Below are 57318 nucleotides of genomic sequence, written 5' to 3' on the forward strand. Positions count from 1 at the left end.
CCGTTGCCTGCATCGTTCTGGACGTCGTGCTCGGCTACGGCAGCCACCCCAATCCGGCCGAGATCCTGGCTCCGGCGATCCGCCGGGCGAAGGCCGCGGCGCGAGCGCAGGGGCGGGAGCTTCCCGTGATCTGCTTCGTCTGCGGCACGGATGCAGATCCGCAGCCGTACGAGATCCAGAAAGGCACGTTGGCCGATGCGGGCGCGGAGATCGTCAGCAGCAGCACTGGCGCAGCCCGCGTCGCGCAAGCCATCGCGAGCCGCATGGCCGCGGATGACAGCGCTACCGGGCGTCGCGTGATGCAAGGTGGAGAACGATGATGAACGCAGCTCCTTCCGCGCTCCAGAACAAGACTTCCGTCATCAGCCTCGGCGCCTCCGACCTTGATCGCGGTGTCGAGAGCAGTGGTGCGCCGCTGGTGCGGCTGCAGTGGCAGCCGGTCGGTGACGGAAGTCCCGAGGTCGCCTGGAGCCTTGCGCAACTGGTTGGCGACGCCGGCGATGCCGACTGCCTCGGATCGCGGATCGATCGCGCCAATGCCGAAGTGCTCGAGCGCATCCTGACCGCGCAGCCGGTGTGGGTCGACGTCGCGTCGCACGCATCAGAAGTTTGGCCGGACATGGGCCGGACGCTGCTCCATGCCGGTCCGCCGATCGCCTGGAACGAGATGTGCGGCCCGATGAAGGGGGCGGTCGTCGGCGCCATTCTCTACGAGAAATGGGCGGTGACCCAGCAAGAGGCCGAGCAACTCGTCGCGTCAGGCGGCATCCGCTTCGCGCCGTGCCACGAATTCGGCGCGGTCGGGCCGATGACCGGGATCATCTCGCCCTCGATGCCGCTGTTCGTGGTGCAGAACAAGACCACCGGAAATCGCGCCTATGCGCCGATGATGGAATCCGGCGGCGCCAAGACGCTGCGCTTCGGCGCTTTCGCGCCTGAAGTGATTGAGGGCCTCAAGCTCATCGAGAACGTGCTGGCGCCATGCCTGAAGGCCGCGGTCGCTGGCATCGACGGTGGATTGCCGTTGAAGCCGCTGATGTCGCAGTCGCTGCACATGGGCGACGACGTGCACAACCGCAACACGGCCGCGACCCTGCTGCTGTATCGCGCCGTCACGGAATCGCTGCTCAAATCCTCGATCTCGCGCGATCAGGTTCACGAGACGCTGCGGACGATCGGGGCGGACGACATGTTCTTCCTGAGCCTGTCGATGGCGGCATGCAAGGCGACCATGGATGCCGCGCACGGCGTGCCGTTCAGCAGCATCGTCACGGCGATGGCGCGCAATGGCGTCAATGTCGGGATCAGGGTCAGCGGACTGAAGGGACAATGGTTTGTCGGTCCGGCCGACATCCCGGTCGGCCTGTTTCTGCCCGGCTTCAGCGAGGCCGATGCCAATCCCGATATCGGCGACAGCGCGATCACCGAGACCGCCGGACTGGGCGCGTTCGCAATGGCGGCGGCTCCGGCGATGGTGCAGTTCGTCGGCGGCACGCCGCAGGATGCGCTGCGTTACTCGCGCGAGATGGCGCACGTCACGATCGGTCGCAATCCCGGCTTCACCTTGCCGATGCTCGATTTCATCGGAGCGCCTGTTGGCATCGACATCCGCAAGGTCGTGGACGAGAGCAGGCGGCCGGTCATCAACACCGCGACCGCGCACAAGGAGCCGGGCATGGGGATCATCGGCGCCGGCGTCGTACAGGCGCCGATGAAGTGCTTCGTCGACGCCGTCGGCGCGCTGGCGACGGCGGCCGCGAGCTGAAATTGCTTCGATCGTGAGAACGACGGCGCGGGCGCGCCGCCGATGCAAAAAATGGCCGCAACAAACAATGCGGCAACACCGGAAACGAACAGGAGGAAACACATGAACGGTACCCGTCGTGCATTTCTGCAAACAAGTCTGCTCTCGGCAGCCTTCATCGGGTCATCGGGCCGGCTCGCCTTCGCCGACGATGCAGCGAAGCCGCTGCGCATCGGCATTCTGATTCCGGGATCGCGGGCCGACCATGGCTGGATGGAGTCGGCCTACAACGGCATGAAGGCGGCCGAACAGCGCCACGGCAACAAGGTCGTCATCACGTCGATCGAGAACGTCAAGTTCGCCGACATGGAGCAGGCGCTCGTCACGCTTGCGAGCAAGAACGACATGGTGATCGGCGCCGCGGGGCAGACCCAGGCATCGGTGCTCAAGGTCGCCAAGCGATTCCCGAAGGTGAAGTTCTCCATCGTCGGACCGACCGGACAGCCGACCGAAAACGTCGCGCAATACGACGTGCTGCAGGCCCAGATCGGCTTCATTGCCGGCGCGGTCGCCGCGATGATGTCGAAGAACGGCGCGGTGAGCTATGTCGGCGGGCTTGAAATCCCGGCCATCGTCAACACCGGAACGGAGTTCGCGAACGGAGCCAAGCACGTCAAGCCGGATACCAAATGCTTCGTGACCTACACCGGCGACTTCGACGACGTCGCCAAGGCCAAGGAAGCGACCCTTGCCGCGATCGCGCAGGGAGCCGACGTCCACTACAACATCCTCAATCTCGGCGTGCGCGGCATGGAGCAGGCGGCCCGCGAGAAGGGCACCAGGATGATCGGGAGCTATACCAACTACTGCTCCGACAACAACCCGCTTTACATCGCCTACACGGTCAGCGGCATCGGCTTCATGGTCGAATATGCCATCGATCAGGCCGTCGCCGGAACCTGGCACCCCGAGTACAAGCAGTTCGGCCTCGCCATGGGGCCGCGCTCGGCCGATATCGAGATCTGCGCCGGGGCGACGCCCGAGATCCAGGCCAAGATCAAGGAGCTCAAGGACGACCTGCTGTCGAACAAGATCAAAGTCAAGGTGGGCTGACCGTGGCTCTTCTCGAACTGTCTGGCTTGACCAAGCGCTTCGGGGCTTTTACCGCGCTCGACGACATATCGCTGCTGATCGAGCGCGGCGAGGTGCACTGCCTGCTCGGCGAGAACGGCGCCGGCAAATCGACACTGTGCAACCTGGTGTTCGGGGTGCACCGGCCGGATGCCGGCACGATGACGCTGGGCGGCGAGCCGTTCGATCCGCGCGGCCCGGCGGAGGCGCTGCAGCGCGGCGTCGTGATGGTGCATCAGCATTTCAGCCTGGTGCCCAACATGACCGTGGCCGAGAACCTGATGCTCGGCCGGGCCAGCGCGGTGCTGAAACCGCAGGACATCATCGTGCGGATGGAGCAACTCGCCGCGGAATACGGACTCGAGATCGACCCCGAGGCGCGGATCGATGAGCTTTCGGTCGGCGAGCGGCAGCGGGTCGAGATCATCAAGTGCCTGCTCGGCGATCCGCAGCTGCTCGTGCTCGACGAACCAACGGCTGTGCTGCAGCCGGACGAAATCGACGCGCTGCTGGCGATCTGCCGCCAGGTGGCGCTGCGCGGAAAGTCCGTGATCCTGGTGACGCACAAGCTCGGCGAGATCAGCCGTGTGGCCGATCGCACGACGGTGCTGCGGCAGGGCCGGATCATCGAGACCGTCGCGATGGAGGGCGCCGACATCCGGTCGCTGGTGCGCTCGATGGTCGGCCGCGACGTCCAGTCGGCAGGCTCGGTGCTCGCCGCCGCGGTCGACATCGAAGGCAAGACGCCGGCGAAACCTTCAGATGCGGCTGGTCCGGTGTCGCCGGGCGAGGCGGTGCTCGAGATCTCGGACCTCGTGTATCGCGACCCGCATGGCGTGCCGAGGCTCGACGGGTTGAGCCTCACGGTCGGCACCGGCGAGATCGTCGGCATCGCCGGCGTCGAGGGCAACGGCCAGACCGAGCTCGGATGGATCCTGGCCGGTCTCGCCGCGCCAAGCGCCGGCGCGGTCGTGGTCGGCGGGATGCAGGTCGCCGGCTGCACACCGCAAGAGATCACGGATGCGGGTGTCGGGATCGTTCCCGAGGATCGCCACGCGGTGGCCTGTATCAAGGAATTGTCGGTGGCCGAGAACCTGTTTCTCGGCGCGATCGGAAAATTCAGCCGCTTCGGCCTGCTCGACAAGTCGGCGCGCCGCAAGGCGGCTGAGGCGATGATGCGCGACTTCGACGTGCGGGCGAGCAGCCCGGATGTGTCGATGGCGAGCCTGTCCGGCGGCAATCAGCAGAAGGCGGTGCTTGCACGCGAGCTCTCGCTCGATCCGCTGGTGTTCCTGCTCGCCGCGCAGCCGACCCGCGGGCTCGACGTCGGTGCGATCGAGGCGGTCTACAATCGCATCCGTGCCGCGCGCGATGACGGCCTCGGGGTTCTCCTGATCTCCAGCGAGCTCGAGGAGCTGATGGCGGTGTCGGATCGGATCGCGGTGATCTACCGCGGAAAGCTGGTTGGCGAGCTCGCGGCCGGGGCGTTCAGCCGCGAGGCGATCGGAGCGATGATGTCGGGGCACGCGCATGTCTAGGTTGGCCATGGTCATGAAAAATCCGAAGCTTGCGCGGGTCGCGCAGGGCGCGAGACTCGAACTCGTGCCGTTGCAGGTCCTGGTTCCAGTGGTGTCGACGATCATCGCGCTCGGGATCGGCCTGCTCATCATCGCCGCCACCGGTGCGTCGGTCGTCGAGGCGATCGAAGCGTTCTGGGACGGCATGGCGGGAAGCGATTTCAACATCGGTGCCTCGATCAACCGCGCCATCAGCCTCGCGCTGGTCGGTCTCGGCTTCATCTTCGCCAGCCGTGCCAACCTGACCAATGTGGGCGGCGAGGGGCAGATCGCGATGGGCGGCATGTTCGCGACGGCAGCGGCCCTGCATGGCGCCGGCGACCTGCCGCTGGGACTGGCGTTCATCGTGCCGCTCGCCGTGGGGACCATCGCCGGCGCTATCTGGGGCGGCCTCGCGGGCTTCCTCAAGGCGGCACGCGGCACCAACGAGGTGATCAGCACATTGCTGCTCAGCTTCATCGCGCTGCCGCTGGTGTACTGGTCCGTCGAGTCCTTTCACCTGCTGCGCAAGCCGATCAGCGATGTGTCGTCGCTACCGGAATCGGCCGAGATTCCCGACACGACCAAGCTGCCGCTGCTATTCCCGGACAATGGATCGCCGCTCCATATCGGTCTGCTGATCGCGGCGATCGCGGTCGTCGTGGTGTGGCTGGTGCTCAAGCACAGCGCGCTCGGTCTGCGGCTGCGCGCGGTCGGCCTGAACGCGACAGCCTCTCGCCGCGCGGGCATGCGGACGAGCTTCTACGTGATCCTGGCCATGACGGTCTCCGGCGGGCTGGGCGGTCTCGGCGGCGCGATCATGATCCTTGGCCAGCAATTCTATCTGACCAGCGATTTCTCGTCCGGATACGGATTCGACGGCCTGGTGGTCGGCCTGCTGTCGCGCGGCTCGGCCGTCGGCGTGGTGATCGGTGCGCTGCTGTTCGGATTCCTGCGATCGGGATCCATCAACATGGAAATCTCGGCCCATGTCCCGTCCGCCGTCGTCCTGATCTGCCAGGGCCTGATCGTCATTATCATTGCAGGCTCCGCAATCCTCACCAACCGAAAGGTGACCCGATGATTGACGAACAGATGGCCGTGTTCATCGGTTCCGGACTTCGTCTCGCGGTTCCGATCATCTTCGCCGCAACCGGCGAGATGCTGAGCGAGCGCGCGGGCGTGCTCAATCTCAGCCTCGACGGCATGATGCTGATGTCGGCTTTCACGGCGGCGCTGGCATCGTGGGCGACCGGCTCGCCGCTGATTGGCGTGGCGGCCGGCGTCCTGGTCGCGACTACGGTTGCTGCGGTGCAGGCCGTGTTGAGCGTGACATTGCGTGCAAACCAACTGGTGGTCGGAATCGGGTTCAACATCCTGGCGCTGGGTACAACGACGTTTCTCTACCGCGAGATCTTCGGGCCGCTGTCGCGCGATCCGATTCCCGGCTTCGCGCAGCTCAATCTGCCGTGGCTCGCTCATATCCCGGTAATTGGACCGGCGTTGGCGAACCAGACCGGCCTTGCCTATGTCAGCATCCTGATGGTCGTCGTGACCTGGTTGATCCTGAAGTACACGTCGTTCGGGCTGGCGGTGCGGGCGGTCGGCGAGGATCCGCGCGCCGCGGACAAGGCGGGCATCAGCGTGGCGAAGACCCGCTATCTCGGCGTGCTCTACGCCGGCATCCTGGCGGGGCTCGGCGGCGCGTTCATGTCGGTTGCGGACAGCAATACGTTCACCGAGAACATGACCAAGGGCGCAGGCTATCTTGCGATCACGGCCGTGATCTTCGGCGGCTGGAATCCCTGGTACACGCTGGCGGCGTGCCTCTTGTTCGGCTTCGCGACCGCGCTGCAATTCCTGGTGCCGGCGCTGCAGCTCGATGTGCCGGTCGCGCTGCTGCTGTTGCTGCCATATCTGCTGGCGCTGATCGCCATCGCGGGCTTGGTCGGCAAGAGCAGGCAGCCCTCGGCCCTGACCATTCCGTTCGAACGTGGCGGCTGATCGCAACAGATTTCAAGAAAACATAGCCAAGGAAACATAGGCAAGGGAGGAAAATCCGATGACGAGTTCGACTTTAGCGAAGGCGGCGGAATCCGCCGCGCCCAGTACCGCCAATCCTCTTGGGTCTGCTCCCGGCTACCAATGGCTGGTCGACGACAACAACGTCAACATGGCGATGGCGCCGCCGCCGCCCAAGGCGGTCACGATCGATGCCCAGCCGCAAACGGTGACGGTCGACCTGCATCGCACCGCTTTCATCGTCGTCGACATGCAGAACGACTTCTGCGCCAAGGGCGGATGGGTCGACCATCTCGGCCTCGATCACACGCCGGATCGGGCGCCGATCGAGCCCCTGCAGAAGCTACTTCCGGTGTTGCGGAAGGCCGGCGTGCACGTCATCTGGCTGAACTGGGGCAATCGACCCGATCTCAAGAACATGGCGCCGAACCAGCTCCATCTCTACAAGCCGAAGGGCGTCGGCATCGGCCTTGGCGAGCCGCTGCCGGGCAGCGGCGCGCGCGTGCTGCAGAAGGACAGTTGGGCGGCGGCTGTCGTCGATGAGTTGAAGCAGGAGCCCGAGGACATCCACGTCGACAAGTACCGGATCAGCGGTTTCTGGGACACGCCGCTGGACAGCATTCTGCGCAACCTCGGAACCAAGACCATCCTGTTTGCCGGCGTCAACACCGATCAATGTGTGCTGCATTCGCTGACGGACGCTAATTTCCTGGGCTATGGCTGCCTTCTGGTCGAAGACTGCTGCGCAACCACCTCGCCGGGCTACTGCGTCGAAGCAACCCTGTTCAATGTCAAGAAATGCTTCGGCTTCGTGACGCATTCGTCAAACGTCATCGAGGCGATCTCGAAAGCGTGACAGACCTGGGCACTCCGCCGTTGCAGCAGCGGCGCGGAATCACCCGCGCCGGGCCGCCGCTTGCGACGCCGGTCGCCTCAGAGCGCGCAAATTAGCCTTGCGAGGCGGCTGTCGGTTCTCTTGCACCTGATCCCAGGCGCGGCTCGGTCCCGGCCAACAGCCGCCGGATGTTGGCGCGATGGCGCGCGATCACGTAAAGGCCACCTGCGATGACCAGCAGCCGGTAGGGCAAGGGCTGCTCCATGACGCAGACCAGCGTGATCGCAGTGAGCGCGGCCAGCATCGAGCCAAGCGACACAATCCGAAAAAGTGCCAGCACAACGCCAAAAACCGCGGCGGCGCCCAAACCGACCGGCCAGGACAGCGCCAGCAACACGCCGAGCCCGGTCGCTGCGGATTTGCCACCGGTGAAATTCAACCAGATCGAACGGCTGTGCCCCAGCAACGCGGCAAGCCCGGCCACGCAGACCGCCCAAGGCTCCAAGGTTTGCGGATCGATAGCAGTCGGTGGCGTGACCGACGGTAATGTCCCGAGCCAGGGATAGAACCAGCGGGCAAACGCGATCGCTCCCGCGCCCTTCAGCACATCCACCAGCAGGACCGCCAATGCGGGCCACTTGCCGAGGGTACGCAACACGTTTGTGGCCCCGGTGGACCTGGAGCCGTGTTCCCGGATGTCGATGCCTTTGAGAAGTGTCCCCGCCAGATAGCCGGCGGGTATCGAACCGAGAAGATAAGCGGTTGCCAATCCAGCCAAACTCGCGATCCAGAAAATCATCGATTTCTCCTCGGTGCGCCAATGTCAGGCAAGCGTCATCCGGAGTCCACCTCTATGCGACGGCCGGTACCGTGGATATGAAGTTGGATTCCCTTACCCGCACTATTCCCCTTTTGGAACAGGCCGCCCACGCGATAGATATTGCGATCGACATGCCGATCGATCGGCCATGTTGCCGCGACGGAGACAGGACACGGAATGACCACGCACGCCATCGAGATTCGCCGCCTCTTGCCGGCCGACGCTGCGCTCTATCGCGACATCCGTCTCGAGGCGCTGCGCTTGAGCCCCGAGGCGTTCGGCAGCGCGTATGAGACGGAGAGCATTCATCCCGTCGGCTGGTTCGCGGAAAGGCTGGAGCGCGGCGCGGCGATACTTGGCGCGTTTCAGGGCAGCGAACTCGCCGGCATTGTCGGCTTCGTTCGCGAAGTCGGGCCGAAACGGCAGCACAAGGGCGCGCTGGTCGGGATGTATGTGCGGCAGGCGGCGCGCCGCGCCGGTGTCGGCCGGCTCCTGGTCGATGCCGCGCTCGAACTCGCCGCGCAATCGGTCGAGCTGGTGCAGCTCGTCGTGGTGAAAGGCAACGAGCCTGCCTGCCGGCTCTACCGGCGCGCGGGGTTTGTCGAATACGGGCTGGAGCAGCACGCCCTGAAGATCGGCGGTCGCTACTATGACGACATCCTGATGGCAAAGGATCTGGTCAGGCGCGCCTGACGTCGGACAGGTTGAGGCGTCACAATTCCGGCCGGTCGATGCGATAGCCGCACATCGACCCTTCACGTCACGCATTCGTTTGCCGCCATCGCCCCGGGGACGCTGCCATGCCGAAGATCGATCTGACAAACGTGCCGGAACGCAAGGGGAGCGGCTATCCGGCCGAGTTCGCCGCACCATGCGCGGAACGAATCCGGCAGCGTCTCGGCGACGCCGGCGGGCTCGCCGATTTCGGCGTCAATCTGATGCGGCTGCCGCCGGGCAACTGGTCGAGCCAGCGCCATTGGCATTCCGACGAGGATGAGTTCGTCTATGTGCTCGCGGGCGAGGTGGTACTGATCGAGGACGGCGGCGAGACAGTGCTGCGCGCAGGCGATTGCGCGGCGTTCCCGAAGAATTCCGGCAACGGCCACCACATGATCAACCGGTCGCAGATGACGGTGATCTATCTCGAGGTCGGCTCGCGCTCGCGTGCCGATGTCATCACTTGTTCCGACATCGACATGATAAGCCCGAGCTCCGACGGCCGCTTCCTGCACAAGGACGGACGGCCCTACGAATAGGTCCCGAACCGCAGGCTGGCGCGAAATCCGCCGTTGCGGATTGGTTGGCGAAGGACCAATCTTCCCCAAGAGGGAGCTTGGTCGCGGCGATGACGGAATGGTATTTCATCTGGATTGACGGTCCGCGCGGCCCCGAGCCGCAGAAATGGTCGTCGGACGCGCTGTGGGGGCAGGTGGCTCGTCAGGACATCATTGTCCGTTTTCCCTTGAGCGATCGCGAGGCCACCTTGTCGCTCGATCAGCTGGCGCGGCTGCACCCAATCCCGCAGTGAATGTGAAGTCGTTTGGCGGCGTCAAATCACCAGCCGTCCTTCGCGCTCAGCGACCGTGATCTGAGCTTCCGTCCCCGAGTTGAAGTCGAGTCGGTCGGCCTCGATGCCGTCGCTGAAGATGACGCCGTTCTCCGGCATCAGCGAACGGACGCTGAGGCGCTCGGCGCGATCGAGGCTGCCGCAGACCAGCGTGACCTGCGAGGTGCGGCTTGGAAACGGCTCGCGCACCGCAAAGCGCAGTGCGCCGGTGTCCCAGGCCTGCGGCAGATAGGGCGGGCGGTCGGCGCCGCCGCCGAAGGCGCCCGCGATCGCGAGCGAGCCGGTGACGATGCTCTTGAACCAGGCGGTCGAGCCGAGGCCGGTTGCAACGATCAGGCCGCTCGACGACTGACGCTCCTTCTGATCGGCGAGGGCGATTTCGTAGATGGCCGATGTATGCGTGCGGGCGCCGATGAAGAGGTCGTTGACGGCATAGAGGGTCTGGCCGTTGGTCAGCGCGGCCTTGGCCATCGTCACCGCCTTGTGGCCGCGCTTGCCGGCTGCGACCTCGCGCAGCAGCGCAGAGAGGTCGCGCGGCACGAACGGCAGCAGGATGCCGTCATAGCGCCGGGCATCCGGATTGAGGCCGATCAGCGGATGGCCGTCGAGATATTTCATCGTGTTGGCGACGACGCCGTCCTGGCCGAGCGCCACCACGATGTCGGACGGGCCGAAGATGAAGTTCGGCAGAAAGCTCCGGTCGATGATCTGGTAACGGCCCCATTGCTCCAGCGCTTGCACGGTGACGCGGCGCTCGGCCTGGTAGACATCGTGCTCGCGCTGGTAATCGGAGAAGTCGGCGCCGAGATGCTCGACATAGAAGCGCGCCTGCGCCGCCGTCAGGTATTTCGCGATCAGCTCCTCGAGCCGCGTCTTGCGGGTGACGAGGACGATCTTGCGGTCATTGTCGGCGGGCACGGGACGCCTCCACGACGGGCTTGTCCAGCAGCGTGTTGAGCAGGTCGGGCGACACGTTGAGCTGGCCGATCTTCTCGGCCTTCTCGGCGATGCCGCTGAAAGCCTGCGCGATCAATTGGCCCGGCTGCATACCGGCCGCGGCCAGCGCCTGGATCACGCGGGTGTCGACGCCCTCGAAGATCTTCATCAGCGCGCCGACCCGATAGGCCTCGGCATCGGCGAGCGTACGGGTGTTCTCGGCGTTCAGACCGACGAAATCCTTGCGCTTGCTCTCCAGCGTGATGTCGGCGACCATGCCGGCCTCGCGCAGCTCGGCCTGCTTCGCCGCGACGCTCGCCTCGGCGTCCATCTGGGTCTCCCGGATCGAGCGCTTCTTCTGCTCGACGGCGATCTCGGTGTCGAGCTCGCTTTCGCGGATGGCGCGTTCCTGCTCCACGGCAAAGTTGCGTCGTGCGAAGATCGCCTCGTCCGCGCTCTTGAGGATTGCTTCGCGCGCCTCGGCCTCCAGCGCCTTGGCGGTGTCGGGCGTCGGCTTCACGCCGCGGATCGAGACGCCGAGGATTTCGAGACCGAGGGAAGCGATATCGGCGCGGGCGCGCAGTCCGCCCTCGATCAGTCCGGCGATGCGATCGGCGGCTTGCAGTGCTTCCTTCAGATTAAGCTCCTTGACCGCCTGCTGCGCCAGCACCTCCACGGTCGCGAGAATCCGCTGCGGCAGCTTTTCCGGGTCGTCGGATTCGTAGGTCTTGCCGTCGGGCTTGAGGGTGAAGTTGAGCATCGCGGCGGCCTTCTGCGGCTCGCTGATCCGGTAGGTGACATGGCCCTGGATGGTCATCGCCTGGAAGTCCCGCGCGATCTGTTGGAAGATGAAGGCGGCGTCGCGGCTGCCGATCGGCACCGCGACCAGCGAGGTGACCGGCCCATAATAGAAGCCGGACAGGCCGGCGCCCTGCTGGGTCACCGCGCCGCGGCGGTATTTCATGAGATAGGTGGTCGGCTGGGCCTTGATGAAGCGGAGACCGAACATGGCGCACTCCTGAATAAGTGTGTCTGAGCAACTAAGTTAGTTGGACTGTACAACTAAGTATGCTATTGTCAAGCCGTGCCGTGAAAAGGTTCACGCCAGCAGAGCGTTTTCGAGCGAAGTGGGCACCGGTTCGCCTGAAGAAAACGCGTCAAGAGAAGCGGGGAGAGCATGCCCGAGAAGCCGGAACTCGACTTTCCGAAGCCGCTGACGACGGTCGACGTCGTCATCTTCGCCATCAGGTCAGACGCGCTTCAGGTTCTGCTGGTTCAACGCCCCAAAGCGGAAACCGAGCCGTTTCCAGGCTCTTGGGCGATGCCCGGCGGTTTCGTCGATATCGCAGGCGATCGCGACCTCGAGGCCTGTGCCGCGCGCAAGCTGAAGGACAAGACCGGCGTCGTCAGTCCGTATCTGGAGCAGCTCGGTAGCTGGGGCAGCGCGTCGAGGGATCCGCGCGGCTGGTCTGCGACGCATGCCTACTTTGCCTTGCTGCCGGAGCATGCCGCGGCCGGCGCGCTGGCCGCGGATGCCCAGTGGTTCGCGGTCGAGGGCGAGAAGGTGCGGCCGAAGCTTGCCTTCGATCACGCCGATATCCTGCAGGCGGCGGTGCAGCGCTTGCGGAGCAAGGTCGAATACACCTCACTGCCTGCCTATCTGATGCCGTCGGAATTCACGCTGCCGGAATTGCAGCGGACCTATGAGATCGTGCTCGATCGTCCGCTGGAGAAGAGTGCCTTCCGGACCCGCATGCTCGCGGCCGACCTGATCGAACCGGTCGCGAAGATGCGCAAGGGGCCGAACCGGCCGGCGCAGCTCTATCGATTGAAGAAAGCCAGGGCGCCGGTGTTCTTTGCGCGGACGTTCAATCCGCCGGGCTGATCGTCAAACCGAAAGATCGAAGCCGGGCGTCGCGGCGTCGGACAGAAACGAGGCGAGAAACATCTTGCCGAGCGCGTGCTTGGCGGCTGATGTGCCGACCTTGAGCCGGCCGACGCTCGAAGCCTCCGCTAGTTCGGCAAGCGTCGGTGCCGCAAGGCTGGTGTCGGGTCGGTCGCGCGGCGCCGTCGCGGAAGCGCTGAACAGGACGCCGGCGTAATAGAGCCGGGTGAGGGCGCGGACCAGCCGCAGCCGGGCGCGTAGCGCCTCGTCGGACGGGCGGCCGAGCCAGGCGCGATGCAAGATGCTCTCCAGTTCCGGTGTTCGCGCGAGGCTGTCGCCGACGATAGCGAGATCGACCAGCGGATCGGTGCGATAGGCGGATTCCCAGTCGATCATCCAGAGTCTGGTGCCATCGAACAGGATATTGGCGGGAAGCGGGTCGTTGTGGCTCGAGACCGAGCTAGCTTCATCCCAGACATAGGACGCGCGGATGCGCGCGAGATGTTCGTTGTACTGGTCGAGCACGCCGGGCGCGAACAGGCCGGTGCAGCAGACGTGGGCCCAAAGCCGGGCGACGATATCGGGATAACGCACAAAGGCTGGAAAGGCCGGCGTCGCCTGCAGGCGCGCCAGCAATTCGCCGAGCGCCTTTGCCAGCGCCGGCAGGCCGCCGGGATAGCGACCGAGCGGCTGCCGCTGGATGAAATCCATCACCGCGACGCGCGACGTCTCGTCGACATAATAGAGTCGTGGCGCGATACCGTCCTCTGCCGCGATACGCAGCGAAACATATTGATACGGATTGCGCAGCGGGCTCGGGGCACCTTCGATTCGTAGCAAATAATTCTTGCCGCCGGCATCGATCCGAAACAACCGCGCCGACGTGGCGCCGCCTGAAATCGGCGTCGTGGCATCGATCGCTGCCGTGCCGATCACCTCACGCAGCGCAGCATGCATTGCGTCGCGCTGTTCCGACGGAAGTGTATCGAGATCACTCATGCGCAAAAAGTTAGCATGACGGCTATGCGTGCCGAAATCGCATTCATGCTGGGTTCCCGATCTTCAATCGCTGGTCGCACGCGACGAAGCATGAAACAATGCCGCAAAAATCATGCCGGGAGAAAACTTGATGTCGTTCGTGCGGGGGTTGCATGGTGCCGTTGCGTGCAGGATCGTCAAGCGCAGATCATGGGTCGCATTGCCATTATTCTGCCTGATCAGCACGTTCGGAGTGATGCATAACGCCGTCGCGAACGAATCCCTGGCTATTGTGGATGCGCGCGTACCGGCGGCGGACAAAGAAGGCGGAGACCTTCCGTTGACGATGACGATCAAGAACGAGGCCGACAGCGCCGATGCGCTGCTCCGTGTCCGCTGCCCGGTCGCGAATTTTTCCGAGCGTCACATCGTCGATCGCGGTGAGGGCGCACCCGCCATGCGCTCCATATCCAATATACCAGTCCCAGCCAAGGCGACGCTCGAGCTGAAGCGCGACGGCTATCATGTCATGCTGCTGCAGTTGCGTCAGGCGCTCGCTCCCGGCGAGACGTTCAAATGCGCGATCGTTTTTCAGAAAGCTGGAACCATCGAGACGGAGGTGCAGGTCCAGAAGTGACCCAGGGTACGTGACCAAAGAAGGCGGCGGGTGCGAACAATCGCTCGCCGGGACTCAAGGCTTCTCGCGCAACCGCTCGTGTGGGACGGGCGGTTCGATCAATGAAGAATGCTGGACCCGGAGGAAATGAACTGATGACAAGGTTGAATTGGGTTAAATCGCATATGCTTGCGGCGGCAGTAGCATCCGCAGCGACCTTGGCGGGCTCGTTCGCGCTCGCCGACGATGTCAACCAGGACCGCCTGCTCAATGCTGACAAGGAAGCGGGCAACTGGCTGCACCACCACAAGAACTATTCGGCGACCCGCTTCTCGTCGCTGACGGATATCAACCGCGACACCGTCAAGAATCTGAAGGTCGCCTGGACCATGCATCTCGGCGGCGTCGAGGGCGGCGGAATCTGGGCGCATGGCGGCCTGGAGGGAACTCCGATCGTCGAAAACGGATTCATGTACGTCACCGACGGCTGGGGCTCGGTCTACAAGATCGATGCGCATGGCGGCAAAGGCGTGCTGGTCTGGAAGATGGATCCCAAGACCGACCACGACTGGGCCGGCGCGGTGGCCTGCTGCGGCGTCGACAACCGTGGCGTCGCGCTGTGGAACAACCTCGTCATCTCGCACACGCTCGACGGCCGCCTGATCGCGACCAACAAGGAGACCGGGCAGGTCGCCTGGCAGCGTCAGGTCGCCGATCCCGACAAGGGCGAGGTGATCACCGGCGCACCGCTGATCGTGAAGGACAGGGCGATATCAGGCGTAGCCGGCGCGGAATACGGCATTCGCGGCTGGATCGCCGCGACCGACCTGAACAGCCAAAAGGAAGTGTGGCGCACCCACACCATTCCGGGCAAGGACGAGCCGGGTCACGAGACCTGGAAGGACGACAAGAACGCCAAGGCAAGTGGCGGCGGATCGACCTGGGTCACCGGCAGCTACGACCCGTCGACCAACACCATCGTCTGGGGCGTCGGCAATCCCGGACCGGATTGGGATAACGAATACCGGCCTGGCGACAACCTCTACACCGACTCGTCACTGGGTCTCGACGCCGATACCGGCAAGATCAAGTGGCACTACCAGCACACGCCGAACGATCCCTACGACTACGACAGCGTGGCGGAGAACGTGCTGGTCGACGTTCCCGGTCCGAACAACTCGACGCTGAAGCTCGCGCTCGAGGCCGACCGCAACGGCTTCGCCTATGCGGTCGATCGCAACACCGGCAAGTTCATCTGGGGTCTGCCGTTCGTGAAGAAGGTGACCTGGACCAAGGGTCTCGATCCCGAGTCCGGCAAGCCGGTGGAGTATGATCCGAAGCAGGGCGTGCAGAAGTACAACGCGTCGGTCACGCCGAGCCGCACCAACAAGGAAACGGACATCTGCCCCGGCAACATGGGCGGCAAGAACTGGCCGCCGACCGCGTACAATCCGAACCTGAAGCTGTGGTACATTCCCGTCATCGAGAGCTGCAACCACATCAAGGTCGAGGAGATGACGCCGGACAAGGTGAAGGCGCGCGAGTTCTTCACCGGCGGCGGACCGAGCCAGAACGTCAAGATCACCGGCAGCGTGACCGCGATCGACGTCACCACCGGCAAGGTGGCGGGGAAGGCGGAGACGCAATTCCCGAACCTTGGCGGCATCCTGGCGACGCCTGACCTCGTGTTCTCCGGACAGCCGTCCGGCGAGGTGATCGCCTATGACGCGAAGTCGTTGCAGAAGCTGTGGGAGTTCAACACCGGCGGCGGCCTCAACGCGCCTCCGATGACGTTCTCGGTCGACGGCAAGCAGTATGTCGCGGTCCTGGTCGGCCTCGGCGGTGCCTGGGACAAGTGGTTCATCGATGCCACGCCCGAGCTGAAGCGGATGCAGCCGGGCTCGATGCTCTACGTGTTCGCGCTCTGACATCGCAAGCGCGGGAGGCCTCGGTGAGGGGCCTCCCGCGTCGATCTCGCCAACAGAAACGGAACAAATGAAACAAACATGGCTGGTTGGCGCGTGGCTCGGCTGCGCGCTGGTGATGGAATTTGGCGCGGCGCATGCGCAGTCGGCGGGCGATCCGACCGATGCGGGCAAGGCGGTGTTCAAGCGAGGCAATTGCATGGGCTGCCACAAATGGCACGGCAATGGCGGCGGCGGCTATGGCGGCGACGCGCTGTCGCTGCGCAAGACCGAGCTGACCCGCGATCAGATCATCGAGACCGTGACGTGTGGACGGCCGGGCACCGGCATGCCGTTCTTCGTGCGCGGCTCCTACGACACCACGAAATGCTACGAGATGAGCCGGCAGGATGTCGCCGACCGCATGCCGCCCGAGGCGAATGTGTTTCTGCGTCCGAACGAGATCGAGGCCGTTGCCGATTACGTGCTCGCCCACGTCAAGGGCAAGGGCGAGCCGAACTATGACGAATGCATCGCCTTCTTCGGCGACGGCTCGCGCGTCTGCAATATCTACAAGGAGGCCGGCCATGCCGCCGCGCCGTCCGACCCAAGCGAGAAGGCAAAGCCATGAGCAAGCAACGATCGGCACTCCGTGGATTGGTCTTCGCCGCCTCGATCACCGCGGCCGTGCCGGCGATGGCGACTGCGGGAGACCTGCGCGACATCAATGTCGGCATGGACATCGGCAAGGTTCCCGACGCGGGATACATCAACCTGACCTGCGTCGGAGACAAGACGCACCGATTGGCGGAATGGGCGCAGTGGGAGGCTTGCCCGGCCGGGCCGGACCAGCTGCGCGCCATCCGCTTCGAATATGACCGCGAGACCGCACGGGAAGGCACCATGGTCGGCGGTCATCCGGCGATCCTGATCGTGATGATCGACAAGGATGCCAGGATCGCGGCGCTGACGATCGAGACCGATCCGAAGGCGCGGCTCTATCTACGCAAGAAGGCGTTCCTGCTCGGCCTGCAGGCGAAGTCGCGCTACGGCGAGGACGGCTGGAGTTGCTCGGAGGCGAAGCCGGGCGCCGACAAGCAGGAGGTCGGCGGGGTATTCGTCGACGAAAAATGCAGCAAGACCACCGACGGCCGCACCGTCGAGATCGTGCGTCACCTCTATCGCGAGCCGAACAAGGAGCTCAAGGACATGACCGACGAGAGCAGAATCACGATCCGCCGCGCGGGATCGTGACGTCTACCTGACGCGTCGCCCGATCTCAGGTCTCGATCGGCGGCGCCTCGATGTCGATCTGCGGCAGCAGGCCGGGCGACTGCCGTTCGATCAGCTCGCGCATCTTGCCGATGATAGCCCTGCTTTCCGCCGAGACGATCGAGCTCGGGCCGGCGACGGTGATGACGAGCGGAGGCGTCTGGTCGGCCTCGGTCAGCCGCATCGCAATCGCGCTCAGGCCGGGCGTTCCCATGTCGCGCGTATAGGCGAATCCCTGGCGGCGAATGGTCGCCAGCGCATGCTGGATATCGCCGAAGCGGACGGCGGATGACGGGGCTTCCTCGGCGTTGATCCGCTGCACGATCCGCCGCGCGTCCTCGTCGTTCATCAGGCTGAGAAACACCCGGCCCGGAGTCGAGTGGGTCAGCAGCCGCCGCGCACCGGGCTCGAGATAATAGCGCACCGGCGTCGTGCCTTGCAGCACACGGATGTACTGGCTGTAGAGCTGGTTGCGGGCCACCACGAAGGTGGTCAGCCGGGTCGCCTCATGCAGCTCGCGCGTGATGCCATCGAGGGTCGTTCCCGGCAATGTCTGGCTCTTGAGCCAGCCGCCGAGCAGCGCGACGCGGACCGTCGGTACATAGCTGCGCGCCTGCCGGTCGTGGTCGAGATAGCCGAGCTCGACGAGGCTCTTCAGCAGCGCCGACGTGCTCGACGGCGGATAATTCAGCCGGCGTGCGATCTCGGTCATGGCCGCGGGCCGTTCGATCTCGGCAAAATACTCGAAGATGCGGAGCACGCGGTGCGCCGACTTGACGATCGACGGATCGGGGTTGCCGTCGGCGGCGCGAAACAGTTCGTCATGCCGGTTGGCCTCGATCACCATCGCCGCGGGATCGTCCGCTTGCATGCGCACGCGGTCGGCGACGATGCGCCTGCGGCCTCGCCTTGCCGGGGGCTGGGTATCGGAGCGAACGCCCTTCATCTTCTCCGCCCGTTTCCTTGAGGACAGCGCAGGCCTGGTGCGCTGCAACATCCGTTGTCGCCTTCTGTATCGAATGTGCAGCGAAACCAACGGAGGTCAAGAGTCCGCGGCGCGGCATGGCTCACAGTAAGATCCGCGAGCAGCCGGCATTTCTTCCATGTATCTGAAATTATTCTCGTGCGGGTGTCCGACGATGGACATCGCCGCGATCGTTCCCGATGTTGCAGGCCAAGTTTGATCACCGGGCAATGACATCCCGCACGCGGGCAAGGCCGCTGCGACGTCATCCCAAACGAGGAGAGCCCCGATGCAGATGAGCGCGCGCGACCTTCGCAGCTCCGACGATGTCGCCGATCCGGCCCGCCACATCTCGCATGATTGCGCCGGCCTCAACTTCTATGACCTCGATCGCGGACTCCGTGGCCTTCTGGGGCTCTATCTGCCGCGCGAGGATCGCCAGCGGCTGGAGCCGCACTTCAAGCGTCTCGGCGAACTGGCGGGGGGCAGGCTCGACCGGCTGGCGCGGATCGCCGACAAGCATGCGCCGGTACTCAATCCGAGGGACGCCTACGGCCGTGACGAGGACTGGATCGACTATCATCCGGCCTACCGCGAGATGGAGGCGATCGCCTTCGGGGATTTCCAGTTTCACGCCATGAGCCATCGCGCCGGCGTGCTTGGCATGGACAAGCCGCTGCCGGCGATCGCCAAGTATGTGTTCCAGTATCTGTTCGTGCAGTCCGAGTTCGGGCTGATGTGCCCGATCAGCGTTACCGACACGTCGACGCACCTGATCCGCAAATTCGGCTCGGACGAGTTGAAAGCCTATCTGCTGCCGAAGATGCTGTCGGACGACATGGCGAGCCTGTGGAGGGGCACGCAGTTCATGACCGAGCGTGCCGGCGGCTCCGATGTCGGCGCCGTCGCGACCGTTGCGCGGCGGGATGGCGACGTCTGGCGTCTGACCGGCGACAAATGGTTCTGCTCTCACGCCGATGCCGACGTTGCGCTGATGCTGGCGCGGCCCGAAGGGGCACCCATGGGCACCAGGGGGCTCGCGCTGTTCGCGCTGCCGCGCCGCCTCAAGGACGGAAAGCGCAACAGCTACCGGATCGTTCGCCTCAAGGACAAGCTCGGCACCAAATCGATGGCGTCGGGCGAGATCCGGCTCGACAATGCGGTGGCCTATCTGGTCGGCGATCCCACGCAGGGCCTCAAGCAGATGATGGAGCAGGTCAACCTCTCGCGCCTGTCTCACGGCGTGCGGGCCGCCGCGATGATGCGGCGCTGTGTCAATGAGGCGGTCGTCAGCGCCTCGTCGCGCGTGGCGTTCGGCCAGCGTGTGATGGATTTCCCGCTGCTGCGCCGTCAGCTGATGAAGCTGATCGTGCCGACCGAGCAGGCGCTGTCGATGATGCTGGTGGCCGCGCGGGCGATGGACGATGCCAATGCCGGCTCGGCGCAGGCGAGAGACCTGCTGCGCATCCTGACGCCACTGCTTAAGTACCGCGCCTGCCGCGACAACATTCCGGTCGCCACCGGCGCGATGGAGGTGCGCGGCGGCAATGGCTACATCGAGGAATGGGTGCAGCCGCGGCTGGTGCGCGACGCCCATGTCGGGGTGCTCTGGGAGGGCACCAGCAACATCAACGCGCTCGATATCATCTCACGCGCCGTCGGCAAGAGCGGCGCGCACCGGGCCCTTGCCTCGGCGCTGCAGGCTCGGCTTGAGGAGGCGGAAGCGCTGCCCGAGCCGTTCCGCAAGCGGCTCCGGACCGCGCTCGACCGGGCGATCGCGTTTGCCAGGCAGGTCGCGGCCGATCCCGGCTCGGAGCACACCGCGCGCCTTGCCGCGAGCGCGCTCTACCATGCCGCATCGGCGATCACGCTTGCATGGGAAGGATGCCAGCCCGGGGTCGACGCGAGGCGGCTGTTGCTGTCGCGCTTCGTACTCGAACATCGCCTGACCGCGAAGGATCCGCTGGCGCCGGCCGACGATGCATGGGAGCGCGACGCCATCGCGCTGGTGCTCGGGGATGGAGCGGTCCCGACCGCACGGGCGGCGTTGCTGCTTGCCTGATTCGCCGGGTGCTGGCGCGGATCAATGCCGCGCCAGCAGCGCCACGATGATCAGCGCGAGGATCGCGCACAGCACCTTCCAGAATGTCACGGGATCGCGGTCGTGCAGCGATTTGCGGGTCGTGACGGCGGGCCCGGCCCAGGTCGCGCCGTTCTCCAGCTCGTGCGCGAATTCGATGGCGTCGCCGAAGCGTTGCGCGGGCTCGATGCTGAGCGCCTTGCCGATCACGGCATCGAGCCAGGCCGGCAGGTCCGGGCGGTAGCGCGACAGCGGCGCCGGCTTGCCGAACCGCGGCCGCGAGAACGGCTCGATCTCGCCGAACGGATAATTCGCGGTGAACATCCGGTAGACGGTGACGCCGAGCGCGAACAGGTCTGAGGCCTCGTCGCCGGCCTTGCCGCCGAACAGCTCGGGCGCCATGTAGCTCGCGGTGCCCGGAATATCCTCGGCGGGAAAATCCTCCAGCAGCGGCACGCGCGCGACGCCGAGGTCGACGAGGCGCAGTCCGCCGTCCTTCAGCAGGATCACGTTGTCGGGCTTGATGTCGCGATGGATGATGCCGGCGCGGTGCAGCGCCGTCACCGCGCGCACCAGCTTGGTTGCGATCGCAATCCCCTCGGAGAGCGACAGCCGCGGCGCGCGCTTGAGTCGCTGCTCCAGCGTCTCGCCCTCGTAGAGCGGCATCGCCGAATAGAGCCTGGTCTGCCGCTCCGCCGGCACCTCGATGATCTCGCCGATCCACAGGCTGCGCACGCGCGCGGCGACCCAGGCCTCGCGCACGAAGGCGAGCCGGTAGGAGCCTTCACTGGCGACCCGCGGATGCGGAAACTTCAGCACGACGTCGCGGCCGACGCGCTTGTCGGTCGCCTTGAACAGGCGGCTGTAGCGTCCGTCCGACAGCACATCGTGGAGCGCGAAATCGTCGATCGTGTCGCCGCTCAGCGGCAAGTCGAGGATCGGCAAGGTCGCGATCGCATGGGTGAGATCGTCGCGGTCCGCCGGCGGCAGGTCGACGACGTCGAGCACCAGCGCGGTCGTGTTGTCGCTGCTGCCGGCCGCGAGCGCGGCATCGACGATGCTGCGCGCCGATTCGTCGGGCGGCGTGCGTTCCTCCAGTAATTGCTGGAGCCAGGAATCGCCGAGCGTGCCGTGAACCCCATCGCTGCAGATCAGGAGACGATCATGCTGCCGAAGCCCGACGGAGGTGTAGTCGAAGCGGGCGAACTCCTCGAAGCCGATGGCGCGGCTGAGCATGTGGGCGAGGTCGCCGCGGCCGGCGATATGATCCTGCGTCAGCCGCTCCAGCCGTCCGTCGCTGAGGCGATAGGCGCGGGTGTCGCCGATATGGATCACATGGCATTGCCGCCGCGACAGGATGATCGAGGAGAACGCGCAGGCCATGCCGCTGCGCGCGGCATCGACGCGGCCCTGGCCGTAGATCCAGCTGTTGGCGGCTTCCAGCGCCCGTGCGGCGCGGCGCCGGACGCCGAGCGTCTCCGGCAGCGAGTAATAGGCGTCGATGAAGCTGCGGACCGCGACCTCCGCGGCCTCGCGTCCGCCCTTGTGGCCGCCGACGCCGTCGGCGACCGCGGCCACGACGTCGCGATGCAGCGCGCCCGGCTGACCCAGACACGCCGCGACATAGTCCTCATTGGCGGTGCGCTTGCCGGTCTCGCTGGCGAAACCGACGCGAACGCCCAGGTCGTGTTGCGCGCCGTTCGCCACGTCCGAACCCGTCCTCTTCGGAGCGAGCCCTTAGACGCGCGCTCCCGACACTGCGCCCCAGGTGGTGCGCCAGCGGACCTTGACCATGGCAAGTCCGATGAAGCCAAGCAACGCCAGCGCGCCGAAGAACAGGAAGCCGGCGCCGAAGCCACCGGTCATGCCCTTGGCGAAGCCAAGCGTTTGGGCGAGGAAGAAGCCGCCGATGCCGCCGGCGCAGCCGACCAGCCCGGTCATCAGGCCGATCTCGTGGCGGAAGCGCAGCGGGATCAGCTGGAACACGGCGCCATTGCCCATGCCGAGCGCCAGCACGCCGATCGAGAACAGCAGCACCGAGACCCAGGCGATCCGCGGCAGCTCAGTCAACGCCCAGCCGCCCGCGACCGGCGCAGTCGGGCCCTCCGGCATGAAGGCGATCACGAGATAAGCGGCGACGACAACGCCGAACAGGATCGACAGCGAGCGAATGCCGCCGATGCGGTCGGCGATCATGCCGCCGACGGGGCGGAAGCCCGAGCCGAACGCGACGATGAGCGCGACCAGCATGCCGGCCGCCACGCCCGAGACATGATATTGCACGGTGAAATAGAGCGGCAGCGCGTTGGCGAGGCCGACGAAGCCGCCGAAGGTGATGAAGTAGAAGAACATGAACCAGCGGCTGTCGGAATCCTTCAGCAGCGCGCCATAGGCCTTCAGCGAAATCTTCTTGCGCTCGCCGGGCGCGTCCTTGGCCGCAACCGCGTAATAGGCAAGTACCATCAGCATTGGAATCAACAGGCAGCCGAACACGGCCTGCCAGCCCCAATGTTCGGCGATGCTCGGCGCGAGCAGCGTGTCGAGCACGACGCCCATATTGCCGGCGCCGGCGATCCCCATCACGACGCCCTGATATTGCGGCGGATACCAGCGGCTGGCCTGGGGCAGGGCGACCGCGAACGAGGCGCCGCCGACACCGAGTGCGAGCCCGAACAGCTCGATCGCAAGCTTGCTGGTCAGGCCGAAATGCCAGACCAACGCGGTCGCTGATATCACGACCAGTTGGGCGATGATGCCGGTGCGCTTGGCGCCGATGATGTCGGCGAGAATGCCCATGGGCACGCGGAGCAGCGCGCCGGCGAGCACGGGAATGGCGACCAGGGTGAACTTCTCGTTCACGGCCAGATTCATGTCGCGCGCGATGTAGACGATCAGCGGGCCGAGCGCGACCCACGCCATGAAACTGATGTCGAAGTACAGGAACGCGGCGAGCAGGGTTGGCCAGTGACCTGCCTTCTTGAATTCGGCTAGCTTCATCGCAACGTCTCGCGGTGATGCGGCGGAGACAGCCGCACACGTGCGGTCGTCTCGGGCGCAGATAAATCGAATGGGGGTGAATGGTGAGTGCGCTCGTCGTTGAGACGTACTCCGTCAAGAGTTCAGGTCAGCAATTTGCGTGCCATCGAATCGATTGCGCCGCTTTGCCTTGCAGTCGCAAGGCGTTGCCGCGAGATCGCGAACCGCATCGCGCGATCGGAGTTGGCGTGGCTTGCAGCAAGCGCCGCCGCGCAAACGCGCATGCTGATGCTTTCTTGTGCGATGCGCCATGAGCGAGCGATGGCGGATCAATGGCGACGTCACGATTGCCATCGCCGCCGCTGATGCTGTGCTGCACAAGAGATCATCTGCGTGGCTAAAAATTCGGCCTGCCCGCCGCGCGGCGCGTCATCGGGCACATTCGAGGTCGCAGAAAACCCATTGATTTTACAATCAGATTCGCTCGCGCCGAGTTGGCACGCGTTTTGAATGTCAATCAGTAACGGAACATCGGTCGTCATCGAAGACGGTCTGCGCCCGCGGCTGGGCTTCCTACAACTCCAACCTTTGTCGGTGCCCATCAACGACGCACGTCGCGTCGCTGAATAGCGCCGTCGGAATTGAAAGGCAGACCATGCTCGACAAAGTGACCAAGCAGAAGCTCGTGGTGATCGGCAACGGGATGGCCGGTATCCGCACGGTGGAGGCGCTGCTCGAGCGCGCCCCCGATCTCTACGACATCACGGTGTTCGGCTCCGAGCCTTACGGCAATTACAACCGCATCCTGCTGTCGCCGGTGCTCGCCGGCGAGAAGACCGTCGACGACATCATGCTCAACACCGTCGACTGGTACGAGGACAACAACATCACGCTGCGCAAGGGCGAGACGATCACCATGATCGATCGCCGTACCTGCGAAGTCGTCACCGATGCCGGCGATCGCATTCCCTATGATCGTCTGCTGATCGCGACCGGCTCGAATCCGATCATGCTGCCGCTGCCCGGCAAGGAGCTGCCGGGCGTGATCGGCTTCCGCGACATCTATGACGTCGATCGCATGATCAAGGCCTCGACCGACTACCGCAACGCGGTCGTGATCGGCGGCGGCCTGCTCGGCCTCGAGGCCGCCAACGGGCTGATGAAGCGCGGCATGAACGTCACGGTGGTTCATCTGCTCGACACCTTGATGGAGCGTCAGCTCGATCCGGTGGCCGGCGGTCTCTTGCGCAAGTCGCTGGAAGAGCGCGGCATGGTGTTCAAGATGCCGGCGCAGACCCAGGCGATCCTGGGCGAGGACCGCGTCACCGGCGTGCGCTTCGGCGACGGCACCGAGCTTGCGGCCGATCTCGTGGTGATGGCGGTCGGCATCCGCCCGAACTTCGAACTCGCCAAGAAGGCCGGGCTCCACTGCGAACGCGGCATCGTCGTCTCCGACACCATGCAGACCTATGACGGCCGCATCTATGCGGTCGGCGAATGCGTGCAGCACCGCCGCCAGACCTACGGTCTCGTCGCGCCGCTGTTCGACCAGGCCAAGGTCTGCGCCAATCATCTGGCGATGAAGGGCTTTGCCATCTATGACGGCTCGGTCACCTCGACCAAGCTGAAAGTCACCGGCATCGATCTGTTCTCCGCGGGTGATTTCGCGCCCGGGCCGGACAAGGAGGAGATCGTGCTGCAGGACGCCAATCGCGGCGTCTACAAGCGCATCATCCTGAAGGACAAGAAGATCGTCGGCGCCGTGCTCTATGGCGACACCATCGACGGCCCCTGGTACTTCCAGCATCTGCGCGACGGCACCGACGTCTCGCATATGCGCGAGCGCCTGGTGTTCGGCGCGGCCAATCTCGGCGAGGGTGGCGTCAGCGGCCAGAACTCGGTTGCCGCGATGAGCGACGAGACCGAGATCTGCGGCTGCAACGGCGTCTGCAAGGGCGCGATCGTCAAGGCGATCTCCGAGAAGAAGCTGTTCACGCTCGACGACGTCCGCGCTCATACCAAGGCTTCGTCATCCTGCGGATCCTGCACCGGCCTCGTCGAGCAGGTGCTGGCGTTCACGCTCGGCGGCGATTATTCGGCGGCGCCGAAGGTCAAGCCGCTTTGCAAATGCACCGATCACAGCCACGACGACGTCCGCCGCGTCATCGTCGAGCAGCAGCTGAAGACCATTCCCGCAGTCATGCGCTTCATGGAGTGGAAGACGCTCAACGGCTGCCATTCCTGCCGTCCGGCGCTCAATTACTATCTGCTCGCGACCTGGCCCGGCGAATATCGCGACGACCAGCAGTCGCGCTTCATCAACGAGCGCGTCCACGCCAACATCCAGAAGGACGGCACCTATTCGGTGGTGCCGCGGATGTGGGGCGGCGTCACCACGCCGAGCGAGTTGCGCGCCATCGCCGACGTCGCCGAGAAGTTCAACATCCCGACGGTGAAGGTCACCGGCGGCCAGCGCATCGACCTGCTTGGCGTCAAGAAGGAAGACCTTCCGGCGGTGTGGGCCGACCTCAACGACGCCGGCATGGTATCGGGCCACGCCTACGCCAAGGGCCTGCGCACGGTGAAGACCTGCGTCGGCTCGGAATGGTGCCGCTTCGGCACCCAGGACTCCACCGGTCTCGGCGTCAAGCTCGAGAAGTTCATGTGGGGCTCCTGGACGCCGGCCAAGGTCAAGCTCGGCGTCTCGGGCTGCCCGCGCAACTGCGCGGAAGCTACCTGCAAGGACGTCGGCGTGGTCTGCGTCGATTCCGGCTATGAGATCCATTTCGCCGGCGCAGCCGGGCTGCACATCAAGGGCACCGAGTTCCTGACCAAGGTCGAGACCGAGGACGAGACGCTCGAGGTGATTGTGGCGCTGACCCAGCTGTATCGCGAGGAGGGCTGGTATCTGGAGCGTATGTACAAATGGTGCGACCGCGTCGGCCTCGAGCAGATCAGGAAGCGGGTGGTCGACGACGTCGCGAACCGCAAGGCGCTGTTCGCCCGCTTCGCCTATTCGCAGCAGTTCGCGCAGACCGATCCGTGGGCCGAGCGCGCCAGCCGCGGCGTCGACCGCAACGAGTTCGCGCCTCTCGCCGAATTGGAGCTCGCATGACCAGCTGGATCGAAATCGGCGCGCTCGACGCCATTCCGCGGCTCGGCTCGCGCGTGGTGCGCACCCCAAGCGGCACCATCGCGGTGTTCCGGACCGAGAGCGACGAGGTGTTCGCGCTCGACGACCGCTGCCCGCACAAGGGCGGACCGCTGTCGCAGGGCATCGTGCACAACAAGCGCGTGACCTGTCCGCTGCATAATTTCGTCATCGAGTTGGTGAGCGGGCAGGCGGTCGCGCCCGACGAGGGCTGCACGCATACCCATCCGGTCAAGGTCGAGAACGGCGTTGTCTGGCTGTCGGTGCGGCAGGCGGCCGCGGTGAGCTGAACGGTCAGGTCAGGCAATGTCCGTCAAGACCACGTGTCCTTATTGCGGTGTCGGCTGTGGCGTCATCGCGTCGAGGGACGCGGCGGGCGCCGTCCGGGTCGAGGGCGACAAGCAGCACCCGGCCAATTTCGGCCGGCTCTGCAGCAAGGGTTCGGCGCTGGCCGAGACCATCGATCTCGATGGGCGGCTGCTTGAGCCTGTCATCGATGGCGCGCCCGCCACGTGGGGCGACGCGATCGATCGCGTCGCCGACGGATTTAGTCGAGTTATTCGCGAACATGGGCCCGACGCGGTCGCGTTCTATGTCTCCGGCCAGCTGCTGACCGAGGACTATTACGTCATCAACAAGCTCGCCAAGGGCTTTGTCGGCACCGCCAATATCGACACCAATTCGCGGCTCTGCATGGCCTCCAGCGTGGCGGGGCACAAGCGCGCCTTCGGCAGCGACACGGTGCCGGGCTGCTACGAGGACCTCGAGCAGGCGGACCTCTTGGTGCTGGTTGGCTCCAACGCCGCCTGGTGCCATCCGATCCTGCACCAGCGCATGCTGGCGGCAAAGGAGAAGAACCCGGCGTGCAAGATCGTGGTGGTTGATCCGCGCCGCACCGCGACCTGCGAGGGCGCCGATCTGCATCTGCCGCTGCGTTCGGGCAGCGATTCCGTGCTGTTCAACGGGCTGTTCGCGTACCTGGCCGGCAGCAACGCGGTCGATCGCGGCTTCGTCGGCAATTGCACGACGGGGATCGTCGACGCGCTCAAGCAGGTGGCCGGACAGACGCTGGCGCAGACGGCTGCGACCTGCGGCCTGACCGAAGGCGCGGTCGGGCTGTTCTTCGACTGGTTCACGAAGACCGAGCGCGTCGTCACGCTGTATTCGCAAGGCATCAACCAGTCGTCGAGCGGCGTCGACAAGGTCAACGCCATCATCAATTGCCATCTGTTGACCGGGCGGATCGGGCGTCCCGGCATGGGGCCGTTCTCGCTGACCGGCCAGCCCAACGCGATGGGCGGCCGCGAGGTCGGCGGGCTCGCCAACCAGCTCGCCGCGCATATGGAGCTGGAGAATCCCGCGCATCGCGAGCTGGTGCGGCGGTTCTGGCGCGCGCCTGTCATCGCGGAGAAGGGCGGCCTGAAGGCGGTCGACATGTTCGATGCGATCGCCGACGGCCGCATCAAGGCGGTGTGGATCATCTCGACCAATCCGGTGGTGAGCCTGCCCGACGCCGACCGCGCGCGCGCCGCGCTTGAGGCCTGCGAGCTCGTCGTGGTGACGGATTGCATGCGCGACACCGACACCACGCGCCATGCCGACGTGCTGCTGCCGGCGCTGGCGTGGGGCGAGAAGGACGGCACCGTCACCAATTCCGAGCGCCGGATCTCGCGGCAGCGGCCGTTCCTGTCAGCGCCGGGCCAAGCGCGCGCCGACTGGCGCATCATCTGCGACGTCGCCGCGCGCATGGGATATTCCGGCTTCGATTACGCCTCGGCGGCGGAGGTGTTCCGCGAGCACGCCGAATTGTCTGGCTTCGAGAATGACGGCAAGCGCGATTTCGACATCTCGGCGCTGGCCGGGCTCGACGACGGCGCCTATGACGCGCTGGCTCCGGTGCAGTGGCCGGTGACATCGGAGCATCCGGCCGGCACGCCGCGGATGTTCGAGAGCCAGACATTCTTCACGCCCGACCGCAAGGCACGCTTCGTGCCGGTCGCGCCGCGCGCGGCGCGCAACGCCACCAGCCGTGACTATCCGCTGGTGCTCAACACCGGCCGTATCAGGGATCAATGGCACACCATGACCCGGACCGGGAAAACCGGACGGCTGCTGTCGCACATCTTCGAGCCCTACGCCGAGTTTCACCCCGAGGACGCGCGGCAGGCCGGCGTGCAAAACGAAGGCCTGGTGCGGCTGACCAGCAGCTGGGGCGAGATGATCGCGCGCGTCGTGGTCAGCGCCGACCAGCGCCGCGGCTGCGTGTTCGTGCCGATGCACTGGAACGAGGAGTTCGCCGGCGAGGGCCGCGTCAACGCGCTGGTCAATCCGGTGGTCGATCCGCTGTCCGGCCAGCCGGAGTCCAAGCACACGCCGGTCAAGGCCGATCCTTATACGCCGAAATGGCACGCCTTCATCCTGAGCCGCGACGCGATCAGGCGTCCGGCAAGCGGCTATTGGGTCTACGGCAAGGCCGGCGATTGCACGCGGCTCGAGCTTGCGCTCGACGTTCGCCCGGAGAGCTGGCGCGACTGGGCGCGGGCGCAGCTCGGCCTCGACGGCGTCGAGATCGAATGGATCGCCTATCGCGATCCGGCCGCGGGCCGCTTCCGCTACGCGGCGGTGCGCGACGGCCGGCTCGAGGGCTGCGTGTTCATCGCGCCCGACCATGCGTTGCCGTCACGGGCGTGGCTGACCGGGCTGTTTGCCGAACAGCAATTGTCGGCAAACGCGCGGATGGCGCTGCTCGCCGGACGGCCATTCGGCGCGGGCGAGGATGTCGGCCCGATCGTCTGCTCCTGCTTCAGCGTCGGACGACACCAGATCACCGCCGAGATCAGGAAGGGCGCCGACAGCGTCGAGGCGATCGGCCGCTGCCTGAAGGCCGGCACCAATTGCGGCGGCTGCAAGCCCGAGATCGGCAAGCTGATCGGCGCCACCGCGCAGCCGCGGCAGGCGATCGCGTCTTAAGTCGCTGCGCATCGCAGCCGCGCCAAGGCCCAGCCGAGACAGCGCGGTTCTTTGAACCCTATTTCAATGCCCGCAATTTCCTGATGTGATCTTCAATATTGCGAGCCAATTTGCTGTGACCCCTGTTCAGGGGGGCGCCGCGTCGGACACCATTGCGTCGTGACCAAAGCTATAGAACAGGAAGGACATTACATGCCTTCGCGCCGTCATTTTCTGACCGGCACCGTCGCGACCGGGGTGGCGCTGTCAATGCAGCACGTGGCGGCAACGGTCGCGCAGCAAAAGCGGGTGATCGTCGATTCGCAGGTTCACCTGTGGCCGGTGAATACGCCGGAAAGACCGTGGCTGCCCGGTGGCAAGCCGCAGCTTCCGGAGCCGTTCACCATCGAGCGGATCATTCCGCTGATGGACGACGCCGGCGTCGATCGCGTCGTCATCGTGCCGCCAGTGTCGCTCGAGGGTGAGCGCATCGACTATGCCCAAGAGGCCGTCAAACGGTACCCGGGCCGTTTCGCCATCATGGCGCGTGTCGCCGTCGACCAGCCTGACCGCGCGGCACGGCTTGCGACCTGGCGCGACCAGCCCGGCGTACTGGGCGTGAGGTTGAACTTCGGCCCCGGCGAAGCGACGTGGCTGACCGACGGAACCGCGGACTGGTTCTGGCCAGCGGCGGAGAAGGCCGGCTTGCCTGTGATGTTTCTCACCGAGGGGCGGACGTCGCTGTTCGCCAGCATCGCCGAGCGGCATCCGCAACTTACGCTCATCATCGATCACATGGGCGTCGGCGCGGGACTTCGGCCTCGTCCTGGCTCATCGGAAAACAACTTGGTGCCGGAAGCCATTGCCCAGTCGGCCGCGCTCGCGAAATATCCGAATGTATCGGTGAAGCTGTCGTCGGTCCCGCTGATTTCGACTGAGTCATATCCATTCCGCGACGTGATCCCGCATATCCGTCGTCTGTTCGACGCCTACGGCCCGGAGCGCTGCCACTGGGGAACCGACATCACCAATTCATTCGCCAGGGCCACCTACCGGCAGCGCGTGACGCAATTCACCGAAGAGCTTCCGTTCCTCACCGAAAGCGACAAGGACTGGATCATGGGCCGCGCCATCCTGGCGCGGCTTCGCTGGACGTCGTCCTAGCAGCCGCGGCAGATGCTCTTCAACTTGCTGTTAAGCAAGCGGTCCTCTTCGTCGGAAGCCGCCTTGGCGTAGAGGTCGTCGGCGTGGCGTTTGTCGGCGGCAAATCCGCCGCCGTGACTGGTGCCGCCCGCGTGCATGCCGTGGCCGCGGCCGCCGCTATGGCCGCCGCGCGCGTCCACCGGCGCCATTGCGGCCGCAACCAGCGCCAGCAGCAGCCCGACCGTCGTGATCGTCCGCATGTGCTCCTCCCGATGGCGGCAAAATTACCGCGGACGCTGCGGCAAATCGGTGTCGGCCAGCGTCACAATTTCGCGCGGCGGCAATCGGCCCGGTCCTCGCGGCCGGTTCCGGCCAGCGCATCGCACATAGGCCGTCCGGGGATGGCTTCATGCCGACAATGCAGTGCTCGCGGCAGCAAAATGGTGTATCGGCAAGCCTTGGCGTGCCCGGCACACGGTCCGGCGTCACATAATCAAGATTTTCTAGGAATATCGGAGGAACGTTCATGTCGGCTCTGCCACTTTCGGGCATCAAGATTCTCGATCTGACGCGGGTGCTCGCGGGCCCGCTGTCGGCCCAGATGCTGGCGGATCTCGGCGCCGAGGTGATCAAGATCGAGCGGCCCGGCGGCGGCGACGATGCCCGCGCCTTTGGCCCGCCCTATCTCAGTGATCCCGAAGGCAAGGCGAACAACAACAATTCGTTCTACCTCTGCGCCAACCGCAACAAGAAGTCCGTCACCGTCAATATCGCGAAGCCGGAGGGGCAGGCGATCATCCGCGAGCTCGCCAAGTCGGTCGACGTGATGATGGAGAACTACAAGGTCGGCGACCTCAAGCGCTACGGCCTCGATTACGACACCATCAAGCAGCTCAACCCCGGCATCATCTATTGCTCGGTCACCGGCTTCGGCCAGACCGGCCCCTACGCCACGCGCGCCGGCTATGACGCGATCCTGCAGGCGATGGGCGGCCTGATGAGCGTCACCGGCCATATCGACGGCGAGCCCGGCGCGGGCCCGATGAAGGTCGGCCCCTCGATCGTCGACTACATGACCGGCATGAACACCTCGATCGGAATCCTGTCGGCGCTGTACCATCGCGACGCCAACAATGGCGAAGGGCAGCATGTCGACGTCTGCCTGTTCGACACGGTGATCGCCTCGCTGTCGCACTGGCTGCAGATCTATCTCGTCAACGGCAACATGCCGCCGCGTCGCGGCACCTGGGGCAATGGCGGCATGCCGGCCGGCGTGTTCCGCTGCACCGACGGCGAATTGATGCTGGTGGTCGGCAATGACGGCCAGTTCCAGCGCACCTGCGCGGTGCTCGGCGAACCCGAGCTCGCCAACGACAAGCGCTTCGTCAAGAACAACGACCGCGTCGTGCACGGCAAGGAGATCATGGCGATCTTCGCCGGCCTGTTCCTGAAGCATCCGGTCGCCTACTGGCTGGAGAAGCTCGAGGAGGCGGGCGTGCCGTCGGGCCCGATCAACAATTTCGAGCAGGTGTTCAGCGATCCGCACGTGCAGTCGCGCGGCATGCGGGTGAAGGTCGATCACCCCTTCGAGCCGAACCTGTCGCTGATCCGCAATGCGCTGACCTTCTCGGGCACGCCGATCACCGACTACCGCGCCCCGCCGCTGCTCGGCGCCGACACCAAGGACGTGCTGGCGACGATCGGCTACGACGACGCCAAGATCGAAGGCCTGAAGGCGCAGGGGATTCTGTAGGCCTGCGCCGGAGACACGTGCGGCCCGTTCTTCCCGTCATCCTGAGGTGCGAGCGTAGCGAGCCTCGAAGGATGAATCGGCCACCGGCCGGGCCGTGCATCCTTCGAGACGCGCTTCGCGCTCCTCAGGATGACGGGGAGAGGGCTGTCCGGTCGGTGACAACACTTCGACCGATATCGAAGCATCATTGACACGAGCCTGCTAGATTGGCGCCATCGATCCCTCATCGAAGGTGCCAATCATGAAACGCGAAGTGGTCCGCGTCGAACCGATCTCCAGCTGGCTGGAGCGCTGGAAGGCGCCGGCGTCGGCGGTAACGCGTGCGGGCAATATGGTGTTCGTCTCCGGCCTGCCGCCGTTCGATCCGGCGACCGGCGAGATCGCCACTGGGGCCTCGATCGAGCGGCAGAGCGAGCTCGTGATGGAGCAGCTCAGGCAGTGCCTTGAAGCGGCCGGCGCGTCGTTCGAGAACGTGATGAAGTGCAATATCTTCTGCACCTCGGCAAAGCACTTCGCGACCTTCAACGCGATCTACCGCAGACATTTCGCGGACGATCTCCCGGCGCGGATCTTCGTCTGCATCCCGGAATGGACCGGGCCGTTCGACATCGAGATCGACTGCATCGCGATGGTGTAGGGCGCGAAGCCTTACAGATCCTGCCGCGTCAACCGGCCGTGCACCACGACCGGCCGCATCGCCGGCTTGCTCGGCACGTCGTTCATCGTCAGCGCCATCACGGAGACGGTGACCACGCGATCGATGATGGCGCGGACGTCGTCGAGGTCGCATTTTCCTTCCGACAGCCGCAGCAGGCGCTCCTTCTCGCGGATGGTGTGGTGCGCCATCGCCAGCGCGAAGTGCAGGCCCCAATACATCTCGGTGTCGTCGCGTCCCGGCATCGCACGGCGCATCGCCGCGGCGAACTTGCGCAAGTGATCCACCTCGCGATTCTTGATGCGGCGGATCGGCGGCACGGATTCGATCGAAGCGCGGATCATGAAGCGCGCCGCGGTCGAGCCCTCGCGGTCCGGTCCGAGGCAGCCGCGCAACGTGGGGCCGACGAGGGCGCGCATGATGTCCTCGATCGCGGCGCGGCCGCCGCCGGCTTCCTCCGCCGCCTTCAATTCATTGAGGCGTTCGCGGTTGGTCTGGATGCTGCGGGTGACGAACAGCTCCGCGATCAATTCGTCCTTGGAGCCGAAATGATAGTTCACCGCCGCGAGGTTGACGTTCGCCTCCGCGACGATGTCGCGCAGCGTGACGTCGCCGAAGCCGCGGTCGGCGTAGAGCCGCTCGGCGGCGGCGAGAATGGCGGATCGGGTCTGGTCGCTGGCCATGGCTGAGAGCCTTTCCGTTATTCCGCGGGGCGCCGCGGAATGACGAAGACGACGGGGAGTTGTTTTTCAAACATTTGTATGAAACTATCGTTTGAAGAGCCGGAAATGTCAATCCGCGGATCGCGGGGCGGCGTTCTGGCACGCCACAGCCGCCGTTTCCGCGAACGCCCTTGCGAGCCGCGGAAGCGGGGTCGACAATGTTGCCCAACAGGCCAAGACCCAAGGCCAACACAAAGTTCAAGACCCGAGTTCACGGCCCGAATACGCGGCCCAAGTCTAGGAAACGAGGAGCGTCCCATGGATTTCACAATGTCTGCCAGGCAGAAGGAATGGCTTGAGCGCGTTCAGGCCTTCATGAAAACGCATGTTCGCCCCGCCGTGCCGATCTACGACAAGCAGGACGCCGAAGGCCCGCGCTGGAAGGTGATCCCGATCCTCGAGGACCTGAAGAAGAAGGCGAAGGCTGAAGGCCTCTGGAACATGTTCATGCCGCCGTCCTCGCACGAGGACGACGAATTCCACGGCGCGGGATTGACCAACCTCGAATACGCGCTGCTGTCGGAAGAAATGGGCCACATCTCTTGGGCTTCGGAAGTGTTCAACTGCTCCGCCCCCGATACCGGCAACATGGAAGTGTTCATCCGCTACGGCACCAAGGAGCAGAAGCGCAAGTGGCTGCGCCCGCTGATGGACGGCGAGATCCGCTCCGCCTTCCTGATGACCGAGCCGGCGGTCGCTTCGTCTGACGCCACCAACATCGAGACCCGCATCGAGAAGGACGGCGATCACTACGTCATCAACGGCCGCAAATGGTGGTCGTCCGGCGTCGGCGATCCCCGTTGCAAGGTCGCGATCCTGATGGGCAAGACCGACTTCAACGCCGCCAAGCATCAGCAGCAGTCGCAGATCCTGGTGCCGCTCGACACCCCCGGCATCAAGGTCGAGAAGATGCTGCCGGTGTTCGGCTTCGACGATGCGCCGCACGGCCACGCCCAGGTGCTGCTCGAAAACGTCCGCGTGCCGAAGGAGAACATCCTGCTCGGCGAGGGCCGCGGCTTCGAGATCGCGCAGGGCCGTCTCGGCCCGGGCCGCATCCATCACTGCATGCGCACCATCGGCCAGGCCGAGGAGGCGCTCGAGAAGATGGTGAAGCGGCTCGCCTCGCGCACCGCGTTCGGCAAGAAGATCATCGAGCATTCGGTCTGGGAGCAGCGCATCGGCGAGGCGCGCACGGATATCGAGATGAACCGTCTGCTGTGCCTCAAGGCAGCCGACATGATGGACAAGGTCGGCAACAAGACCGCACAGGCCGAGATCGCGATGATCAAGGTTGCAGCTCCGAACATGGCGCTCAAGATCATCGACCAGGCGATCCAGGCCTTTGGCGGCGGCGGCGTCTCCGACGAGGCAGGGCTCGCCAAAGCCTATGCCCACATCCGCACGCTGCGCTTGGCGGACGGTCCGGACGAGGTGCACAATCGCGCCATTGCCAGACTTGAACTTCGGAAGTATGCAAACACGTCGCACTGAGCATGACGCGGAACGCATGGCGTTCACGCTGACATCGTGCTCAGAATGAAAAAGAGAAATCAGGCTGGCGTGCCAGCCTGATCGCGGGAGCGCCCCGATGCGCTCCCTGAAAAATCGAGTTGAGGGAGCGTCATCGTGGCGGACGGCGTCAGGAAAGACGAAGAATTTTCCGGCACAAGGGAAGTCGAGGAGCGCCATCGTATCAACGAGGCGAACCTCTCGGCCTGGATGCAGGAACACGTCGAGGGTTATCAGGGCCCGCTCAAGGTCCTGCAATTCAAGGGTGGCCAGTCCAACCCGACCTACAAGCTCGAGACCCCCGGCCGCAACTACGTGATGCGCCGCCGGCCGTTCGGTAAATTGTTGCCGTCGGCTCATGCGGTGGATCGCGAGTTCCGCGTCATCGCGGCCCTCGGCAAGCAGAATTTCCCGGTCGCGAAAGCCTACGCGCTGTGCACCGACGACGCGGTGGTCGGCTCGGCCTTCTACATCATGTCGATGGAGGAGGGGCGGGTGTTCTGGGATCCGACGCTGCCGAGCCAGGAGCCTGGTGCGCGCCGCAAGATCTTCACCAGCAAGATCGAGACGCTGGCCAAGCTTCACGTCCTCGATCCCGAAAAGATCGGCCTCGGCGATTTCGGCAAGCCCGGCAATTATTTTGCGCGCCAGGTCGACCGCTGGACCAAGCAGTACCGCGCGTCCGAGACGCAGCATATTCCCGAGTTCGAGAAGCTCGCGGAGTGGCTGCCGAAGACGGTGCCGGAGCAGAAGCGCGTCTCGATTGTGCACGGCGACTATCGCCTCGACAACATGATCTTCCACGCCACCGAGCCGCGGGTGCAGGCGGTGCTGGACTGGGAATTGTCGACGCTCGGCGATCCCATGGCCGACTTCACCTATCTGTTGATGCAGTGGACCATGCCGGGCCTTGCCAACGCCGACCTCAAGGCGTTGAACATTCCGAGCCAGGACGAAGCTGCGCAGATCTACTGCAACGTCACCGGCATGGCCGTGCCGGACCTCAACTGGTACTTCTCCTACAATCTGTTCCGCCTCGCCGGCATCACGCAGGGCATTGCGGGCCGCGTCCGCGACGGCACCGCCGCCAACGCCAAGGCCCTCGAGTCGGCCGCGCGCACCGTGCCGCTGTCGAAGGCCTCATGGGAATACGCGCAGAAGGCCGGCGCAACCTGATCCGAAAACGCGGCGCGATCCCCCAGGGTTCGCGCCGCTTTTCTTTTCACCTCGCCCCGCTTGCGGGGAGAGGTCGGAACGCATGCAGCGAAGCGAAATGCGATCCGGGTGAGGGGGGCTCTCCGCGAGTCCGTCCTTCACGCAGTTTGCGGAAGCAACCCCTCACCCCAACCCTCTAAGAGCGAGCTACGCTCGTCTCGACCCCGCAAGAGCGGGGCGAGGGAGTAGAATTGCGCCGTTTCTGCGAACTGCGGCATGTTTCCGCATTGTAGCCATCTGTGACTTGAGTTCGCTGCGCCGCTTTGGCAAGTCAGTCCGGTCAACGCCCGCACTGGTCCTGATCGGACAATTTCACTTTGACCCTTTCCTCGAATCTTCGCGGCAGCCTGTTCATGGCGGCCGCCATGGCCAGCTTCACGGTCAACGACACCATCACCAAGGCGGTGTCGGCGGAACTCAACATCGGGGAGGTCCTGCTGGTCCGCGGCCTGGTCGCGATGGTGCTGGTCGCGGCACTCGCCTGGTATCGCGACGCGCTGCGCAGTTTTGGCGCGCTGCTGATCTGGCCGGTTGGACTGCGCGTCCTTGGCGAGATTGGCGGCACGCTGACCTATCTCTCGGCGATTGCGCAGATCCCGCTCGCCAATGCGTCGGCGATCTTCCAGGCGCTGCCGCTCGTCATCACATTGGGCGCGGCACTGGTGTTCGGCGAGCCGGTCGGCTGGCGGCGCTGGCTTGCGATCGCCACCGGCTTCATCGGCGTGCTGGTCATCGTCCGGCCCGGCGCGGAGGGTTTTAGCCAGGCCGCGCTGTTGGCGCTGGCCTCGGTCGGCTTCTGCGCAGTGCGCGATCTCGCCACCCGCCGCATTCCGAAGCACTTGCCGACGGTGTTCATCACGCTGCTCACGACCGTGACGGTGACGACGGCGGGTGCCGTCGTGCTGGTGCCGCTCGGCGGCTGGAAGCCGCCATCCGGCCATGCGCTCGGCCTGCTTGCATTCGCCGCGGTGCTGATCCTGATCGGCTATCAATGCATCATCGTGTCGCTACGAACCGGTGACATCTCGGCGGTGGCCCCGTTCCGCTACACCGCGCTGCCATGGGCGATGCTGACCGGCTATCTCGCCTTCGGCCACAAGCCCGACGGCGCGATGCTCGCGGGTGCGGCGATCATCGTCGCCTCCGGCCTCTATGCCTTCTACCGCGAGCGCCAGCGCGACAAGCTCCGCCCGGCAGCGACGGGACCGGGCCTGCCGCCGGACGGGTTGTGATGCTTTGTAGGGCGGATTAGCGAAGCGTAATCCGCCGACGGTGTCGCGGCGCAGGAGCGGAGGGTTACGCCTTCGGCTGACCCGCCCTAGGTCCGGATGCACCGAACATCAGTGAATGCCTGTGAACAGCCGGTTCCAGCGCACCGAGGACGGCCAGCGCCACACCTGCCAGGCCGGCGCGTCGTTGCCGATCGAGAAGAAGATCAGCTTGGCCTGTCCGATCAGGTTCTCGAACGGCACGTAACCGACCCCGCCGCGGGCAGGGGGAACGCGGCTGTCGGCCGAGTTGTCGCGGTTGTCGCCCATCGCGAAGAAATGCCCCGGCGGTACCACATAGACCTGCGTGTTGTCGTATTCGGAACGCTCGATGCGATCGAGCGTGTCGTAGCTGACCCCGTTCGGCAGGGTCTCGCGCCAGCGCTTGACGCGGACCGGACGCGGCCTCTCGTCGCGATCGACATAGTCGTCGACCCGCTCGCGCTTGACCGCGGTGCCGTTGATGTACAGCTGCCCGTCGATCATCTGAATGCGATCGCCGGGCAGGCCGATCACGCGCTTGATGAAATCGACGGAGTCGTCGCTCGGCAGCCGGAACACCACGACGTCACCCGGCTTGGGCTCGGAGCCGAAGATGCGGCCCGAGAACAGAGGCGGCGAGAAAGGCAGGGAGTAGTGCGTGTATCCGTAGCTGTACTTCGAGAGAAAAAGGTAGTCGCCGACCAGCAATGTCGATTCCATCGATTCCGACGGGATGTTGAAGGACTGGAACAGGAAGGTGCGGATCACCAGCGCGATGATCAGCGCCTGCACGGCGACGCGGAAGGTTTCCGTCCATCCGCCTTGCTGTCGTTCTTTCTCGGTCGACATGGTCTCCCGGGCTCCCGTTTCGCGCCCTGTAATCGGGGTATCATTTCGCGCAATGCGCGATCAGTCGCGCGACGAAGTCGCCGCAAGCCTCGAGCTGCGACATCTCGACGAATTCATCGGGCGTGTGCGCCTGTGCGATCGATCCGGGGCCGACCACGACGGACGGCACGTCCGCCATGCTGGTGAACAGGCTGGCCTCGGTGCCGAACGCGACCTTGGCGTGGTCGTTGCGGCCGGCAAGCTGCTTGGCGAGCGTGACGATGGCAGCGTCGGCTGCGGTGTCGAGCGCGGGATAGTCGAGGATCTCCTCGAAATCGATGCCGCATTCCGGATGCCGATTGCGCATTGCCGGCTCGATCTCGGCCTTCGCCCAGGCGACGATCGCGTCCGTCACCTCTCTGGACTCGGTGATGCCGATGCCGCGGCATTCGAATTCAACCACGCATTGGTCGGGCACGATGTTCAGCGCGGCGCCGCCGCGGACGATGCTGGTGAGCAGGGTCGAGTGCGGGACGTCGTAGAGGCTGTCGCGCTCGGCGTCCGCGGCCAGCAGCGCAGCACGGCGGCGGATTTCGGTGATCAGGTCTGCCGCGTATTCGATGGCGTTGACGCCGTCGGGCGCGATCGAGGAATGCCGGGCCAGTCCGCGGAACGTGGCGCGCACGCCGTGCTTGCCCTTGTGGCCGATGATCACCTGCATCTGGGTCGGCTCGCCGACAAAACAGCCGAGCGGCTTGATCGGCTTGCGCGCGACCTCGCGCAGCATCGGACGGACGCCGACGCAGCCGATCTCCTCGTCATAGGAGATCGCAAGATTGATCGGCGTCTTGAGCTCAGCCGCGAGCATTTCCGGAACCATCGCGAGGCAGACCGCGACAAAGCCCTTCATGTCGGTGGTGCCGCGACCGTACAGCCGCCCGTCGCGCTCGACCAGTTCGAACGGGTTGTGGCTCCAGTCCTGTCCCGCGACCGGCACGACGTCGGTATGTCCCGACAGCACGAGCCCGGCCTTGTCCGCGGGGCCGACCGTGACCCACAGCGAGGACTTCTGTCCGGTCTGATCGACGATGCGCTGGCCGCCGACGCCAAGCGAGCCGAGATAGCGATCGATATAGTCGATCAGGGGCAGGTTGCTGCGGTCGCTGATGGTGTCGAATGCGACGAGGTCGGCCAGGAGCTTGCGGATACGGTCGGGGCGTTGATTTTGCATGGCCTGTTCGTTTGCGAGGGATTGTGCAGGGAATTGCTGATGTGCCGGCAATCCTGCCAACAAAGTATAACAGCTGGTTTGCCTGCTGGGGCCAAGCAATATTCGGACCGTTGCCGGACGTTGTTGCGGGTCCACCTGCATCGCCCCATGTAGGGGCGGGAGATGGCCATGATCCAGCAACTGCGCATCTACGAAATCTTCGAAAACAACAAGGCCGCGTTCCACGCCCGGTTCCGCGATCACGCGGCGCGGATCATGACGGGGCGCTACGGTTTCAAATTCGCAAGCATGTGGGAAACGAAATTCGGTGACCGCACTGAATTCGTGTATCTGCTCGAATGGCCCGACGAGGCGACCAAGACCGCGCAATGGGCGGCCTTCATGGCCGATCCCGAATGGGCCGAGATCAAGCGGGTCACCCATGCCGAGCATGGCCCGATGGTCGGCCAGATCGAGGACCGGTTGCTGGCCCAGGTGGACTATTCGCCGGCGAGGGGGCGGAGCCTGTTGCTGGGGTAGGGTGCAGTAGCGCAAAGCTCGGACAGATCATGTCGCGAGAAGCGCGGGTGCATGGCGCGCAGCGAACCACAAATTCGATGTCGTCCCGGGCAAGCGAAGCGCGACCCGGGACCCATAACCACGAATGCCAATTGGTTTGCGAAGCTGGAGCCACAGTGCGCTCAACAGCGTAATCCTGTGGTTATGGGTCCCTGCTTTCGCAGGGACGACAGTGGTGATGTGGCGCCGTTATCGCGCCGTACGGACTGACAGGCCCGTCGAACGGAGAATGCCGTCGCTAGATCGGTTTGCCTGTATACGGCATCGACGCGGTGAGGCCGCCGTCGACCGGGATGGCCTGGCCATTGACGTAGGACGCCTCGTCGCTCGCCAGGAACAGTCCCATCGCGGCGAGCTCGTGCGGCTGGCCGGGACGCTTCAAGGGATTCAGCTGGCCGATCTTGTCCTGGGTGCCGCGCTCCTTGGCGCGATCGAACACCGGCTTGGTCATGCCGGTCTCGATCAGGCCCGGGCAGATCGCGTTGATGCGCACGCCGGTGCCGGAGAGCGAGTAGGCGGTGGTCTGGACCAGGCTGATGACGCCGGCCTTGCTCGCGCCGTAGGGATGTCCGCTGGCGCCGGACTTCAGGCCCGCGACCGAGGCGGTGCAGACGATCGAGCCTGAACCTTGCTTGGTCATGTGCGGGATCGAATGCTTGATGGCGAGGAAGGGGCCGATGAGATTGACGCGCAGCACTTCCTGCCAGTGTTCGACGGTCTGGTCGGCGAGCGGGACGAGGCCGCCGCTGACGCCGGCATTGGCCCAGATCGCATCGAGCTTGCCGTACTTCGAAACCGCCTTCTCGATGAAGGCCTTCACGTCGCTCTCCGAGCCGGCATCCGCGGTGACGGCTTCGACGGTGCCGCCGGCATCGCGCACCAGCTTGGCGGTCTCGTTCACGCCATCGCTGCGATCGACCGCGATCAGTTTCGCGCCTTCCTTGGTGAACAGCAGCGACGCCGCGCGGCCGATGCCGCTGCCTGCGCCGGTGATGATGACGGATTTTCCTTCGAGGCGGCCCATGATTCTCTCCCTGCTCGCATGGTCCGTGGCGCGTCTGCCGCGCGACGGAATTCAAACAAAATTTCAAACGTCCGAAGCACTTGAGACGATGTGCGGCGTGACGTACAGCGACGGGGGACAGTATTGAAGGGCTCATCCGATGTCCAATCCAGAGAAGCCTAACGTGACGGTGACGCGGTGGTGGTGGGTGCGTCATGCGCCGGTGCGCAGCGATGGCGGCAACATCTACGGGCAGGAGGATATCGACTGCGACACCGGCGATGTCGAAGTGTTCGAGGCGGTCGCCAAGATGCTGCCGCGCAACGCCGTGTGGTATTCGAGCAATCTGAAGCGCACGCACAAGACCGCGGAAGCGATCTGGGCCGCCGGTTTCCCAAAGCCTGCCAACATGACGCAGGAGCGCGACTTCGCCGAGCTGCATCTCGGCCGGTGGCAGGGCATGAACCGCGCCGCATTTCTCGCCAGCCGTCCGCCCGGCAATCTCTGGTTCGCTGACGTCAACGAGCCTGCGCCCGGCGGCGAGAGTTTCATGGATCTCTACACCCGCGTCTGCCGCACCATCGTGCGGATCACCGCAGCGGAGACCGGCAAGGACATCATTGCGGTCGGCCATGGCGGCGTGATCAGGGCCGCGGTCGGTCTGGCGCTTGGCGGCCAGCCGGATCGGGGTCTGTCGTTTGATATCGACAATGTCTCGGTGACGCGGCTCGATCACATCGCGGCGCCCAACGTGTCGACGTGGCGGTTGCCGATGGTGAACCAGCAGCCCTGGATCGCCGATCCCAGGCACGCCGCGATGCATCAGCCGTCCGGACCTGACGTCAGGCCGGCGAGCAAGCTTGCGTGATTGCTGCTATCGCAACGCCGAAACGCTGCCTAAGCTCAACACAGAATTCAAACGCCTTACATCAGGGAGAGAAACATGACCTTGTTCGACATGAAGGGAAAAGTCGCCGTCATCACCGGCTCGACGCGCGGCATCGGACGCGCCATCGCAGAGCGCATGGCCGAGCACGGCGCCAAGGTCGTGATCTCCTCGCGCAAGGCCGACGTCTGCGAGCAGGTGGCCGCGGAGATCAATGACAGCTACGGCAAGGGCACCGCGGTCGCGATCGCGGCCAACATCTCGTCGAAGGAAAACCTGCAGAACCTGGTCGACGAGAGCAACCGCGCCTTCGGCAAGATCGACGTGCTGGTCTGCAACGCGGCATCCAACCCTTACTACGGTCCGCTTGCCGGCATCTCCGACGATCAGTTCAGGAAAATCCTCGAGAACAACATCGTCGCCAACAACTGGCTGATCTCGATGGTGGTGCCGCAGATGATCGAGCGCAAGGACGGCTCGATCATCATCGTCTCCTCGATCGGCGGCCTGAAGGGTTCGACCATCCTCGGCGCCTATGCGATCTCCAAGGCTGCCGACATGCAGCTCGCGCGCAACCTCGCCTGCGAATACGGCAAGCACAACATCCGCGTGAACTGCATCGCGCCGGGCCTGATCAAGACCGACTTTGCGAAGGCGCTGTGGGACAACCCGGACAATCTGAAGGCTTCGACCGCGCGCTCGCCGCTGCTGCGGATCGGCGTGCCCGACGAGATCGCGGGCGCCGCCGTGTTCATGGGTTCGCGCGCCGGCGACTTCATGACCGGCCAAACCGTGGTGATCGACGGCGGCGCGACGATCAGCTGACGCCGGCGTTGGTGCGCAGAGCGCGCCACCGCTCGACTCGTCATCACCCGCGAAAGCGGGTGATCCAGTATTCCAGAGGCGGCTGTGCTTGAGCCGATGGGCCGCGCGGCGTACTGGATGCCCCGCATGCGCGGGGCATGACAGTGTTGGATGAGGAGGGAGGCGGGCTCGCCTCACTCCACCGCCGCATAGACGCCGTTGCGCACCAGCGAGCGGGTATATTCGCGCTGGCCCGGGCCCTGCATCATGAAGACCGCGATCAGGTCTTCGCTCGGATCGATCCAGAAGAACGTGCCGGCCATGCCACTCCAGAAGTACTGGCCGACCGAGCCGGAGAACGGCGCGATGCCTTGCTGCATGCGCACGGCGAAGCCGAGGCCGAAGCTGTGGCCGGGCGACACCAGCGTGCCCTGGACTTTGACGCCTGCGCCGAGGTGATCGGAGGCCATGAATTCGAGCGTCTTGCGGCCGATGATCCTGGTACCGTCGAGCGCGCCGCCATTGAGCAGCATCTGCGCGAAGCGGGCATAGTCCATCGTGGTCGACACCAGTCCGCCGCCGCCGGATTCCATCGCCGGCTTCTCCAGCATGTTGAACAGCTGCACCTTCTCATTGGTCCAGGGATCGTTGGCAAAGGCCTCGGCGAGCCGGCCGGCATTGGCTTCCGGCGTGTGGAAGGCAGTCTCGTTCATTTGCAGCGGCGAGAGGATGCGTTCGGTGAGGAATTCGCCGAGCGTCTTGCCGCTCACGACTTCGATGATGCGGCCGAGGATGTCGGTGGAGCGGCTGTAGTTCCACTCGGCGCCGGGCTGGCAGACCAGCGGCATCGCGGCGAGCATGGTGGCGTGCTCGGCATTGGTGATCTTGCGGCTGCGCAACCGCGACTGCTGGTAGAGCTGCTGCACCGGGCCGTTGCCGGTGTGGTCATACGTCAGGCCCGACGTGTGGCGCAGCAGGTCCTGGATCGTCATCTGCCGCGCGACCGGGACCAGCTCGAGCTTGCCGTTGTGCTCGACGCCGACCTTGGTCTCGGCGAATTCGGGGATGAACTTCGCGACGGGATCGTTGAGCAGGAAGTGGCCGTCCTCGAGCAGCTGCATGATGCCGACCGAGACGATCGGCTTGGTCATCGAGAAGATGCGGAAGATCGTGTCATGGGTCATTGGCGCGGCGGCCGCCGGGCTCTGCCGGCCGATGGCGTCGAACCAGCCGACCTGGCCGCGCCGCGCCACCAGCACCGTCACGCCGGGCACGGTTCCCTTGTCGACTTCGCGCTTGAAGGTGTCGGACAGTGCCTGCAGCCGCGCGGCCGACAGTCCGATCGATTCGGGCTTGGCGAGGGGGAAGGACGGGGTGATCTGGCTTGCGGCGTGCTTGGTGGCGGCCTGGGCGTTCATGGTCTCTCCCGGGTTCTTGATTCTTGCGGCGGAGTGCCGACGTGGCGTGATGGCCGAAGTCTGGCGCAGAAGTTTTGCAATGAACAGAAGCTTCACCGCTTCGCCCTTGCAAACCGGCCATGCCCTGTGCTTGAAACGGCGCGAACCGGCGGCGACGCAGGTTCCCTGCAGGAGTGTAGCTCAATTGGTAGAGCACCGGTCTCCAAAACCGGGGGTCGCAGGTTCGAGCCCTGCCACTCCTGCCAGCTTTTAATCAACAACTTGAATGCCTTGGCCGAGGTCCTGGACCCCGGCCATGATCGTTTTGACCTATTTGATCAGCGGGCAGCCGCCGTCCTTCAGCGGCCGGAATGCCTGGTCGCCGGGCACCTCGGCGAGCACCTTGTAGTAATCCCACGGCGCCTTGGATTCCTCGGGCTTCTTGACCTCGAACAGGAACATCGAGTGCACCATGCGGCCGTCCTCGCGAACCACGCCGTTGTCGGTGAAGGCGTCGCGAACCGGGGTCGCGCGCATCTTCGCCAGCACCGGCTTGGTCTCCTTGGTGCCGGCGGCCTTCACCGCGTTGAGGTAGTGCAGGGTGGCGCTGTAGGTCGCGGCCTGGTTCATGGTCGGCATCCGCTTCATGCGCTCGAAGAAGCGCTTGCCGAAGGCGCGGGTGCGGTCGTTGAGATCCCAGTAGTAGGCCTCGGTGATGATCAGGCCCTGCGCGAGCTTCAGCCCGAGGCTGTGGATGTCGGAAATGAACATCACGATGCCGGCGAGGTTCTGCCCGCCCGCGACGATGCCGAATTCGGCGGCCTGCTTGATCGCATTGATGGTGTCGCCGCCGCCATTGGCGAGGCCGACGATCTTGGCCTTCGACGACTGCGCCTGCAGCAGGAAGGATGAGAAGTCCGGCGTGTTGAGCGGGTGCCGGGCGCTGCCGAGCACCTTGCCGCCGGCGGCGCGGACCACGTCACCGGTATCGCGCTCGATCGAGTGGCCGAAAAGATAGTCGGCAGTGAGGAAGAACCAGGTGTCGCCGCCGTTCTTCACGATCGCGCTGCCGACGGTGTGGGCGTTGGCATAGGTGTCGTAGGTCCAGTGCAGCGTGTAGGGCGAGCAGGACTTGCCGGTGATGTCGGAGCTCGCTGCGTCCGTCACGATCATGATCTTCTCGAACTGCTTCGACATCTCCATGCCGGCAAGCGCGGTCGCCGAGGTCGGCATGTCGATGATCATGTCGACATTCTCGGCCTCGTACCATTTGCGGGTGATGGTGGCGGCGACGTCGGCCTTGTTGAGGGGATCGGCGGTGACGAGCTCGATCGGTTTGCCGAACATCGACCCGCCGAACTCCTCGATCGCCATCTTGGTGGCCTCGACGTTTCCGGCGCCGCCGATGTCCGAATAGACCGACTGGAAATCGGTCAGCACGCCGATCTTGAGCGGCGCCTGTTGCGCGAGCGCGGGCGCTGCCAGCGCGGCGGCGATCAGGCCGGCGGCGGACAGACTCGTGACGATGGATTTCATGGTGATGCGTCTCCCCGGGGTGTTCTTATCGGTTTGTCCGACAAAGCTAGATTTGCCCGGTTCCAGTGTCAATTCCGGCCGGAGAGGTGCGACAATCCGGCCGCGAATGGCCAATTTGACGCTCAAAACGACTTCGCCTATCCTTTGTCCGACAAACGACAATCGAGAGCCTGGGGGAGCTGAAGATGTCCGCCACGCCGCTGTTCCGGCGCATCGACGTCGCGCCGGCCTATCAGAAGGTCGCCGACGCGATCGAACGCGAGATCATCAACGGCCGGATCAAGCCGGGCGAGCCGATCGGCACCGAGCAGCAGCTGGTCGCGCAGTTCGGCGTCAACCGCTCGACGGTGCGCGAAGGCATTCGAGTGCTCGAGGAGGGCGGGTTGATCCGCCGCGATTCCAGCCGCCGCTTGCAGGCCTGCCTGCCACGCTACAACAAGCTCGCCACCCGGCTGTCCCGCGCGCTGATCCTGCATGAGGTGACGTTCCGCGAATTGTTCGAGACCTCGATGACGCTGGAGGTCGCAAGCGTCGAGGGTGCGGTTGAGCGCGCGAGCGAAGAGAACATCGCCGAGCTCGCCGGCAATCTCGAGCGCAGCGCTGATGTCGTCGGCAATCCCGCCGAGCTTGCCGAGCTCGACGCGGAATTCCACGTGCTGATGGCCAAGGCCTCGCAGAACCGCGTACTGCAGCTCGCCCGCGAGCCTGCGGCACAGCTGTTCTTTCCGACCACCGAGATGATCGTCGGCGGCGTGCCGGAGGGCGGCGCGCGCCTCGTCGAGGCGCATCGCCACATCCTCGATGCGATCAGGCGGCGCGACAAGGAGGCCGGCGTGCTGTGGACGCGGCGGCATCTGCAGGACTGGCGGCGCGGCTTCGAGAAGATCGCCTCGCTCGATCGCTCGGTCGAGCACACCTACATGGAACACGCCTACGCCGCGCGGCAGTAGCGACGGCAAGGCAAGAACGAGACAACGACAAAAAGCACATTCGGGAGGGACAAATGAGCGAAGACATCGCAGCAACCATCCAGCGCGCCCGCGAGCACAGCATCGGCGACCTGCTGCGCCGCTCGGCCAAGCGTTACCCCAACAAGACCGCGCTGATCTGCGGCGAGGTGCGCTGGACCTTCTTGGAGATGGACGCGATCTGCAATCGGGTCGGACGCGGCTTGCTCGCGCTTGGCGTTGCGAAGGGCGACCGCGTCGCGGTGCTGTCGCGCAACTCGCATGGCTTCGCCGCGCTGCGTTTCGCGGTGGCGCGGATCGGCGCGATCCTGGTGCCGATCAATTTCATGCTCAACCCGGACGAGATCAATTTCATCCTCGCCAATTCCGGCGCCAAGCTGCTCGCGGTCGGTCCCGATTTCGTCGAGACCGCGCACGCGGCGGCCGCCAAGGGCTCGGCGGTCGAAACCCTGATCTGGCTGCCGGGCGAGGATCCGGCCAGCGCCCCCGAGGGCATCACGACCTTCGACAGCCTGCTGCACGGCGACGCCTCGGCGCCGGATGCATCGGTCGACAGCCGCGATCCCGCGCAGATCATCTACACCAGCGGCACGGAGTCGCTGCCGAAGGGCGCGATCCTCACCCATGAAGCCGTGATGTGGCAGTATGTCAGCTGTATCATCGACGGCGGCATGGCGACCGACGACACCGTGCTGCACGCGCTGCCGCTGTATCATTGCGCGCAGCTCGACGTGTTCCTCGGGCCTGCGATCTATCTCGGCGCCACCAGCCTCATTACCGGCAAGCCGGTGCCCGATAACCTTCTGGCGCTGATCGCGGCCCACAAGATCAATTCGTTCTTCGCGCCGCCGACGATCTGGATCGCGATGCTGCGCTCGCTCGCCTTCGATCGCACCGACCTGTCGACCCTGCGCAAGGGCTATTACGGCGCCTCGATCATGCCGGTCGAGGTGCTGCTCGAATTGCAGCGCCGGCTGCCCGACGTGAAATTCTGGAATTTCTACGGCCAGACCGAAATCGCGCCGCTCGCCACCGTGCTGGCGCCGGAGGATCAGCTGCCGAAGGCGGGCTCGGCCGGCAAGCCCGCGATCAATGTCGAGACGCGGGTGGTCAAGCCGGACATGACCGACGTCGGGGTCGGGGAGGTCGGCGAGATCGTGCACCGCTCGCCGCATCTGTTGTCCGGCTATTACAACGATCCGGTCAAGACCGCGGCGGCGTTCGCCGGCGGCTGGTTTCACTCCGGCGATCTCGCGACCGTCGACGCCGACGGCTACATCACCGTGGTCGATCGCGTGAAGGACATGATCAAGAGCGGCGGCGAGAATGTCGCGAGCCGCGAGGTCGAGGAGATGATCTACCGGTTGCCTGCGGTGTCGGAGGTTGCGGTGGTCGGGCTGCCCGATCCGCGCTGGATCGAGGCGGTGACCGCGATTGTCGTGGTCAAGGCTGGTGCGAGCCTCGATGCCGACGCGGTGATTAAGCACTGCGCGGCGTCGATGGCCCATTTCAAGGTCCCGAAGCAGGTCATCTTCGTCGATGCCTTGCCGAAGAACCCGAGCGGCAAGTTGCTGAAGCGCGAGCTGCGCCAGCGTTACGTCGGCGGCGCCACCCTCGATCAAGCGGTCCAGAAGAGCTTTGCCGGGTGATCCGCCCGGCGGCTGCGGTAGACGGCCGAGGCAAGGGACCTCAGGCCGTCCGGCTAAGTGCTTGATTCAAGAGGCCCCGTTGCGGTCTGCCCGAGGGGTGGCCGGGGCGGGGCGCGACCCCACTGACCTTGACGTTTGGCCGGTCTCGCAGTAGATACGCGGCACTCGCAGCCGGCCCGCTTTGATCGCGGATATCCGGCGCGGCCTAATTCCCCGAACATTCGAGCTCGTTTATCGGCTCAACCTTCCAAACGAGGGCTGGGTCCGCAAGGTCGGCTGTTCGGATTCCTTGAAACGTTGCAATCGTCCGGAGACGGACGCGGATCTCACGATGGCTTTCAGCCCGTTCAAATTCCTGCAGGAAGTGCGCTCGGAGACCGCCAAGGTCACCTGGCCGACGCGCCGCGAGACGACCATCACCACCATCATGGTGTTCGTGATGGTGGCGCTGGCCTCGATCTTCTTCTTCGCCGCAGATCAGATCATCCGCTATCTGATTACCCTGATACTGGGCATCCACTGATGAGCATGGGAACTCAATTGATGGACAAGCGCTGGTACATCGTTCACGCCTATTCGAACTTCGAGAAGAAGGTTCAGGAATCGATCCGCGAGCAGGCCAAACAGCGCGGGCTGGAAGAGCTGTTCGAGCAGATTCTGGTGCCGACCGAGAAGGTCACCGAGGTGCGCCGCGGCCGCAAGATCGACGCCGAGCGCAAGTTCTTCCCGGGCTATGTGCTGGTGAAGATGAAGCTGACCGACGAGGCGTTCCATCTGATCAAGAACACCCCGAAGGTGACCGGCTTCCTTGGCGCGGAAAACAAGCCGATGCCGATTTCCGAAGCCGAGGCGATGCGGATCCTGCACCAGGTGCAGGAGGGCGTGGAGCGTCCGAAGGCGTCGGTGTCGTTCGAGATCGGCGAGAACGTGCGCGTGGCCGACGGCCCGTTCGCCTCGTTCTCCGGCGTGGTGGAAGAAATCGATGAGGCGCGCTCGCGCGTGAAGGTCGCGGTGTCGATCTTCGGCCGCGCGACCCCCGTGGAACTGGAATTCGGTCAGGTCGAAAAGGTGGTCTGACCGGACGGCGTGGGGTATATGCCCCGCGTCTAGTAGAGGCCGTGGGAGGGAGGAGGCGGTCGCCAGCCCCTTCGACCGAACCACGGAACCTGAAACCGCCGGCCCCGTCCGGCACAACAGGAGTGATAAATGGCAAAGAAAGTGACCGGATACCTGAAGCTTCAGGTCCCGGCCGGTGCGGCGAATCCTTCGCCCCCGATCGGTCCCGCGCTTGGTCAGCGCGGTCTGAACATCATGGAGTTCTGCAAGGCGTTCAACGCGCAGACCCAGAAGGAAGAGAAGAACACCCCGATCCCGGTGATCATCACGATCTATGCGGACCGGTCCTTCACCTTCGAGATGAAGACCCCTCCGATGTCCTACTTCCTCAAGCAGGCCGCCAAGATCCAGTCCGGATCGAAGGCGCCGGGCCGCGACAAGGCCGGCAAGGTGACCAAGGCGCAGGTGCGCGAGATCGCCGAGAAGAAGATGAAGGACTTGAATTGCGACACCATCGAATCGGCCATGAAGATGGTCGAGGGCTCTGCCCGTTCGATGGGTCTGGAAGTTGCGGGGTAACGGGCCATGACAATCGGAAAGCGTTTGAAGAAGGCCCGCGAGGGCGTCGATCGCGAGAAGCTCTACCCGCTCGCGGACGCCATCAAGATGGTCAAGGAGCGCGCCAAGTCGAAGTTCGACGAGACGATCGAGATCGCGATCAATCTCGGCGTCGACCCGCGCCACGCCGACCAGATGGTCCGCGGCGTCGTCAACCTGCCGAACGGCACCGGCCGCACGCTGCGCGTCGGCGTGTTCGCGCGCGGTGCCAAGGCTGAGGAAGCCAAGGCCGCCGGCGCCGACGTCGTCGGCGCCGAGGACCTGGTCGAGAAGGTGCAGGGCGGCGCGATCGATTTCGATCGTTGTATCGCCACGCCCGACATGATGCCGCTGGTCGGCCGCCTCGGTAAGGTGCTCGGTCCGCGCGGCATGATGCCGAACCCGAAGATCGGCACCGTGACCATGGACGTCACCAACGCCGTGAAGGGCGCCAAGGGCGGCTCCGTCGAGTTCCGCGTCGAGAAGGCCGGCATCGTGCAGGCCGGCATCGGCAAGGCCTCGTTCTCCGAGGACAAGCTGGTCGAGAACGTCAAGGCGCTTGCCGACGCGGTCTCCAAGGCGAAGCCGGCGGGCTCCAAGGGCACCTACATCCAGCGTGTGGCGGTTTCTTCCACCATGGGCCCGGGCGTGAAGGTCGAGCCGGGCACGATCCTCGGCTGAGGTATCCGGCCGTGGCGAGATAAAGAGGGGCGGGATCGGGCAACCGGTTCCGCCCTTTGTTTTGCCGGAAGCGCTTTCGAGCGAAGAAAACGCCAAGGCAAGATCTGAAGCGTCTCGCAGGAAACAAGAACAATGCCCGATAAGGTCCTGGTCTATTCGCGCTTTCCCAAGGCCCAGCTGATCCGCTTCGGCGAGCGCTATGGGCTCCTCAACGCGGCCGGCAAGCGACTGGGCGAGGCGTTCCCGCCGGCCGACCTCGCCGACATCAGAGCCATGATCACTGCCGGCGGCACGTCGCTGCGCGGCGAGGCCATGGACATGCTGCCGAAGCTCGGCGCGATCGTCTGCTACGGCACCGGCTATGACGGCGTCGACCTCGCCGCCGCCGCCAGGCGCGGCATCGCGGTCGGCCACAGTCCGGGGGCGAACGCGGCGTCGGTGGCCGACACGGCGCTGACCTTGATGCTGGCGTCGGTGCGGCGTCTGTTGGTGGCGGACGATTACGTGCGGAGCGGCGACTGGGCCGGTGCAAAGCCGTCGCCAATGATGCGGCCGCAGGCCGGCATGCGCGGCCGCAAGGTCGGCGTCTACGGCATGGGCGAGATCGGCCGCAAGATCGCCGCGCGCGTCGCCGCCTTCGAGACCGAGGTCGGCTATTTCAGCCGCTCCAAGCACGACGTGCCCTATCAATACTTTCCGACGCTGGAGGCGCTCGCCGATTGGTGCGGCGTGCTGATGGTGGCGGTGCGCGCCGGCGCCGAGACCGAGCGTGCGGTCAACGCCGACATCCTGCGCCGGCTCGGCAGCGACGGCTTTGTCGTCAATATCTCGCGCGGTTCCGTCATCGACGAGACCGCACTGGTCGCCGCGCTGACCGAGGGGGTGATCGCCGGCGCCGGCCTCGATGTGTTCGCCACGGAGCCGCATGCGCCCGGCGCGCTAACGGCGCTGCCAAACGTGGTGCTGTCGCCGCACCTCGGCGGCCACACCCTGGAATCGCACGTCGCGATGCAGAACTGCGTGCTCGCCAATCTCGACGCATTCTTTGCCGGCAAGCCGTTGCCATATGAGGTAAGGGGCGCCTGAGCGGCTGCCGGTTCAGGCCTTGGAACCGGTTCCCGGCCGCTATATGAAACTGGTCCAATATTTGCTCTTGGCAAGCAGGGCAGGACCGGCTACATAGCGCCTTCCGGGCGTGCTGGCACTTGCTGGCATGTCCGTGCTCGCATTCCGAAAACCTGAGATGATAGGAGATCATTCCTTTCTGCATGCCCGCAAGGATGCTCGAAAGGAAGGAGACCCGTCGCCTCCAACGGAATGAGAGCAGGGCGTTCGGCCTCGGCCGATAGCCCGATCCTGTCCAAGACTGCAGGCGCCCGCGAGAACTTCGTGTTTTCAACGGCTTAATCGCATGGCCTGCATAGACGGGTGAAGACCGGATTTTGCGCTCCAGGTCGCGATCAGTTCGCGGCTTGAGAGGCTGGTTTGGTTCGAACCTCGACAGCCCATGGCCGCAAGGCTCTGGGAGGGCAGGCTTCTAGATGTCGTCTTGCCCGGCATGTCCGAGGGGCCTTGGCCTCACGGATCAGGTTTAGGGCGGGACGATGGGTGCAACCCGGCGGTCCTGCCTTCGCGGAAAGGCCGCCAACCGGAAAGAGCTTGCTGTGGAACGAGCGGCAAAAAAAGAGTCGGTCGAACAACTTAACGAGGTCTTCAAGACCACGTCGGTTGCGATCGTTGCTCATTATTCCGGCCTCACCGTGGCCCAGATGCAGAAGCTGCGCATGCAGATGAAGCAGGCGGGCGCATCGGTGAAGGTCTCGAAGAACCGTCTCGCCAAAATTGCTCTTGAAGGCACTGACGTCGCTGCCATCGGCTCCCTGCTGAAGGGGCCGACCGTGATCGCTACTTCGAACGATCCGGTTGCGGCGCCAAAGGTTGCCATCGAATTCGCCAAGGCGAACGAGAAGTTCGTCATCCTCGGCGGCTCGATGGGTAAAACCGTCCTGAATGTCGACAGCGTGAAGGCGCTCGCCTCACTGCCGTCGCTCGACGAACTGCGCGGCAAGATCGTTGGCCTCCTCGTGGCGCCGGCGACCAAGCTTGCTCAGCTGTCCAACGCGCCCGCGGCCAAGCTCGCACGCGTCATTCAGGCTCATGCCTCAAAGGGCGAAGCGGCCTGACCCCTTCGCTAATCTCAAACCTGGTTCGAACCAAACGTTTAAGGAACTGAACAATGGCTGATCTGCAGAAAATCGTCGACGACCTCTCGAGCCTCACCGTGCTCGAAGCGGCCGAACTCGCCAAGCTCCTCGAAGAAAAGTGGGGCGTGTCCGCCGCTGCCGCCGTCGCGGTTGCTGGCCCGGCTGCCGGCGGCGCTGCCGCTGCTCCGGCTGAAGAGAAGACCGACTTCACCGTCGTGCTGGCCTCGGCCGGCGACAAGAAGATCGAAGTCATCAAGGAAGTCCGCGCCATCACCGGCCTGGGCCTGAAGGAAGCCAAGGACCTCGTCGAAGGCGCTCCGAAGCCCGTCAAGGAAGGCGTGAACAAGGAAGAAGCCGACAAGATCAAGGCCCAGCTCGAGAAGGCTGGCGCCAAGGTCGACCTCAAGTAATGCGCGATCCGGGAGCGCCTCCGGGCGCTCCCGGGCCATGCAAACGGCATGCGACAGGTTGTCGCGTGGCGTGCCGGACACAAAAAAGTGTGGGGATCCGTGGACTTAACCCTCGAATCTCCTTTATTGCCATCCCATATCGGGTTGGCAGCGGAAAAACACGGTGGGCGGCGGGGGCGGCAGGGCACCCGGCGGAAGCCGTTGGGAGACAGTCAGATTTCGGGCTTTTTCAGTCCGTAAAGCGGAGCGTTTGGACGAGCGGGTGCAGTGATGCGCCCCGCGCGTCGTTTTGCGTTTTGGAGGCAATGGGGGCCGGGCCGGGGATTTAATTCCTGACTTTGCGCTTCGTTCCTTCGGGACGATTCGAAATTCAACCCGGGGCCGATGGCAGTCGCTCCCGGAAGGTTCGCCCCACAAAGGCGACGAAAATGAGAGGCCACGATGGCGCAGCAGACATTCACCGGTCGCAAACGCGTACGCAAGTTTTTCGGTCACATCAAGGAAGTCGCCGAGATGCCGAACCTCATCGAGGTTCAGAAGGCGTCCTATGACCAGTTCCTGATGGTTGACGAGCCGGCCGGTGGTCGCCTCGACGAGGGCCTGCAGGCGGTGTTCCGTTCGGTGTTCCCGATCTCGGACTTCTCCGGCACCTCGATGCTCGAATTCGTCCGCTACGAGTTCGAACAGCCGAAATATGACGTCGACGAGTGCCGCCAGCGCGGCATGACCTTCGCTGCGCCGCTCAAGGTGACGCTGCGCCTCATCGTGTTCGATATCGACGAGGAAACCGGCGCCAAGTCGGTGAAGGACATCAAGGAGCAGGACGTCTACATGGGCGACATCCCGCTCATGACGATGAACGGCACCTTCGTCGTCAACGGCACCGAGCGCGTCATCGTCTCGCAGATGCACCGTTCGCCCGGCGTGTTCTTCGACCACGACAAGGGCAAGACCCATTCGTCCGGCAAGCTGTTGTTTGCCGCGCGCGTGATTCCGTATCGCGGTTCCTGGCTCGACATCGAGTTCGACGCCAAGGACATCGTGTTCGCGCGCATCGACCGCCGCCGCAAGCTGCCCGTGACCTCGTTGATGTACGCGCTCGGTCTCGACGGCGAGCAGATCCTGTCGACCTTCTACAAGAAGATCACCTACAAGCGGACCAAGGACGGATGGCGTGTGCCGTTCGATGCCAACCGCTTCCGCGGCTACTCGACCGTCAACGACCTGATCGACGCCGACACCGGCAAGGTGGTGCTCGAGGCCGGCAAGAAGCTGACCGTGCGCCAGGCGCGCCAGCTTCAGGAGAAGGGCCTGAAGGCGCTGCGCATGTCGGACGAGGAACTCGTCGGCAACTATCTCGCCGAGGATCTCGTCAACCCGAAGACCGGCGAGATCTACGCCGAAGCCGGCGAGGAGATCACCGAGAAGTCGCTCAAGGTGCTGAACGAGCAGGGTTACAAGGACCTGCCGCTGCTCGACATCGACCACGTCAATGTCGGCGCCTACATCCGCAACACGCTGTCGGCCGACAAGAACATGACGCGTGAGGACGCGCTGTTCGACATCTACCGCGTGATGCGTCCGGGCGAGCCGCCGACGCTGGATTCGGCGCAGGCGATGTTCCAGTCGCTGTTCTTCGATGCCGAGCGCTACGACCTCTCCGCGGTCGGCCGCGTCAAGATGAACATGCGCCTCGAGCTCGATGCGCCCGACACCCATCGCACGCTGCGCAAGGAAGACATCCTGGCGGTCATCAAGACGCTGGTCGACCTGCGCGACGGCAAGGGCGAGATCGACGACATCGACCACCTCGGCAACCGCCGGGTGCGCTCGGTCGGCGAGCTCATGGAGAACCAGTACCGGATCGGCCTGCTCCGCATGGAGCGCGCGATCAAGGAGCGCATGTCGAGCGTCGATATCGACACCGTGATGCCGCAGGACCTGATCAACGCCAAGCCCGCGGCCGCCGCGGTGCGCGAGTTCTTCGGTTCCTCGCAGCTGTCGCAGTTCATGGACCAGACCAACCCGCTGTCGGAGATCACCCACAAGCGGCGCCTGTCGGCGCTTGGCCCGGGCGGTCTGACCCGCGAGCGTGCCGGCTTCGAAGTCCGCGACGTGCATCCGACGCATTACGGCCGTATCTGCCCGATCGAAACGCCGGAAGGTCCGAACATCGGCCTGATCAACTCGCTGGCGACGTTCGCGCGCGTCAACAAGTACGGCTTCGTCGAGACGCCCTATCGCAAGATCAAGGACGGCCGGGTCACCGACGAGGTGGTCTATCTGTCGGCGATGGAAGAGGGCCGCTACCGCGTCGCGCAGGCCAACGTGCCGCTCGATGCCAAGGGCCGCTTCACCGACGATCTGGTGGTCTGCCGTCATGCCGGCGAAGTGCTGCCGGTGACGCCGGACAAGGTCGACTACATGGACGTGTCGCCGAAGCAGCTGGTTTCGGTCGCCGCGGCGCTGATCCCGTTCCTCGAGAACGACGACGCCAACCGCGCGCTGATGGGCTCGAACATGCAGCGCCAGGCGGTGCCGCTGGTTCGCGCCGAGGCGCCGTTCGTCGGCACCGGCATGGAAGGCGTGGTCGCCCGTGACTCGGGCGCGGCGATTGCCGCGCGCCGCTCGGGCGTGATCGACCAGATCGACGCCACCCGCGTCGTGATCCGCGCCACCGAGGATCTCGATCCGACCAAGTCGGGCGTCGATATCTACCGGCTGATGAAGTACCAGCGTTCCAACCAGTCGACCTGCATCAACCAGCGTCCGCTGGTGAAGGTCGGCGACATCGTCAAGAAGGGCGACATCATCGCCGACGGTCCGTCGACCGATCTCGGCGAGCTCGCGCTCGGCCGCAACGTGCTGGTCGCGTTCATGCCGTGGAACGGCTACAACTTCGAAGACTCGATCCTGCTCTCCGAGCGGATCGTGAAGGACGACGTCTTCACCTCGATTCATATCGAAGAATTCGAGGTGATGGCCCGCGATACCAAGCTCGGTCCTGAGGAAATCACCCGCGACATTCCGAACGTCTCGGAAGAAGCGCTGAAGAACCTCGACGAAGCCGGTATCGTCTACATCGGTGCGGAAGTCCGCGCCGGCGACATCCTGGTCGGCAAGATCACGCCGAAGGGCGAGAGCCCGATGACGCCGGAAGAGAAGCTGCTCCGCGCCATCTTCGGCGAGAAGGCCTCCGACGTCCGCGATACCTCGCTGCGCGTGCCTCCGGGCGTGCAGGGCACCATCGTGGAAGTCCGCGTGTTCAACCGCCACGGCGTCGACAAGGACGAGCGTGCGCTGGCGATCGAGCGGGAAGAGATCGAGCGTCTGGCCAAGGACCGCGACGACGAGCAGGCGATCCTGGACCGCAACGTCTACAACCGCCTCGCCGAGCTCTTGGAGAACCGCCAGGGCATCGCCGGCCCGAAGGGCTTCAAGAAGGATACCAAGATCACCCGTGCGGTGCTCGACGAGTATCCGAAGTCGCAGTGGTGGCTGTTCGCCTCGCCGAACGACAAGCTGATGGCCGAGATCGAGGCCATGCGGAAGCAGTACGACGAGTCGAAGAAGGGCCTCGAGCAGCGCTTCCTCGACAAGGTCGAGAAGCTGCAGCGTGGCGACGAGCTGCCGCCCGGCGTGATGAAGATGGTCAAGGTCTTCGTCGCGGTGAAGCGCAAGATCCAGCCCGGCGACAAGATGGCCGGCCGTCACGGCAACAAGGGCGTGGTGTCGAAGATCGTGCCGATCGAGGACATGCCGTTCCTCGAGGACGGTACCCATGCCGACATCGTGCTCAATCCGCTCGGCGTGCCGTCGCGCATGAACGTCGGTCAGATCCTCGAGACCCATCTCGGTTGGGCCTGCGCCGGCCTCG

53 protein-coding genes and 1 tRNA gene (2 of these 54 only partly in view) are annotated in these 57318 nt (G+C 64.8%); 39 read left to right on the forward strand and 15 right to left on the reverse strand.

The features are described 5' to 3' along the window. The 7 genes from fdrA to XH92_RS20470 form a co-directional block, all read left to right on the forward strand. Window positions 1-320: the 3' portion of an acyl-CoA synthetase FdrA gene (fdrA, locus tag XH92_RS20440; RefSeq protein ID WP_246788504.1), read on the forward strand. It extends 1225 nt beyond the left edge of the window; only the last 320 of its 1545 coding nucleotides appear in the window; the start codon falls outside the window, past its left edge; the stop codon is at window positions 318-320. Continuing rightward, window positions 320-1765 carry a DUF1116 domain-containing protein gene (locus XH92_RS20445; RefSeq protein ID WP_194460790.1) on the forward strand — a complete coding sequence of 482 codons (1446 nt, stop codon included), beginning with the start codon at window positions 320-322 and terminating at the stop codon, window positions 1763-1765. Before fdrA ends, XH92_RS20445 begins: the two co-directional genes overlap by 1 nt. Window positions 1766-1867: 102 nt before the next feature. Continuing rightward, entirely contained in the window at window positions 1868-2857 is a 990-nt protein-coding gene (locus XH92_RS20450; RefSeq protein ID WP_194460791.1) for a BMP family protein, read from the forward strand. A 2-nt stretch (window positions 2858-2859) separates the two neighbouring features. Next, window positions 2860-4413, forward strand: coding sequence for an ABC transporter ATP-binding protein (locus XH92_RS20455; RefSeq protein ID WP_194460792.1), 1554 nt, complete (start codon window positions 2860-2862; stop codon window positions 4411-4413). Window positions 4414-4426: 13 nt separating this feature from the next. Beyond that, on the forward strand, window positions 4427-5515 hold the full coding sequence (locus XH92_RS20460; protein WP_194460793.1) for an ABC transporter permease: 1089 nt from the start codon (window positions 4427-4429) through the stop codon (window positions 5513-5515). Further along, window positions 5512-6435, forward strand: a complete 924-nt coding sequence (locus tag XH92_RS20465; protein ID WP_194460794.1) for an ABC transporter permease — start codon at window positions 5512-5514, stop codon at window positions 6433-6435. The genes XH92_RS20460 and XH92_RS20465 overlap by 4 nt, the downstream gene beginning before the upstream one ends. 58 nt (window positions 6436-6493) lie before the next feature. Then, a complete protein-coding gene (locus XH92_RS20470) occupies window positions 6494-7309 on the forward strand; it encodes a cysteine hydrolase family protein (protein WP_194460795.1) in 816 nt (271 codons plus the stop codon). A 91-nt stretch (window positions 7310-7400) separates the two neighbouring features. Here XH92_RS20470 and plsY read toward each other — a convergent pair whose 3' ends face one another. Further along, window positions 7401-8087, reverse strand: coding sequence for a glycerol-3-phosphate 1-O-acyltransferase PlsY (gene plsY / locus XH92_RS20475; RefSeq protein WP_194460796.1), 687 nt, complete (start codon window positions 8085-8087; stop codon window positions 7401-7403). A gap of 198 nt (window positions 8088-8285) precedes the next feature. Between plsY and XH92_RS20480 the strand changes: the two genes are divergently transcribed. The 3 genes from XH92_RS20480 to XH92_RS20490 all read left to right on the forward strand — a co-directional run bounded on the left by XH92_RS20480 (window position 8286) and on the right by XH92_RS20490 (window position 9636). Next, window positions 8286-8801 (forward strand): GNAT family N-acetyltransferase, encoded by a 516-nt coding sequence (locus tag XH92_RS20480; protein WP_194460797.1) that lies wholly within the window; start codon window positions 8286-8288, stop codon window positions 8799-8801. 107 nt (window positions 8802-8908) lie between these two features. Beyond that, window positions 8909-9364, forward strand: a complete 456-nt coding sequence (locus XH92_RS20485) for a cupin domain-containing protein (protein ID WP_194460798.1) — start codon at window positions 8909-8911, stop codon at window positions 9362-9364. 77 nt (window positions 9365-9441) lie between these two features. After that, window positions 9442-9636 (forward strand): hypothetical protein, encoded by a 195-nt coding sequence (locus XH92_RS20490; protein WP_194460799.1) that lies wholly within the window; start codon window positions 9442-9444, stop codon window positions 9634-9636. A gap of 21 nt (window positions 9637-9657) precedes the next feature. Here the strand turns inward: XH92_RS20490 and XH92_RS20495 are convergent, their stop codons facing one another. Beyond that, window positions 9658-10593, reverse strand: coding sequence for a sugar kinase (locus XH92_RS20495; protein ID WP_194460800.1), 936 nt, complete (start codon window positions 10591-10593; stop codon window positions 9658-9660). Then, complete coding sequence (locus tag XH92_RS20500) at window positions 10577-11620, reverse strand: SPFH domain-containing protein (protein ID WP_194460801.1); 1044 nt, start codon at window positions 11618-11620, stop codon at window positions 10577-10579. The genes XH92_RS20495 and XH92_RS20500 overlap by 17 nt, the downstream gene beginning before the upstream one ends. A 168-nt stretch (window positions 11621-11788) precedes the next feature. Between XH92_RS20500 and XH92_RS20505 the strand changes: the two genes are divergently transcribed. Beyond that, a complete protein-coding gene (locus tag XH92_RS20505) occupies window positions 11789-12496 on the forward strand; it encodes an NUDIX domain-containing protein (protein ID WP_194460802.1) in 708 nt (235 codons plus the stop codon). Window positions 12497-12499: 3 nt separating this feature from the next. Here XH92_RS20505 and XH92_RS20510 read toward each other — a convergent pair whose 3' ends face one another. Next, a complete protein-coding gene (locus tag XH92_RS20510; protein ID WP_194460803.1) occupies window positions 12500-13495 on the reverse strand; it encodes a phosphotransferase in 996 nt (331 codons plus the stop codon). Between the two features lie 130 nt (window positions 13496-13625). Between XH92_RS20510 and XH92_RS20515 the strand changes: the two genes are divergently transcribed. The 4 genes from XH92_RS20515 to XH92_RS20530 all read left to right on the forward strand — a co-directional run bounded on the left by XH92_RS20515 (window position 13626) and on the right by XH92_RS20530 (window position 17248). Further along, window positions 13626-14111 carry a copper chaperone PCu(A)C gene (locus tag XH92_RS20515; RefSeq protein ID WP_246788505.1) on the forward strand — a complete coding sequence of 162 codons (486 nt, stop codon included), beginning with the start codon at window positions 13626-13628 and terminating at the stop codon, window positions 14109-14111. Window positions 14112-14245: 134 nt separating this feature from the next. Then, window positions 14246-16018: a PQQ-dependent dehydrogenase, methanol/ethanol family gene (locus tag XH92_RS20520; protein ID WP_246788506.1), complete on the forward strand. Its 1773-nt coding sequence runs from the start codon at window positions 14246-14248 to the stop codon at window positions 16016-16018. Between the two features lie 67 nt (window positions 16019-16085). Continuing rightward, a complete protein-coding gene (locus XH92_RS20525) occupies window positions 16086-16625 on the forward strand; it encodes a cytochrome c (protein WP_371818058.1) in 540 nt (179 codons plus the stop codon). After that, window positions 16622-17248, forward strand: coding sequence for a hypothetical protein (locus XH92_RS20530; RefSeq protein WP_246788507.1), 627 nt, complete (start codon window positions 16622-16624; stop codon window positions 17246-17248). The genes XH92_RS20525 and XH92_RS20530 overlap by 4 nt, the downstream gene beginning before the upstream one ends. 25 nt (window positions 17249-17273) lie before the next feature. Here the strand turns inward: XH92_RS20530 and XH92_RS20535 are convergent, their stop codons facing one another. Next, the gene (locus tag XH92_RS20535) at window positions 17274-18212 is read right to left on the reverse strand and encodes an IclR family transcriptional regulator (protein ID WP_194460804.1); all 939 of its coding nucleotides are present in this window, start codon (window positions 18210-18212) and stop codon (window positions 17274-17276) included. Window positions 18213-18519: 307 nt separating this feature from the next. On the opposite strand from XH92_RS20535, the gene XH92_RS20540 reads away from it, so the two are divergent. After that, window positions 18520-20292: an acyl-CoA dehydrogenase family protein gene (locus XH92_RS20540; protein WP_194460805.1), complete on the forward strand. Its 1773-nt coding sequence runs from the start codon at window positions 18520-18522 to the stop codon at window positions 20290-20292. Between the two features lie 21 nt (window positions 20293-20313). Here XH92_RS20540 and XH92_RS20545 read toward each other — a convergent pair whose 3' ends face one another. The 3 genes from XH92_RS20545 to XH92_RS20555 all read right to left on the reverse strand — a co-directional run bounded on the left by XH92_RS20545 (window position 20314) and on the right by XH92_RS20555 (window position 23828). Next, window positions 20314-22017, reverse strand: a complete 1704-nt coding sequence (locus XH92_RS20545; protein WP_194460806.1) for a bifunctional protein-serine/threonine kinase/phosphatase — start codon at window positions 22015-22017, stop codon at window positions 20314-20316. A 30-nt stretch (window positions 22018-22047) separates the two neighbouring features. Continuing rightward, on the reverse strand, window positions 22048-23307 hold the full coding sequence (locus XH92_RS20550; protein WP_194460807.1) for an MFS transporter: 1260 nt from the start codon (window positions 23305-23307) through the stop codon (window positions 22048-22050). 320 nt (window positions 23308-23627) lie between these two features. Continuing rightward, window positions 23628-23828 (reverse strand): hypothetical protein, encoded by a 201-nt coding sequence (locus tag XH92_RS20555; RefSeq protein ID WP_194460808.1) that lies wholly within the window; start codon window positions 23826-23828, stop codon window positions 23628-23630. A gap of 113 nt (window positions 23829-23941) precedes the next feature. Here XH92_RS20555 and nirB point away from each other — a divergent pair, with 113 nt between their 5' ends. From nirB to XH92_RS20575, 4 genes are all read left to right on the forward strand, one after another. Further along, window positions 23942-26401 carry a nitrite reductase large subunit NirB gene (gene nirB / locus XH92_RS20560; protein ID WP_194460809.1) on the forward strand — a complete coding sequence of 820 codons (2460 nt, stop codon included), beginning with the start codon at window positions 23942-23944 and terminating at the stop codon, window positions 26399-26401. Further along, window positions 26398-26727, forward strand: a complete 330-nt coding sequence (gene nirD / locus XH92_RS20565) for a nitrite reductase small subunit NirD (RefSeq protein WP_194460810.1) — start codon at window positions 26398-26400, stop codon at window positions 26725-26727. The genes nirB and nirD overlap by 4 nt, the downstream gene beginning before the upstream one ends. Window positions 26728-26743: 16 nt before the next feature. Beyond that, on the forward strand, window positions 26744-29407 hold the full coding sequence (locus XH92_RS20570) for a nitrate reductase (RefSeq protein ID WP_194460811.1): 2664 nt from the start codon (window positions 26744-26746) through the stop codon (window positions 29405-29407). Between the two features lie 192 nt (window positions 29408-29599). Further along, window positions 29600-30550 carry an amidohydrolase gene (locus XH92_RS20575; RefSeq protein WP_194460812.1) on the forward strand — a complete coding sequence of 317 codons (951 nt, stop codon included), beginning with the start codon at window positions 29600-29602 and terminating at the stop codon, window positions 30548-30550. Here the strand turns inward: XH92_RS20575 and XH92_RS20580 are convergent. After that, the gene (locus tag XH92_RS20580) at window positions 30547-30789 is read right to left on the reverse strand and encodes a hypothetical protein (protein WP_194460813.1); all 243 of its coding nucleotides are present in this window, start codon (window positions 30787-30789) and stop codon (window positions 30547-30549) included. The genes XH92_RS20575 and XH92_RS20580 overlap by 4 nt on opposite strands. A gap of 266 nt (window positions 30790-31055) precedes the next feature. Here XH92_RS20580 and XH92_RS20585 point away from each other — a divergent pair, with 266 nt between their 5' ends. Beyond that, window positions 31056-32282, forward strand: a complete 1227-nt coding sequence (locus XH92_RS20585) for a CaiB/BaiF CoA-transferase family protein (RefSeq protein ID WP_194460814.1) — start codon at window positions 31056-31058, stop codon at window positions 32280-32282. Between the two features lie 241 nt (window positions 32283-32523). Further along, window positions 32524-32919, forward strand: coding sequence for a Rid family hydrolase (locus tag XH92_RS20590; protein ID WP_194460815.1), 396 nt, complete (start codon window positions 32524-32526; stop codon window positions 32917-32919). An 11-nt stretch (window positions 32920-32930) separates the two neighbouring features. Here the strand turns inward: XH92_RS20590 and XH92_RS20595 are convergent, their stop codons facing one another. After that, entirely contained in the window at window positions 32931-33620 is a 690-nt protein-coding gene (locus XH92_RS20595; protein WP_194460816.1) for a TetR/AcrR family transcriptional regulator, read from the reverse strand. Window positions 33621-33917: 297 nt separating this feature from the next. Here XH92_RS20595 and XH92_RS20600 point away from each other — a divergent pair, with 297 nt between their 5' ends. The 3 genes from XH92_RS20600 to XH92_RS20610 all read left to right on the forward strand — a co-directional run bounded on the left by XH92_RS20600 (window position 33918) and on the right by XH92_RS20610 (window position 37615). Beyond that, a complete protein-coding gene (locus XH92_RS20600; RefSeq protein WP_194460817.1) occupies window positions 33918-35150 on the forward strand; it encodes an acyl-CoA dehydrogenase family protein in 1233 nt (410 codons plus the stop codon). Between the two features lie 135 nt (window positions 35151-35285). Beyond that, a complete protein-coding gene (locus tag XH92_RS20605; RefSeq protein WP_194460818.1) occupies window positions 35286-36344 on the forward strand; it encodes a phosphotransferase family protein in 1059 nt (352 codons plus the stop codon). Between the two features lie 356 nt (window positions 36345-36700). Beyond that, complete coding sequence (locus XH92_RS20610; protein WP_194460819.1) at window positions 36701-37615, forward strand: DMT family transporter; 915 nt, start codon at window positions 36701-36703, stop codon at window positions 37613-37615. Window positions 37616-37723: 108 nt separating this feature from the next. Here the strand turns inward: XH92_RS20610 and lepB are convergent, their stop codons facing one another. After that, complete coding sequence (gene lepB / locus XH92_RS20615) at window positions 37724-38482, reverse strand: signal peptidase I (RefSeq protein WP_194460820.1); 759 nt, start codon at window positions 38480-38482, stop codon at window positions 37724-37726. Window positions 38483-38522: 40 nt separating this feature from the next. Next, window positions 38523-39692 carry an acetylornithine deacetylase gene (gene argE, locus XH92_RS20620; protein ID WP_194460821.1) on the reverse strand — a complete coding sequence of 390 codons (1170 nt, stop codon included), beginning with the start codon at window positions 39690-39692 and terminating at the stop codon, window positions 38523-38525. A 168-nt stretch (window positions 39693-39860) separates the two neighbouring features. Here argE and XH92_RS20625 point away from each other — a divergent pair, with 168 nt between their 5' ends. After that, entirely contained in the window at window positions 39861-40211 is a 351-nt protein-coding gene (locus tag XH92_RS20625; protein WP_194460822.1) for an NIPSNAP family protein, read from the forward strand. Window positions 40212-40488: 277 nt separating this feature from the next. On the opposite strand, the gene XH92_RS20630 is transcribed toward XH92_RS20625, so the two are convergent. After that, the gene (locus XH92_RS20630; protein WP_194460823.1) at window positions 40489-41274 is read right to left on the reverse strand and encodes an SDR family NAD(P)-dependent oxidoreductase; all 786 of its coding nucleotides are present in this window, start codon (window positions 41272-41274) and stop codon (window positions 40489-40491) included. Window positions 41275-41413: 139 nt separating this feature from the next. Here XH92_RS20630 and XH92_RS20635 point away from each other — a divergent pair, with 139 nt between their 5' ends. Both XH92_RS20635 and XH92_RS20640 read left to right on the forward strand, forming a co-directional pair. Beyond that, window positions 41414-42121 carry a histidine phosphatase family protein gene (locus XH92_RS20635; RefSeq protein WP_194460824.1) on the forward strand — a complete coding sequence of 236 codons (708 nt, stop codon included), beginning with the start codon at window positions 41414-41416 and terminating at the stop codon, window positions 42119-42121. 75 nt (window positions 42122-42196) lie between these two features. Continuing rightward, window positions 42197-42964 carry an SDR family NAD(P)-dependent oxidoreductase gene (locus XH92_RS20640; RefSeq protein WP_194460825.1) on the forward strand — a complete coding sequence of 256 codons (768 nt, stop codon included), beginning with the start codon at window positions 42197-42199 and terminating at the stop codon, window positions 42962-42964. 173 nt (window positions 42965-43137) lie between these two features. On the opposite strand, the gene XH92_RS20645 is transcribed toward XH92_RS20640, so the two are convergent. Beyond that, complete coding sequence (locus tag XH92_RS20645; RefSeq protein WP_194460826.1) at window positions 43138-44361, reverse strand: serine hydrolase; 1224 nt, start codon at window positions 44359-44361, stop codon at window positions 43138-43140. A 169-nt stretch (window positions 44362-44530) separates the two neighbouring features. On the opposite strand from XH92_RS20645, the gene XH92_RS20650 reads away from it, so the two are divergent. Then, window positions 44531-44606 (forward strand) — tRNA-Trp (locus tag XH92_RS20650). Between the two features lie 64 nt (window positions 44607-44670). Here XH92_RS20650 and XH92_RS20655 read toward each other — a convergent pair. After that, window positions 44671-45876: an ABC transporter substrate-binding protein gene (locus XH92_RS20655; protein ID WP_194460827.1), complete on the reverse strand. Its 1206-nt coding sequence runs from the start codon at window positions 45874-45876 to the stop codon at window positions 44671-44673. A gap of 185 nt (window positions 45877-46061) precedes the next feature. Here XH92_RS20655 and XH92_RS20660 point away from each other — a divergent pair, with 185 nt between their 5' ends. The 10 genes from XH92_RS20660 to rpoB form a co-directional block, all read left to right on the forward strand. Then, on the forward strand, window positions 46062-46826 hold the full coding sequence (locus tag XH92_RS20660) for a FadR/GntR family transcriptional regulator (RefSeq protein WP_194460828.1): 765 nt from the start codon (window positions 46062-46064) through the stop codon (window positions 46824-46826). A 53-nt stretch (window positions 46827-46879) separates the two neighbouring features. Then, complete coding sequence (locus XH92_RS20665) at window positions 46880-48493, forward strand: acyl-CoA synthetase (RefSeq protein WP_194460829.1); 1614 nt, start codon at window positions 46880-46882, stop codon at window positions 48491-48493. A gap of 331 nt (window positions 48494-48824) precedes the next feature. Continuing rightward, window positions 48825-49016, forward strand: a complete 192-nt coding sequence (gene secE / locus XH92_RS20670; protein WP_016840554.1) for a preprotein translocase subunit SecE — start codon at window positions 48825-48827, stop codon at window positions 49014-49016. Between the two features lie 20 nt (window positions 49017-49036). Continuing rightward, window positions 49037-49570 carry a transcription termination/antitermination protein NusG gene (gene nusG, locus XH92_RS20675; RefSeq protein WP_021081670.1) on the forward strand — a complete coding sequence of 178 codons (534 nt, stop codon included), beginning with the start codon at window positions 49037-49039 and terminating at the stop codon, window positions 49568-49570. Between the two features lie 129 nt (window positions 49571-49699). Then, the gene (gene rplK, locus XH92_RS20680; RefSeq protein ID WP_011088164.1) at window positions 49700-50128 is read left to right on the forward strand and encodes a 50S ribosomal protein L11; all 429 of its coding nucleotides are present in this window, start codon (window positions 49700-49702) and stop codon (window positions 50126-50128) included. A gap of 6 nt (window positions 50129-50134) precedes the next feature. After that, on the forward strand, window positions 50135-50827 hold the full coding sequence (rplA, locus tag XH92_RS20685) for a 50S ribosomal protein L1 (protein ID WP_021081669.1): 693 nt from the start codon (window positions 50135-50137) through the stop codon (window positions 50825-50827). A 132-nt stretch (window positions 50828-50959) separates the two neighbouring features. Beyond that, window positions 50960-51913 carry a 2-hydroxyacid dehydrogenase gene (locus XH92_RS20690; protein ID WP_194460830.1) on the forward strand — a complete coding sequence of 318 codons (954 nt, stop codon included), beginning with the start codon at window positions 50960-50962 and terminating at the stop codon, window positions 51911-51913. 578 nt (window positions 51914-52491) lie between these two features. Next, entirely contained in the window at window positions 52492-53010 is a 519-nt protein-coding gene (gene rplJ / locus XH92_RS20695; protein WP_028335452.1) for a 50S ribosomal protein L10, read from the forward strand. Window positions 53011-53063: 53 nt separating this feature from the next. After that, window positions 53064-53441, forward strand: coding sequence for a 50S ribosomal protein L7/L12 (gene rplL / locus XH92_RS20700; protein WP_038383110.1), 378 nt, complete (start codon window positions 53064-53066; stop codon window positions 53439-53441). A 441-nt stretch (window positions 53442-53882) separates the two neighbouring features. Then, window positions 53883-57318, forward strand: the 5' portion of a protein-coding gene (gene rpoB, locus XH92_RS20705) for a DNA-directed RNA polymerase subunit beta (protein WP_194460831.1). The gene runs 683 nt beyond the window's last position; the window shows 3436 of its 4119 coding nt (coding positions 1-3436); the start codon lies at window positions 53883-53885; its stop codon lies off the right edge, out of view.

The sequence above is a fragment of the Bradyrhizobium sp. CCBAU 53421 genome (assembly GCF_015291625.1).
GTDB lineage: Bacteria > Pseudomonadota > Alphaproteobacteria > Rhizobiales > Xanthobacteraceae > Bradyrhizobium.

Bases quoted from the DNA above. Each gene is read 5' to 3' on its own strand.
- argE (WP_194460821.1), bottom strand. From the start codon at position 39,692: ATGCAAAATCAACGCCCCGACCGTATCCGCAAGCTCCTGGCCGACCTC.
- XH92_RS20570 (WP_194460811.1), top strand. From the start codon at position 26,744: ATGTCCGTCAAGACCACGTGTCCTTATTGCGGTGTCGGCTGTGGCGTC.
- XH92_RS20630 (WP_194460823.1), bottom strand. From the start codon at position 41,274: ATGGGCCGCCTCGAAGGAAAATCCGTCATCATCACCGGCGCAGGCAGC.
- XH92_RS20660 (WP_194460828.1), top strand. From the start codon at position 46,062: ATGTCCGCCACGCCGCTGTTCCGGCGCATCGACGTCGCGCCGGCCTAT.
- XH92_RS20525 (WP_371818058.1), top strand. From the start codon at position 16,086: ATGAAACAAACATGGCTGGTTGGCGCGTGGCTCGGCTGCGCGCTGGTG.
- XH92_RS20540 (WP_194460805.1), top strand. From the start codon at position 18,520: ATGCAGATGAGCGCGCGCGACCTTCGCAGCTCCGACGATGTCGCCGAT.
- XH92_RS20690 (WP_194460830.1), top strand. From the start codon at position 50,960: ATGCCCGATAAGGTCCTGGTCTATTCGCGCTTTCCCAAGGCCCAGCTG.
- XH92_RS20505 (WP_194460802.1), top strand. From the start codon at position 11,789: ATGCCCGAGAAGCCGGAACTCGACTTTCCGAAGCCGCTGACGACGGTC.
- XH92_RS20550 (WP_194460807.1), bottom strand. From the start codon at position 23,307: ATGAAGCTAGCCGAATTCAAGAAGGCAGGTCACTGGCCAACCCTGCTC.
- rplL (WP_038383110.1), top strand. From the start codon at position 53,064: ATGGCTGATCTGCAGAAAATCGTCGACGACCTCTCGAGCCTCACCGTG.
- XH92_RS20590 (WP_194460815.1), top strand. From the start codon at position 32,524: ATGAAACGCGAAGTGGTCCGCGTCGAACCGATCTCCAGCTGGCTGGAG.
- XH92_RS20655 (WP_194460827.1), bottom strand. From the start codon at position 45,876: ATGAAATCCATCGTCACGAGTCTGTCCGCCGCCGGCCTGATCGCCGCC.
- plsY (WP_194460796.1), bottom strand. From the start codon at position 8,087: ATGATTTTCTGGATCGCGAGTTTGGCTGGATTGGCAACCGCTTATCTT.
- XH92_RS20485 (WP_194460798.1), top strand. From the start codon at position 8,909: ATGCCGAAGATCGATCTGACAAACGTGCCGGAACGCAAGGGGAGCGGC.
- nusG (WP_021081670.1), top strand. From the start codon at position 49,037: ATGGACAAGCGCTGGTACATCGTTCACGCCTATTCGAACTTCGAGAAG.
- XH92_RS20500 (WP_194460801.1), bottom strand. From the start codon at position 11,620: ATGTTCGGTCTCCGCTTCATCAAGGCCCAGCCGACCACCTATCTCATG.
- XH92_RS20460 (WP_194460793.1), top strand. From the start codon at position 4,427: ATGAAAAATCCGAAGCTTGCGCGGGTCGCGCAGGGCGCGAGACTCGAA.
- XH92_RS20625 (WP_194460822.1), top strand. From the start codon at position 39,861: ATGATCCAGCAACTGCGCATCTACGAAATCTTCGAAAACAACAAGGCC.
- lepB (WP_194460820.1), bottom strand. From the start codon at position 38,482: ATGTCGACCGAGAAAGAACGACAGCAAGGCGGATGGACGGAAACCTTC.
- XH92_RS20645 (WP_194460826.1), bottom strand. From the start codon at position 44,361: ATGAACGCCCAGGCCGCCACCAAGCACGCCGCAAGCCAGATCACCCCG.
- XH92_RS20575 (WP_194460812.1), top strand. From the start codon at position 29,600: ATGCCTTCGCGCCGTCATTTTCTGACCGGCACCGTCGCGACCGGGGTG.
- XH92_RS20665 (WP_194460829.1), top strand. From the start codon at position 46,880: ATGAGCGAAGACATCGCAGCAACCATCCAGCGCGCCCGCGAGCACAGC.
- XH92_RS20535 (WP_194460804.1), bottom strand. From the start codon at position 18,212: ATGAAGGGCGTTCGCTCCGATACCCAGCCCCCGGCAAGGCGAGGCCGC.
- XH92_RS20470 (WP_194460795.1), top strand. From the start codon at position 6,494: ATGACGAGTTCGACTTTAGCGAAGGCGGCGGAATCCGCCGCGCCCAGT.
- nirB (WP_194460809.1), top strand. From the start codon at position 23,942: ATGCTCGACAAAGTGACCAAGCAGAAGCTCGTGGTGATCGGCAACGGG.
- XH92_RS20600 (WP_194460817.1), top strand. From the start codon at position 33,918: ATGGATTTCACAATGTCTGCCAGGCAGAAGGAATGGCTTGAGCGCGTT.
- secE (WP_016840554.1), top strand. From the start codon at position 48,825: ATGGCTTTCAGCCCGTTCAAATTCCTGCAGGAAGTGCGCTCGGAGACC.
- XH92_RS20480 (WP_194460797.1), top strand. From the start codon at position 8,286: ATGACCACGCACGCCATCGAGATTCGCCGCCTCTTGCCGGCCGACGCT.
- nirD (WP_194460810.1), top strand. From the start codon at position 26,398: ATGACCAGCTGGATCGAAATCGGCGCGCTCGACGCCATTCCGCGGCTC.
- rplK (WP_011088164.1), top strand. From the start codon at position 49,700: ATGGCAAAGAAAGTGACCGGATACCTGAAGCTTCAGGTCCCGGCCGGT.
- XH92_RS20510 (WP_194460803.1), bottom strand. From the start codon at position 13,495: ATGAGTGATCTCGATACACTTCCGTCGGAACAGCGCGACGCAATGCAT.
- XH92_RS20450 (WP_194460791.1), top strand. From the start codon at position 1,868: ATGAACGGTACCCGTCGTGCATTTCTGCAAACAAGTCTGCTCTCGGCA.
- XH92_RS20555 (WP_194460808.1), bottom strand. From the start codon at position 23,828: ATGACGACCGATGTTCCGTTACTGATTGACATTCAAAACGCGTGCCAA.
- XH92_RS20530 (WP_246788507.1), top strand. From the start codon at position 16,622: ATGAGCAAGCAACGATCGGCACTCCGTGGATTGGTCTTCGCCGCCTCG.
- XH92_RS20640 (WP_194460825.1), top strand. From the start codon at position 42,197: ATGACCTTGTTCGACATGAAGGGAAAAGTCGCCGTCATCACCGGCTCG.
- XH92_RS20580 (WP_194460813.1), bottom strand. From the start codon at position 30,789: ATGCGGACGATCACGACGGTCGGGCTGCTGCTGGCGCTGGTTGCGGCC.
- XH92_RS20520 (WP_246788506.1), top strand. From the start codon at position 14,246: ATGACAAGGTTGAATTGGGTTAAATCGCATATGCTTGCGGCGGCAGTA.
- XH92_RS20585 (WP_194460814.1), top strand. From the start codon at position 31,056: ATGTCGGCTCTGCCACTTTCGGGCATCAAGATTCTCGATCTGACGCGG.
- XH92_RS20445 (WP_194460790.1), top strand. From the start codon at position 320: ATGAACGCAGCTCCTTCCGCGCTCCAGAACAAGACTTCCGTCATCAGC.
- XH92_RS20465 (WP_194460794.1), top strand. From the start codon at position 5,512: ATGATTGACGAACAGATGGCCGTGTTCATCGGTTCCGGACTTCGTCTC.
- XH92_RS20595 (WP_194460816.1), bottom strand. From the start codon at position 33,620: ATGGCCAGCGACCAGACCCGATCCGCCATTCTCGCCGCCGCCGAGCGG.
- XH92_RS20635 (WP_194460824.1), top strand. From the start codon at position 41,414: ATGTCCAATCCAGAGAAGCCTAACGTGACGGTGACGCGGTGGTGGTGG.
- rplA (WP_021081669.1), top strand. From the start codon at position 50,135: ATGACAATCGGAAAGCGTTTGAAGAAGGCCCGCGAGGGCGTCGATCGC.
- XH92_RS20515 (WP_246788505.1), top strand. From the start codon at position 13,626: ATGTCGTTCGTGCGGGGGTTGCATGGTGCCGTTGCGTGCAGGATCGTC.